The following is a 57,671-nucleotide window of genomic DNA, read 5'->3' on the forward strand; positions in this document are numbered from 1 at the left end:
CCGAGATCGTCCGCGCAGTCGCGGCGCGATATGCCCTGAGGAACACCGACGCTCCCGGCGACGACCAGTGGTACAACACGGAAACGACTCCCAGTGACCTGGTCGGCTACTACGCCGGGCTGCTGAACGGCAGCGGCGGCCTGACCACCGCGTCGACCGACATCATCATCGGAATGCTGCGACGCTCGGCCCCCGTAGCTGCCGACGGCTACAAGCAACACTTCGGGATCGTCGACGGCTTACCTGGCGAGACCGTGCATGCAGTCAAGCAGGGCTGGATGTGCTGCGTGTCCGATCGGTGGGTCCATCTGTCGACGGGAACCATCGGCGCGGACAATCGCTACGTACTGGCCCTGTCGTCCCGTGAAGACATCTTCTACGCCGACGACATGGAAAGTTACCCGGACACGGCCGTCGTCGACGTGAGCGACGACGCCAGCGCACTGCACGGACGGGACACCCTGACCGGCTTCGTGTCGATGTTGTTCCCCGACGGCAGAATCAGCTGAAAACGTCAGTCCGTCAGTAGATCCGGGCGTCGGTCCGCTGTTCTGCGCAGAGATTGTTCTCGACGCCAGGCGGCGATCTTCGCGTGGTCGCCGGACAACAGAATCTCGGGGACGTCGAGTTCTCGCCATCGGGCCGGCCGGGTGTAACTCGGACCTTCCAGCAGCCCATCGGAGAACGAATCCTCTTGGTGCGACTGCTGATTGCCGAGTACGCCCGGCATCAATCTGACGACGGCCTCGGCCATGACCAGTACTGCCGCCTCGCCGCCGATGAGAACGTAGTCTCCGATGCTGACTTCCTCGACCCGAACGCGGCGTGCGGCGTCGTCGAACACGCGTTGATCGATGCCTTCGTAGCGACCGCACGCGAACACGAGATGCTGTTCGGTGGACCATCTTTCGGCCGTACGTTGTGTGAACGGCACCCCTGCGGGAGTGGGGACGACGAGGAGCGACTCCTCGGTCAGCACGTGGTCCAGTGCGTCACCCCAGACGGTCGGCTTCATGACCATTCCCGGCCCGCCGCCGTACGGGGAATCGTCGACGGCCTTGTGCACGTCGTGGGTCCAGGAGCGCAGGTCGTGAACGTCCACCGATACCAGCCCGCGATCGATCGCCTTACCGAGCAGAGCAGTACGCAGTGGGGTGAGGTATTCCGGGAAGATGGTGACGACGTCGAGGCGCACGAACTACTCCGGATCCAGCAAGCCCTCGGGCGGATCGATCTCGATTGTCTTGTCTGCCAACGACACAGAGGTCACGATGGCCGAGACGAAGGGTACGAGTATCTCGGAACGACCGGATTCCTCGTCAGCACTCGGCGTGATGGACAGCAGTTCGCCTGCTGCCGAGTGCAGGACCTCGCGGACGGTACCGACGACCGAACCGTCGGTGAGTACCACGGTGAGGCCTTCGAGTTCGTGATCGTAGAACTCGTCCGGATCGTCGGACGGCGGGAGATCGGTGGATTCGACGACGAAGAGAATCCCGCGCAGTTCGTCCGCTGCGGTCTTGTCGTCGATGCCGTTCAGACGCAGCAGAAGCCGCCCGGAGTGTTCCCGGACGGCGTCCACCGTGTGTGTCACGGGCTGTGCATTCGATCGTGGCTTGCGGCCACGCAGAACAGTGCCGACGGCGAATCTGTCGTCGGGGTCGTCGGTGCGAACCTCGACAACCACTTCACCTTTGATGCCGTGCGACTTGGCGACACGACCGATGACCAGCTCCATGATGGGTTACGTGACCTATTGGTCCGTGTCGACGACGTCGACTCGGATGCCGCGACCACCGATTCCGGAGACGAGAGTGCGCAGCGCCGTAGCGGTGCGACCACCGCGTCCGATGACCTTGCCCAGGTCGTCGGGGTGCACGTGAACTTCCACGGTGCGTCCACGACGGCCGGTGATCATCTCGACGCGAACGTCATCGGGATTGGCGACGATGCCGCGAACGAGATGTTCGACGGCATCGGCGACAACGGCACTCACTTCTCAGCAGCCTCGGCGGCCGGCGCGTCTGCCGTCTCGGTTGCTGCAGCGTCGGTGGTGTCCGCGGCAGCGGAATCGTCCGACTTCGGTGCCTTCTTCTTCTTGGCGGTGGTGGCCTCGCCCTGGGGCTCGGAATCCGCCTGCGCCAGCGCAGCGTTGAAGAGGTCGAGCTTGGACGGCTTGGGCTCGGCGACGCGGAGGGTGCCCTCGGTGCCGGGTAGGCCCTTGAACTTCTGCCAGTCGCCGGTGATCTTCAGCAGTGCCTCGACGGGCTCGGTCGGCTGCGCGCCGACGCCCAGCCAGTACTGCGCACGCTCGGAGTTGATCTCGATGACGCTGGGGTCCTGCTTGGGCTCGTACGTCCCGATGGTCTCGATTGCACGGCCGTTACGGCGGGTGCGGGCGTCGGAAATGACGACGCGGTAATGCGGGGTGCGGATCTTGCCGATACGCATGAGCTTGATCTTGACGGCCATGTTCTGGTGAAGCCTTTCGAGGAGTGGTCACTGCGCAATTCAGCGGTTCGCACGGCATGCGAACCCGGTTTTGCGTTGGAGTTGTCGTGACCGCCGCGCGGTACGTAACCGGAGACGGGCGAACAGCGGTCCATTCTGCCAGACGACCACCCGATACCCTCAATCGCCCGGTCAGGCCAGCAGAATCACCAAAGCCGGAAAGGTGTTGTTGACGGAGTGAGCCGTGGTCGACGCGACGATCGAGCCACTTCTCATTCTCGCGATGCCGATGGCGAGTCCTCCCCACAGCAGGACGACGAAGCGCCACCATTCTCGTTGCCAGATCGCGAACATCACCGCCGTGATCACCAGGACCACCCAGCGGTTGCCCAGCCACGCCATCGGCATGGGTCGAGTGCGCTTTTCGAGAGCTCCCCACAACATGCCGCGGAACATCGTTTCTTCGCAGATCGGTGCGCCGATCCAAATCCACACGGCGAAAACGACTTTCCACCCCACGGCGATGTCTGCCATACCACCCAGCGGTGCCTGATCCTGAAAATCGATACGCGAGAGCAGCACGAGTGCGAGCAGCACTCCACCGACGAGGGCGACTCCGCCCCAGGCCAGACCCGATCGGATATGACCGACGAGTTCGTGAACGGATCTCGGTAGCCCGAAGTCGACGACGGGGCCGTTGCCCCTCGACATCGTGACCGCCACCGCCAGTCCTGCGGCGAGCAGGCTCGGGATCATGATCCCCACGACGAACAGCGGCGAGGACTCCGAGGACACGACCAGGCCGAGGAGCAGGAACCCGGCAAGATTGAGGCCGAGCACGAGGGCGGCCGCCGGCAGTCCCCACCGTTGGCCGGGTCTGCGCTCCTCGGCCGCTGCTTCGGCACGCCAGTAGGTCTCGGACAGTCCCGAGCCCTGCTGTTGCACGTGATTCATCGGTGCCATTCCCGCCCAGCTGGGCCGGTTCACGTCGAATTCCCCCGCGCCTCCTGGTGTGCGGCCGAACTGGTCGGCATCGAATCGGTCCGGGCCTTGCCGCGGATCAACCATCGACGTATCCCGATCCACTCGCGGCGCGTCCACGACGATCGGTCACGCGGCCGCGCAGAATCACCAGCTCGGGGTTGGACAACACGTCCGCTCCCCCGCGCGGGTCGTCGGAGTACACGACGAGATCGGCGGGCGCACCGTGCTCGAGCCCGCCTCGCCCCAGCCACGACCGGGCGTCCCAGCAAGCAGCACCGAGCGCGTCGGTCGGTGACAATCCGACGCGTCCCAGAGCGTCCACCTCGTCGGCGATGCGGCCGTGCGCGATGGATCCGCCGGCGTCGGTTCCGGCGAAGATCGGGATACCTGCGTCGTGGGCACGGCCGACGGTATCGCCGACTCGCGCATGCAACGCGCGCATGTGCCGGGCGTAGACCGGGTAGCGGGTGGCCGAGTCCGCGATGCCGGGAAAGGTCTCGATGTTGATCAACGTCGGCACCAACGCTGTCCCGTGCTCGACCATCATCTCGATGGTCTCGTCGGTCAGGCCGGTGCCGTGTTCGATGCAGTCGATGCCTGCCGCGATCAGTCCGGGGAGCGCGTCTTCCCCGAAGACGTGCGCGGTGACGCGTGCCCCTTCCGCATGGGCCGCGGCAATGGCGTCGACGAGGATCGCGTCGTTCCAGAGGGGCCGGAGGTCTCCCACCGAGCGGTCGATCCAGTCACCGACGAGCTTGACCCACCCGTCGCCGAATCGCGCTTGTTGCGCCACCGCCTCGGGAAGTTGTGATTCGTCCTCGATGTCGATCGCCAGGCCAGGGATGTATCGCTTAGGGGAGGCGATGTGCCGCCCCGCCCTGATGATGCGTGGCAGATCGTCGTGGTCGTCCAACGCCCGCGTGTCGACCGGAGATCCCGCGTCACGCAGCAGCAGAGCCCCGACGCCTCGTTCGGTCTCGGCCTGCGCGATCGACCCGGCCAGGTCGGTGTGTCCTCCGCCGTACTCGATGCCGACATGACAGTGCGCGTCGACGAGCCCGGGCAGTATCCACCCGCCGTCGTGGATGAAGTCGGCATCGGCGATGGGCTCCGTGGACAGGACGCCGCCGTCGATCCACAGGTCGATCGGGGACTCGTCCGGCAGCCCGCGTCCCCGCACCCGCAATGCCGACACCGCAGGCCCGCTTACTTCTTCGGCAGCTTCAGCTGCGAGAGATCGATTCCCTCGAGTCCCGGCGGCAATTGATCGAGGCCCTTGGGCATCGACGACAGGTCGGGCATTCCGGCAGGCATTCCACCCGGCATTCCGGGGAACCCGCCGCGGATCTTCGGCTGTGTGGGCCCGCGAGCACCCTTCTTGCCTTTCTTGCCCTTCTTGTTGTTGCGCACCTGCTTTCGCGCACCCGGCATGCCCATCCGACCGGCCATCGCCGACATCATCTTGCGTGCCTCGAAGAACCGATCGACCAATTGGTTGACGTCGGAGACCTTCACGCCCGAGCCGTTCGCGATCCGCAGTCGTCGGGAGGCATTGATGATCTTCGGGTCGGTGCGCTCCTGCGGCGTCATGCCGCGAATGATCGCCTGCACCCGGTCGAGCTGCTTCTCGTCGACATTGGCCAGTTCTTTCATCTGGCCCGCGCCGGGCAACATTCCCAACAGATTTCCGATGGGCCCCATCTTGCGGACGGCCATCATCTGCTCGAGGAAGTCGTCGAGCGTGAGCTGGCCGGAGCCGATCTTGTTGGCGGTGGCCTCGGCCTGCTCGGCGTCGAAGTGCTGCTCGGCCTGCTCGATGAGGCTGAGCACGTCGCCCATGCCGAGGATGCGACTGGCCATGCGGTCGGGGTGGAAGACGTCGAAATCTTCGAGCTTCTCGCCGGTCGACGCGAACATGATGGGCTGCCCGGTCACCTCGCGCACGCTCAGTGCTGCGCCGCCGCGGGCATCGCCGTCGAGCTTGGTCAGCACGACACCGGTGAAGCCGACTCCGTCGCGGAACGCCTCGGCGGTGCTGACGGCGTCCTGGCCGACCATGGCGTCGAGAACGAACAAGGTTTCGTCCGGCTCGACCGCGTCGCGAATCCCGGCGGCCTGGCTCATCAGCTCGGTGTCGATACCGAGACGGCCTGCGGTGTCGACGATGACCACGTCGTACTGCTTGCTGCGAGCCTCGGCCACTCCGGCGCGGGCCACCTCGACCGGGTCCGCGGCCGACACGCCGAGCGCGTTCTCGCCACCGCCGATGGACGTGCCCGGGTGCGGGGCGAAGACTGCCGCGCCTGCCCGTTCGCCGACGATCTGGAGCTGGCTGACGGCACCGGGACGTTGCAGGTCACAGGCGACGAGAAGCGGGGTGTGACCCTGACCCTTCAGCCACTTGGCGAGCTTGCCCGCCAAGGTCGTCTTACCGGAACCCTGCAGGCCGGCCAGCATGATGACGGTGGGCGGGTTCTTGGCGAACACCAGTCTGCGTGTTTCGCCGCCGAGGATGCCGACCAGTTCCTCGTTGACGATCTTGACGACCTGCTGAGCCGGGTTGAGTGCGCCCGATACTTCGGCACCCTTGGCGCGGACCTTGATGCGGTTGATGAACTCCCGCACGACGGGCAACGCCACGTCCGCCTCGAGCAGGGCCAGTCGGATCTCGCGGGCTGTGGCGTCGATATCCGCACCGGACAGTCGACCTTTGCCACGCAGGTCCTTGAGAGTCCCGGTCAACCTGTCGGAAAGGGATTCGAACACCGATTGCACTCCTGAGCTAGCCGATCACCGAAAACGAGCCGAGTCCGGCACTGTCACCAGACCGAGTCCGGCGTTGTCACCAGACTAACGCCAGCCCACCTTATCCTCGCTCAGGGCGTCGGGCAGTGAGTCCGTTCGGTGCGGTGCGACCGGTCAGGCCTTGCTTGCCGAATCGCTCCACGTCACAGCGACGCCGCGGGTGGAGAGCCACTGTGCGGGATCGACTTTGACGCCGGCGGGATCGTGCACCTCGAAATGCAGGTGCGGGCCGGTCGACTGACCGCGATTGCCCACAGTTGCGATCTGTTCTCCGGCTGTGACCCGCTGACCGGGCTGCACCGAGAAGTCGTTGACGTGTCCGTAGATGGTCTCGGTGCCGTCGTCGTGCAGAACCTTGACCCAGAGCCCGAAACCGGACGCCGGTCCCGCATCGGACACCGTGCCGTCGGCTGCAGCGTAGATGGGCGTGCCGATCGGGGCGGCGATGTCCAGTCCGCTGTGCTGAGTGCCCCACCGCGAACCGAAGTTCGACGTCAACACTCCGGCGACGGGCTGGACCGTCGCCTTCTTCAACGAACGCAGACTCTCGAGCGGCGACGCCGGCCCGGCACCCGTTCCACCGAGTCCGACGTCGTCGAGCCACTGCTGGGCCGCGGCGTCCACCTCGGGGCCGAGAGCGGCGAGCGGTCCCGGAGTCGGTGCCTGTGTCGCGGCGTCCGACGGTACTGCCGAAGGATCGGTCTGTGGGGCCGGAGCCAAGTCCGGTGCGGCCTGCGGCGGCGCACCGAAAGGCGGCGCGAACTGCGGCAACTCGAATTGCGGTGGCACGAACTGCGGTGGTACGAACTGGGGCAGCTCGAATCCGGCAGGCAGCAAACCCTCCGGGACGGCGAAGGGGAATCCGGCCGCGGGCGGTTCCGGGACGGGTGCCGCGCCTGCGGTGCCCGCGCCCATGGTGGTCGCGCCGACGACGATGGCACCGGTTGCGGCGACGATGGTGGCCGCACGCCTGCCGGTGTCCTGAACTTCCTCCGCGGCGCGATGCTTGCCACCGGGCGTACCCGATGCCGTCTCGGCCGGTACGTAGATGTTCGACCGTCGGTGTGATCCCACAGTGCGCGCCTCTCGAAATGTCAGAATTGGAGCCTGCAGGAACGACGAGACGTTCGAGCAGCGGAGCCGGCAGTTCGGCCCGAAGGGCCTGCTGCGTCAGGTGACGAACATAACAAATCGGTCTCGAGGGTAAACCCATCGGCCGGAAGTTCGTGAAATGTCACCACGGCATGTCGGTTTCCGACGAACTTCCGACCAACGGTCAAGTGCCCTCGGGCTTTTCCGGGGGTTTGGGCGGTTCCGGCGATGGCACGACGGCGAGGAGCGCGCGTTCGAGATCCTCGCGCACAGCCCGACTGTCCGCGCCGGCCAAGTCGATGCAGAAGGAATCGACCACAGAACTACCCAGCGTCGATACCCGCGCCCAGCGAATATCGAATCCCTGCTGCTCGATTGCGCTCGCCAATCGACACAGCAGGCCGAGGCGGTCCTCGGCTCGCAGTTCGAGCACGACCTGACCCGGTTCGTTGTCGTCGAACCACAGCACCCGAGGCGGAGCCTGGGCGTACAGGACCGGCACAGCCGAATCCTCGCCGTCCTCGTCCGAGGTCTCGACGCGGGCGTCTCGTTCCTTCGCGTCGAGTACGGCGACCAGGTCGAGCTCGCCCGCCTGCGCACGGATGATCTCCTGCCGGATCAACCCCGCCTGCGGCGGAGCACCGAACAACGGTGCGACATCGAACGAGTTGATCGCCGAACCGTCGTGACTGCCGAGCGAGGCCGACAGCACCCGCAAGGAATGCAGTGCCAGCACTCCGGCCGCGTCGGACAGCAGTCCTGGAGTGTCGGGTGCAACCACGGTCACGACGAAGGTGTGCAGACCGTCGGTGGGCGTGATGTCGACGTGCACTCCCCCGCGCGAGGCCAACTCGATGTGCGCCGGGTCGAGCGGATCCGGCGACGGCAGAGTCTCTCCCGCCATCACCAGCCGACAACGACGAACGAGTTCACGGATCAGCGACGCCTTCCAGTCCCCCCACACCCCGGGTCCGGTCGCGAGAGAGTCCGCCTCGGCGAGTGCATGCAGAAGCTCCAGCAGAACGGTGTCCGCACCGAGCGCATCCACGACGGTCTGCACGGTTGCCGGGTCGTCCAGATCGCGCCGGGTGGCAGTCTCCGGCAGCAGGAGGTGATAGCGGACCATTGCCGTCAGCAGGGCCACGTCGGAGGGCCACAAGCCGAGCCGGTTACCGATCTGAACGGCGAGATCGGCACCGACGACGCTGTGGTCGCCGCCGCGTCCCTTTCCGATGTCGTGGACGAGCGCGCCGAGGACCAGCAGATCGGGACGAGCGACGCGTGTGGTCAATGCACTTGCGTACGCGGCAGTTTCGACCAGGTGTCGATCCACTGTCCAGGTGTGCACCGCATCTCGAGGCGGCAGATCTCGAACCGCACCCCATTCCGGAATCAGCCTGCCCCACAATCCGGTTCGATCGAGCGCCTCGATGGCCGCGATGGCCTTGCGGCCGGATCCCAGCAGCACCAACAGATCGTTGAGTGCTTCCTTGGGCCACGGCTCACGGAGTTCGGGGGCGCTGTCGGACAGGCGGTTGAGCGTGGAGGCAGACATCGGCATTCCGGTCTGAGCCGACGCTGCCGCAACCCGCATGATCAGACCCGGATCCTTGTTCGGTCGTGCGTCGCGTGCCAGCACCACCTCACCCGCGTGCTCGACGACTCCCTCGTCCAGCGGACGGCGAACGGGTACGCGACGTAGACGCGAAAGACCGCGTCGTGGAAGCGAATTGCCGGCGGTACGCAAACCCACATCGACGGAGTAGCTGATGGTGCGTGCCGAATCGCTGAGCACACGAGCGAGATCGAACCGATCGCCGATGCGAAGCGCAGCACCGATCTCGTCGGCGTCCTGCGCACGTAGCTGATCTCGCGCACGACCGGCCACCCGGTGCAGTTCGGTTCGCACGTCGAGAAGTCGCCCGTGCGCGAATGCCAAACCGCCGCCGGGTGATTCGGGTCCCAACCCGGGCATGCCATCGGTCAACTGAGCAATCGAGAGGGCGTCGAGCAGTTGCACGTCGCGCAGCCCGCCGCGGCCGCTCTTGAGGTCGGGTTCGGCACGGTGTGCGATCTCGCCGCTCCGTGCCCAGCGCCCCTGAGTCTGGCCGATCAGCTCGTCGAAGCGACCGCGAATTCCGGTGCGCCACTGCCGACGTATGCCACCGATCAACAGGTTGCTCAATTCCACGTCACCGGCGATGTGGCGTGCTTCGAGCATGCCGAGTGCTGCGGTCATGTCCGCCGCGGCAACCTGCAGGGCCTGCGGCACGGTACGCACACTGTGATCGAGCTTGATGTGGGCGTCCCACAACGGATACCAGAGCTTGTCGGCGACGTCGGCCACGATGCGGGGGTCGAGATCGTCGTGCAACAGAATCAAGTCCAGGTCGGAGTACGGCAGCAGTTCGCGACGCGCCAGACCTCCTACTGCGACTATCGCGAAACCGGAATCCGGCTTCACGCCCAGTTCTGCGCCCTTGGTGGTCAGCCAGAACTCGTGAAGATCGACGAGCGCCTGCCTGAGCGAGGGCGCATCGAGGCGGCGGTTGCGGGTGCCGCCGTCGAGCAGTTGCTTTCTGGCCCGAGCGAGATCCGCAGCTGCATCGCTCGTGCCCTTCGATGCGGAGCCCGTAGAGACCGAAGGCCCCGGTTCTGGCGCGCGTGCGCCAGAACCGGGGCCCCCGGACCGAGACCCTGTGGGGTCAGAGCGCATCGGCGCCACGTTCTCCGGTACGGACTCGGATGACCGAATCCACCGGGGAAACCCACACTTTGCCGTCACCGATCTTGCCGGTGCGGGCTGCTTCGACGATGACCTCGACGACCTTCTCCACTGCGGCGTCGTCGACGACTACCTCGACACGCACCTTCGGAACGAAATCGACCGAGTACTCCGCACCTCGGTAGACCTCGGTGTGGCCCTTCTGGCGGCCGTAGCCCTGAACCTCACTGACGGTCATTCCGAGCACGCCGGCCTGTTCCAGCCCCGTCTTGACGTCCTCCAGGGTGAACGGTTTGACGATTGCCGTGATCAGCTTCATTTTTGCTTCCCTTCACAAGACCTCGAGTGCCCGTTGTCGTACGGTGCAGCGTTCATCTCTATCTCTACCTTGTCAGGCGAAATCATATGCAGTCTCGGCGTGCTCGGCCTCGTCGATGCCGTTCGCCTCTTCCTCGTCCGTCACGCGCCAGCCCAGCGGCTTCAGAGCGAAGGCGATGACCGCGGTCACGATTGCGGTGAAGACCAATGCGAACAACGCGATGACGATCTGCACGACGAGCTGCTTGTAGTCACCACCGTAGAACAGGCCGGTCTCGGATCCGAGGAAGCCGATTCCGATGGTGCCCCACAGGCCTGCGACCAGGTGGACGCCGACGACGTCGAGCGAGTCGTCGTAACCGAACTTGAACTTCAGTCCGACGGCGAGAGCCGACAGCACGCCGGCGATGACGCCGAGGATCATGGCTCCGACCGGGGTGAGCGCACCGGCGGCCGGGGTGATGGCGACCAGACCTGCGACGATGCCCGATGCGGCACCGAGGCTGGTTGCGTGTCCGTCGCGGATGCGCTCGGTGATGAGCCAGCCTGCGATGGCCGCTGCGGTGGCCGCGGTGGTGTTGACCCAGGCCACGCCTGCGATGCCGTCGGCGGCGAATGCCGAACCGGCGTTGAATCCGAACCAGCCGAACCACAGCAGCGCTGCGCCGAGCATGACGAACGGGAGGTTGTGCGGACGGTAGGCGACCTTGCCGAATCCGGCTCGCTTGCCGATGATGATCGCCAGGATCAGGCCTGCGATACCGGCGTTGATGTGCACGACGGTTCCACCGGCGAAGTCGATCGGTGCGACGTTGGCGACGGTGTCACCGTCGTCGTTGACCATCGTTCCGAAAATCTTTGCAGCCAAGCCCTTCTCGGAGCCCGACAGCAGTCCACCGCCCCAGACCATGTGTGCCAGCGGGAAGTACGCGAGGGTGACCCAGATTCCTGCGAAGGCGAGCCAGGTGCCGTACTTGACTCGACCGGCGATCGAGCCGCTGATCAGGGCGACCGTGATGATGGCGAACGTGACCTGGAACGCTACGTCGATGACGTTGGCGTAACCCCATGCGCCGGCGATGTAGTTGCCGTCCGCGTCGGTGATCGAATCCTTGAGTCCGAAGAACTCGAACGGGTTGGCGAAGACACCGCCGATGTCCTGGGTGCCGTAGGACATCGACCATCCCCACAGGAAGTAGATGATCGAGACGACGGCCATAGCTCCGAACGACATCATCATCATGTTCAACACGGACTTCGACTGCGACATACCGCCGTAGAAGAACGCCAAGCCCGGCGTCATCAGCAGTACCAGCGATGCTGCCATCAGCATCCACGCGGCGTTGCCGGAGTTGGCCAACATATCCTCGGGACTCACGTACACCCTCCATTCTCCTGCACACCGGTTGGCGCGCCGTTACGCAAGAAGAGTGGTTTCACGAAGTTTCATCCGTGACACTCGGGTGTTTCGGGCATGTGAACGCATGACCGAATTCTGTTGCTAAAAGGTTTCGTGCTGGCGTTTGTGCTTTTTACCCGGTTCGCCGGAGCCCGGCGAGGTCGATCAACCGAGCAGTGCGTCGACGAACGCCCCTGGCTCGAACGGAGCCAGATCGTCGGCACCTTCGCCGAGACCGACGAGCTTGACGGGTACCCCGAGTTCCCGCTGTACCTGAAAAACGATGCCGCCCTTCGCGGTTCCGTCGAGCTTGGTCAGCACGACACCGGTGATGTCCACGATCTCGGCGAAGACGCGCGCCTGAGTCAGTCCGTTCTGGCCGACCGTCGCATCCAGAACGAGCAGCACGTCGTCGACGTGGGCCCGCTTCTCGATGACGCGCTTGACCTTGCTCAGCTCGTCCATCAGACCGGACTTCGTATGCAGGCGACCTGCGGTGTCGACCAGCACCACGTCGACTCCGTTCTCGATTCCCTTGCTCACCGCGTCGAAGGCAACGGCGGCCGGGTCGGCGGCTTCCTTACCGCGCACCACTTCGGCACCGACTCGCTCGGCCCAGGTCTGCAGCTGATCCGCGGCAGCAGCGCGGAACGTGTCGGCCGCACCGAGGAGCACTCGCCGGCCGTCCGCGACCAGGACACGGGCGAGCTTGCCGGTGGTCGTGGTCTTGCCGGTGCCGTTGACTCCGACGACCAACAACACCGCAGGCGCGCCGTCGTGCGGAAGCGCGCGAATCGAACGATCGAACTCCGGATGCAGTTGCGCCACCAGAATTTCCCGCAGCAAGGCTCGCGCATCGGCTTCGGTACGAATACTGCGAGCTGCCATCTGCTCGCGCAGCGTGCGCATGATCTCCGTCGTCGTGGCCGAGCCGATGTCGGCGATCAGCAGCGTGTCCTCGACTTCTTCCCAGGAGTCCTCGTCCAGGTCTCCGCCGCCGAGCAATCCGAGCAGGGACTTGCCCACCGCGGACTGGGAACGAGCCAGACGTCCACGAAGACGGTCCAACCGACCTTCGGTCGGATCGATGGTGTCCAGTCGAGGAGCAGGTGCCTCGGCGTCCGGGGCGGGTTCCGGCACCGCAGGCGCGGTGGGCTCGGCCGGCTCGGCGGGCTCGACAACCGGCACCTGAGGCTCGACGACCGGAACCTCGGGGTCGAGGACCTCCGGCTCGTCCCGAGTGTGGGTGGGTGGCACCGGCGTCGGCTCGACCGGGAAGGTCTCGACAGGCTTCGGGGCAGGCGGGACGGGCTTCGGGGCAGGCGGGACGGGCTCGGCGGTCGCAGTGCCCTGACTGAACGAGAAACCGCTGCCGGCGGTGTAGCCACCGGATCTGTCCTTGGTGGCCGCGTCCTCGATTCGGGCGGCCTCGTCCGACTTGAGGGACACTCTCCGGCGACGGGACAGAACGAACCCGGCGACGAGGACGACGAGCAGGACGGCAGCGATCGCCGCGACGATGATCCACGCTTGATTACTCACGTGACCATCCTCTCAGGTGGTCACGACCGAGCGCATCGGTGGTGCATCGCCGAAATGGACTGTCCGCCGTCCGGGTCGTGTCGATAGCATCGTCGCCATGACGTGGACCGCGGTGCGCGACGCCGACCAACTGACCGCCATGTTCGGCGAACCCAGCTTCCGGGCGGCCAACAAGGATCGCCGGACCCTGCATCCACTCGACGTGCACTGGCTCGCGGCCTCGCCTTTCTGCCTGATGGGAACCTCGGACGCGAGCGGGCGGTGCGACGTCTCCCCCAAGGGTGATCCGCCCGGCAGCCTGGTCCACGTCGTCGACGAGGCCACGATCGCACTGGCCGAACGGCCCGGTAATCGTCGAATGGACGGCTACCGCAACATTCTCGAGAATCCGTTCGTCGGCCTGAACTTCTTCGTGCCGGGGCGCGGCGACACCCTGCGCATCAACGGTCGCGCGTCGCTGGTGACCGACGCACCGTTCTTCGACGAACTGCAGGTCAAGGGCCACCGACCCATCATGTGCCTCGTCGTCGACATCGAGCAGGTGTTCCACCACTGCGCCAAGGCATTCATGCGGTCCAAGTTGTGGCAGCCGGACACGTGGGATGCGGACTCCATTCCCGATGTCGCGTCCTTGACGAAAGCGTTGATTCCGCAGGCACCCGAAACGGTGGAAGAACTCCGCGAGTACTACGGGCCCTCCTACGCCGAGCAGCTCTACCCCGAGAAGTAGCGCAGCCTCACGTCGCGGAATCGGTGTCGCTGGGCACCGACACGTCCGGTTCGGCGGCCTCGACGGCAGGTTCGACTGCATCGACGGCGACGCGCTCGCGATTGAGCCGCTGCGAGATGACGGTGGTGATGCCGTCACCGCGCATACTGACGCCGTAGAGGGCGTCGGCCACTTCCATCGTCGGCTTCTGGTGCGTGATGACGATCAGTTGCGACTTCTCGCGGAGTTGCTCGAACAAACCGATGAGTCGCCGCAGGTTGGTGTCGTCCAGCGCTGCTTCGACCTCGTCCATCACGTAGAACGGCGACGGTCGAGCACGGAAGATCGCCACGAGCATCGCAACGGCCGTCAGCGACTTCTCGCCGCCGGACAGCAGCGACAGCCGCTTGACCTTCTTGCCGGGCGGCCGTGCTTCCACTTCGATTCCGGTGGTGAGCATGTCCGACGGGTCGGTCAGAATCAGCCGTCCCTCGCCCCCGGGGAACAGTTTGGCGAAGACACCGGTGAATTCACGCTCGACGTCCAGCCAGGCCTCGGTGAACACCTGCAGGATGCGGTCGTCCACGTCGGCGACGACCCCGAGCAGGTCCTTGCGCGCGGACTTGACGTCCTCGAGCTGGGTGGACAGAAAGTTGTATCGCTCTTCCAGTGCCGCGAACTCTTCCAGAGCCAGCGGGTTCACCTTGCCGAGCGTGGCCAGATCCCGTTCGGCGCGTTTGACACGCGCCTGCTGAGTGGCGCGGTCGAACGGCATCGGGGCGGGTGCCACCACCTGCTCACCGCGTTCCTTGGCCGCCTCGTACTCGGCCATTTCGAGTTCGGTCGGAGGCAGCGGGACGTCGGGGCCGTATTCCGCCACCAGATCGTCGAGCCCGATCCCGTGCTGTTCGAGAATGGTCGTCTCGAGTTGCTCGATGCGCAGAGCGGCCTGGGCACGCGCCACCTCGTCGCGGTGCACCGCGTCGGTGATCGAGGCCAACTGTCCCTGCAGTGCCCGAACCTGCTCCTTCACCGTGTCGAGTTCGGCTGTGCGCGTTGTCCGTTCGGCCGAGAGCTCGTCGCGCCGTCGTGCGGCAGCAGCGACGACCGCCCCGAGACGAGTCGCGAGCTCTTCACCCGACTCCGCCACTGCGGCAGCGACCGCGGCAGCATGACGCCGAGCCGCGCTCTCCCTCTCGGCCCTGGCTCTGGCCTCCCGCTCGGCTCGCGCCGCCCGGCGTAGCGAATCTGCCCGTCCCCGGACCGACTGCGCACGCTCCTCCGCGGTGCGCACGTTCAGCCGAGCTTCGACTTCCACGGCGCGAACCTCGGTGAGCGCGGCCGCCGCCATTTCACGCTCCATCGTGGTGGCCGCGTCGCCGCTCTCACCGTCTCCCACGAACCCGGATTGTTCGTCCTCGGCGGATCGCAGGCTGTCTTCGAGCTCGGCCAGCCGAGCGACCGCTTCCTCGCGACTCGTCTCTGCCGAATCACGCTGCGTCGTCAACCGTGCCGACTCGGCATGAGCAGACCGCGCCAATTGACCGAGCCTGCCCAGCTGCTCGTACACAGCTGCCATAGCGGCATCGGATTCGTTGAGGGCAGCCAGAGCCTGCTCCGCCGATTCACGTCGGTCGCGCTGTTCCGCGAGTGCACCAGAGAGCGCAGCATCGAGTTCCTCGGCCCGGCGCACGGCCGCAGCCAGCTCGACGGTCGAGGTGTCGATGGCGGATTGCACTTCGAGCGTGCTGGGCCGTCGGTCCGATCCTCCGGTCACCCACCCGGGTTCTACGACGTCGCCGTCCTTGGTCACCGCGCGCAGTCGGCCGTTGTCGGAGACGAGTCGGTGCGCGGTGTCGAGCGAGTCGACGGCGACCACGCCGTCGAGCAATGCCGTCATGGCACCGGCCAGGCGGTCCGGGTAGTCGATGAGATCGAGCACCCACCGCGCGCCATCAGGAAGTTCGGGACGTGAGAGTGGTTGCACTGCAACGGAACTGCTGTGCACTATGGCTGCGCGACCACCGTCCGCGGCGCGGAGCGCCAGGACTGCATCGCGGGCAGCGGCGAAGGACTCTGCATGGGCAGCGTCGGCCGCCGGTCCCATCGCGACTGCGACCGCGATCTCGTATCCCGGCTCGACCGTCAGGTGCCCGGCCAGCAGTCCCGACAGTCCGTCCTGTTCGTTCTCCACCAACCAGCCGGCACCGTCTTTTCGTTCGAGGCCCATCGTCAGCGCCTCGATCCTCGCTTCGAAGGACGCCACCCGCTTACCCGCGGTGCGTTCCTCTGCCTGCAATTCCGAGACACGCGCATCGGCATGACGTAGCGCAGCCACTGCGCGCTCGTAGTGGGTGTCCAAGCTCAGTTCGCTGGCGTCGAGGGTACCGACCTGGTCCTGCACGCTCTCGAACTCGCGCTGGGCCGCCTCGCCCCGTTCACGGGCCTCGTCGATGGCCACCGACAGGCGTGCCACCTCGGCGTCGATCGATTCGACCTTGGTCCGGAAAGTATCGACCCGCCCGGACAAGCGTGCAAAGCCCTCCCTGCGATCGGCCACCGCACGCACGGCCGCCAGGTGCGCCCGTTCCGCGGCCGCAGCCGCCGACTCTCGTTCGGCCAACTGTTCGCGGGCCGCTTCGAGGGTTTCCCGCGCCATCTCCACGGCTTCGACGAGTTCCATCTCTTCTTCGGCAACCCGCTCGGCTTGTGCCTCCAGCTCGTCTGGGTCCTGCCCTCGACCGGCGCTCTGCACGGAGTCGAGGTGCCGGGCCCGCTCGTGCGCGATGCGAACAGTCGCGTTGACTCGTTCGGCCAGCGCGGAAAGTCGAAACCACGTCTGCCCGGCGGCTTCGGCGCTGGGCGTCAGGCGAGCCACGGCTTGCTCGTGTTCGGCGAGGGCTACGGTCCCCGCCTCGAGGGCGTCCTGCACCATCGCATACTGCTCGCGAGCCGCTTCCTCGTCCTGCGTCTGGTTGGCGAATTCTTCTCGCCTGGCCACCAAATCGTCTGCCGCCAGCCGGAGGCGGGCGTCGCGCAGGTCTGCCTGCACCGTCTGCGCTCGACGTGCGACCTCGGCCTGCCGACCCAACGGCTTGAGTTGCCGACGCAGTTCGGTCGTCAGATCGGTCAGTCGCGCGAGATTGGCCTGCATCGCGTCGAGTTTGCGGACCGCCTTTTCCTTGCGTTTGCGGTGCTTGAGAACGCCGGCAGCTTCCTCGATGAATGCTCGCCGGTCCTCTGGGCGGGATTCGAGAATCGCCGCCAGCCGGCCCTGCCCGACGATCACGTGCATCTCGCGCCCGATACCGGAGTCGCTCAGCAGCTCCTGGACGTCCATCAAACGGCAGGAGCTTCCGTTGATTTCGTACTCGCCCGCACCATCGCGAAACATGCGGCGGGTGATCGATACCTCGGAGTAGTCGATCGGCAGCGCTCCGTCGGAGTTGTCGATCGTCAGCGTCACCTCGGCCCGACCCAGCGGCGCTCGACCCGAGGTTCCCGCGAAGATGACGTCTTCCATCTTGCCGCCGCGCAGGGCTTTGGCACCCTGCTCGCCCATCACCCAGGTCAGAGCGTCCACGACATTCGATTTACCGGAGCCGTTCGGTCCGACCACGCAGGTGATACCGGGCTCGAATCGAAGAGTCGTCGCCGAAGCGAAGGACTTGAAGCCCTTGAGCGTCAGACTCTTCAGATACATAGCGTCCGTACTTTACCGGCCAGGTGCCCACCCGCGCGCCCAGCCTCCGGTAGTGCAGGTCAGCGCTCGACGAAACCGCTCAGATCACCGCGGGCCGACCCCCAACTCTCGACGACGAGCGTCACCGTGCCGGGGGTTCCACCGCCGCGTAGCAGTTCGAGAAGCGCGTCGAGACGATCGCGCGGTCCCTCGGCGATCACCAGCACCCGTCCGTCGGCGTGGTTGGTCGCATGACCGACGAGACCGAGTTCGAGAGCACGCGATCGAGTCCACCACCGAAACCCGACGCCCTGCACCAGGCCGTGCACCCACGCCGTCAGACGCTCGTCGTTCATGCCGGGCTCAACTCTCGGACGGATCCGTCGAAACTCGTTGCGTACAACGACGTCGGGTCGAATCCCACCCCGCCGAACGCGACCGCGGATGTCAGCGGCACACCTGTCGCCACGGCACACGACGACCCCGACGTCGGGTCGATGCGAATAACTCGTCCCGCGAGATTCTGTGCGAGATAGATCATTCCGTCGACACCCACGGTCAGGTCGTCCGACATGGTGAGTGGTCCGAATCCGTCGACGCGAACACGCGAGACCGAACCGGACGGATCCTGCTCGTCGAGGACGTACACGACGGGCTCGACATCGAACGTGTTGCCCACGTAGATCTTTCCGCGCGCAATCGCAATCCCGTTGGCAGACCCCAGATCCGTACGTACCGTCGACACGGTGCGATCGGTCGCGATCCGGCTCAGGCCTGCAGCGACACCCAGATTACGGGTGGTGAAGAGATCACCCGTCTCCGATCTCGCCAGTCCGTTGGGCATCGCCAGGCCCGACGCGTACGTCGAGCGACCACCGGTATCGAGATCGAGCGCGTCGATCGTTCCGGTCGAGGAATCGAAAAGTCCTGCGGCCGCACTGTTTCCGGTGGTGAAGTACAGGGTGTCTCCGTCCCGCACCAAGCCGCCGGGTGACTCGACGCCCGACACCAGAGTGCCCCGGTCTCCGTTCGGCGCGACGCTACGTAGAGCACCCGGTCCGATCGGCGACGTCTCGGAAACGATCATCGAGCCGCGGCCGTCGAACTCCAGATTCTCGAGCATCCCGAATCCCGACGCCACTGTGCTCACCGACCACGGAGTACACGCACTCGACGCCTGTGCGGCCGGGGCCGCGGCGATCGACGCGCCGCAGAGCAACGCCGCAGTGAGGATCGCCCGAGACTTCATCAGGCGTCCACGTCGATGTCCAGGTTGATCGTCGTTCCGGCCTTCAAGGTCCGCCCGACCGTGCACACCTTGTCGATGGCACGCTCGACGACGGTCAGCAGGCGTTGCTGCGCCTCGGGGTCCATCGCGCCGAGGTCGACTCGAAGGATCTCGTTCAACTCGGGATAGAGCTCGTTCTCGCGGTCGGCGGCCCCGGACACCTCGACGGTGGCGGAGTAGTCGTCACCGAGTCGACGAGAGAGCGGGACGTCGGAGCTCATGCCCGTGCACGCCGCGAGGGCGATCTTGAGCAGCTCCCCCGGAGTGAAAACACCCTCGACCGATTCGGACCCGATGAGCACCTCGGCTCCCCGCGAACTGCGACCGGTGTATCGACGTGTGCCTGTGCGCTCGACCCAGAGGTTGGTCGGCGTGCTCTGTTCTGCCATGACCGAAATACTAGGCGGGCGGTTCAGGAGTGGAGCCTGCGGAATGAGGTCAGGTCCGGAGGTGTCGCGGCCGCGGCTGGCAGGTGGGGCAGCTGAACGAGGAGCGGTTCATGAATTTTTCGCGCCGGATCGGTGCGCCGCACCTCGAACAGGGCAGTCCTTCCTGCCCGTAGGCATCGAGCGACCTGTCGAAGTAGCCGGACTGCCCGTTGACGTTGACGTACAGCGCATCGAAGGAGGTTCCGCCTTGAGCGAGGGCCTCCCCCATCACCGCGTGGACCCCGGTCAGCAGACGCCGCAGCGCGGGACGCGTCAGTGTTTCTGCGATTCGATTGCCGTGAATCTTCGCGCGCCACAACGCTTCGTCTGCGTATATGTTGCCGACACCGGACAGCACGGTCTGGTCGAGCAGTGCCCGCTTGATCTCGGTGTGCTTGCCGCGCAACACGTTCACCACCGATTCGGCATCGAACAGTGGGTCGATAGGATCGCGGGCGATGTGCGCGACCGGTTCGGGTACCTGGGTTCCGTTCACCGTCACGATCGGAGCGAGTGCCCAACCGCCGAAGGTCCGTTGGTCGACGAAGCGGAGGTCGCTGCCGTCGTCCAGGCGAGCTCGAATTCTCAGGTGCTTCTCGTCCGGGACAGTGGGAGGCTGCACGAGCATTTGCCCGCTCATACCCAGGTGGACGACGGTCGCGAAATCTCCGGGTTCCATCACCAGCCACAGATACTTGCCACGCCGCTGGGCCGAGGCGATGCGCTGGCCCTGCAATTGGCCGATCAGATCGAGGCCGCCGAGGTCGTGCCGCCGTACGGCGCGAGGGTGCAGCACCTCCACCGAGCGCACCGTCTTGCCGACCACGTGGGATTCCAGGCCGAGCCGGACCACCTCGACCTCAGGCAGTTCGGGCATCAGGAAGAGTCGGATGCGGAGTCGGCAACGACAGGAGTCTCGTTGTCCGACAACGAGTTCCACGCCGTGCTGGCAGCCTTCTGCTCGGCTTCCTTCTTCGATCGGCCCACCCCGACGCCGCGCGGGAATCCGCCGACGAGCACAGTGGCCGTGAATTCCTTGTCGTGGTCGGGTCCGGTGGACGAGATCTCGTACGCGGGGACACCCAATGCACGTTCCGCAGTCAACTCCTGCAGGCTGGTCTTCCAATCCAGACCCGCACCGAGCTTGGGAGCCCGATCGAGCAAGCCGGCGAACAGTGTCAGAACCACGGTGCGGGCAACATCGATTCCGTGTTGCAGATGGATGGCACCCAGCAAGGACTCCATACCGTCGGCCAAGATGCTGGGCTTGTCGCGCCCGCCGGTCTGCTCTTCGCCCTTACCCAGCAACAGATGACGACCGAGGCCGCCGTCACCGAGATCACGAGCCACCTCGGCGAGCGCATGCATGTTGACCACACTGGCTCTGATCTTGGCCAGCTGACCTTCGGACTTGGTGGGGTGCACCGCGTACAGGTGCTCGGTGACCGCCAAGCCGAGCACGGAGTCGCCCAAGAACTCGAGCCGTTCGTTGGTCGGCAGACCACCGTGCTCGTAGGCGAACGACCGGTGCGTCAGAGCGAGGGTCAACAAGGGTTCGGACAGAGAAACACCGATAGCGGCGAGGAGCGACTCTCGGTCGTCCCCGCCGCTGACGGCAGTGGAGCTATTGTTCTGTGGCCCGCCGTTGTGTCGGTCCACTACTTCGTTTGTCACCTGAGCGGGAATCAGACCGCTGCGACGACCTGGCGGCCCTTGTAGGTACCGCACGAAGGGCACGCGATGTGGGGCAGCGTCTTCTCGCCGCAACCACGGTTGGGGCACGTCACGAGGGTGGGCGCAGTGGTTTTCCACTGTGCACGACGCGACCTCGTGTTGGAACGCGACATTTTGCGCTTCGGGACAGCCACTTACTTCTCCTCGGCTTCGTTGTTCACAAGTTCTGTGCTCGGTTCTGAATCCACGCCAAATTTGGCTGCAAGTCCAGCCCAGCGAGAATCAATTGTATCGTGACTGTGGCCGGATTCAGCAATCGCCAGGCGAACGCCGCATTCTGGGCACAATCCCTCGCACTCGTCACTGCAGACGGGGTGGAGTGGAAGCTCCAGACCGACCGCGTCGACGATGACGGGTTCGAGATCTATCAGGTCGTCGACGATGCGGTGAATCTCGTCCGCATCCGTCGTCTCCTCGGTGATGCTGTTCGGGTAAGCGAACAGCTCGGTGAGGTAGACGTCGACATTGCCAGTGACCGGGTCGAGGCAGCGCGTGCACTCACCGGCCGTGGCAGCTCGCACGGAACCGGTGACGAGAACGCCCTCGGATACCGCCTGCAACTGCAGATCGAGCGAAACCGGTACACCGGCTTCGATGGCGATGGCATCGAGGCCGATTCGGGAAGGAGCCGGAACCGTCCGCTCGATGGTTTTCGTCGACCCGGGTCGACGACCGAGGTTGAGAATGTCCAGAACGAATCCTGCGTCCAGTTCGGGACGCGTCGTTCTTTTGGGCGGGGGCACGGCTGATCTTCCTTACTGTCGGTGTGCCTACTGTCGGTAAGCAACCACACAACGATACGCATCTGCGCATACGTGAGCAAATCGTGACGGGTCAGTGCCGACTACGACGTCCCTGATCTGCACTTCCGTAGGAGGTGTCACCGTACGGTTCGTTGCCGTAGTCCGGGACGCCCGAGCCGGTGCGCAACTGCTGCCGACCGCCACCCACCGACCGAATGGTGCCGCTGAGGAACTCCTCGAACTCTGCGAGCTTGGTGTCGACGTAGACGTCGCACTCGCTGCGCATCCGATCGGATTCGGCGTGCGCGCTGTCGATCACCCGAGCCGACTCGGCGTGGGCCGCCTGAACGACCTCCGTCTCCGAGACGAGCCGGTTCTGTTCGGCGATGCCGTCTGCGACCGACCGCTCGTACGACGCCGTACCGGACTCGATCATCCGATCGGCCTCGGTGCGAGCGCGAACGGTCAGCGCCTCGTACTCACGCTGGCCTTCGAGCACCGTTCGCTCGGCCTCGGCTTCGGCATCGGCCACGAGCTGATCGGCATGCGCCGACGCTTCGGACACCATGCGATCGGCCTGGGCTTTGGCGTCGGCGAGAATGCGGTCCGCCGAGTCGCGTGCGTTCTCCACCGTGTCCTGAGCTTCGGCGTTCGCACTGGTGACGGTCTTCTCCGCCGTCGCCCGCGCGTCACCCACCAGCTTGTCGCGATGATCCAACACGTCCTGCGCATCGTCGAGCTCGCCGGGTATGGCGTCACGGACGTCGTCGAGCAGTTCCAGGACATCGCCGCGAGGGACGACGCACCCGGCAGTCATCGGAACGCCGCGCGCCTCCTCGACAATGGCGACGAGCTCGTCGAGCGCCTCGAATACGCGGTACACCGGTTACCCCAATCGTCGAATCTGCCACCGCGAACGCATCTGCTCCGCAGACGACACCCACAGTTCTTCGCTGCTCAGTCTGCCCGCCGATACGCCGGTCTGCGCTATACCCACCCGGTGTGTCGCCCTTTCGAACTACTGGGCCATCGAACTATTGGGTTGCACGCTCGGCGATACGCGACATCAACCGGTCCTGCACGAACGGCGGCAACATACCGGTGACGTCTCCCCCGAACGTGGCCACCTCCTTGACCAACGAGCTCGACAGAAAACTGTGCGCCGGATTCGCAGGGAGGAACACCGTGTCCACTCCGGTCAGCGTCCGGTTCATCTGCGCCATCTGCAACTCGTAATCGAAGTCGACAGCACTCCGAAGACCCTTCACGATCGCCGAAAAGCCCTCTTGCCGTGCGTAATCGACCAGCAGGCCATACCACGAACCGACCCGAACGTTAGGCAGATGCTCGGTCGCGACCTCGAGCATCTCGATCCGCTCCTCGACGCTGAACATGCCCTTCTTGCTCTTGTTCACCATCACCGTCACCACCACCTCGTCGAAGGCGGCCGCCGCGCGCTCGAAGATATCCAGGTGACCGATGGTCACCGGGTCGAAGGATCCAGGACACAGTGCGCCAGTCATGCCCGCGAACCTATCAGCTCAGACAGCTCATTCCGCAGGCTCCACTCCTGACCCAACCCGGTCATTCCGCAGGCTCCACTCCTGACCACTTCGGTCATTCCGCAGGCTCCACTCCTGACCACTTCGGTCATTCCGCAGGCTCCACTCCTGACCACTTCGGTCATTCCGCTGGCTCCACTCCTGACCGGATTGCGATCTCGATTCGGCTCTCGCCGTACTTCTTGGACTTCTCCGGCACGAGCCCAGTCGGCCATACGGTCTCCGGCGAACGCGACGACCGTTCGAGCACGACCACCGCGTCGACCGAGAGCCATCCCCCGCTCACGAGCCGCTCGAGGAGGCCGGCCATGGCGGTATCCGTGACGGCGTACGGCGGATCTGCCAACACCAGGTCGTAGGACGCGTCGGCGGTGCCGGCCAGGACCGAGGCCACCGGCGCGCATTTGACCGAAGCTCCGGTCAGGCCGACCGATTCGATGTTCTTGCGCACTACCGCGGCCGCCCGTGCGTCGGATTCGACCAGCACCGCCGACGCGGCCCCACGTGAGAGTGCTTCGAGTCCGAGCGCACCCGACCCTGCGAACAGATCCAACACCGCGGCCCCGTCGAGCTCCATCCGACTTTCGAGCGCACTGAACAGTGCCTCTCTAACCCGCTCCGACGTGGGCCGGGTGCCTTGGCCGGGGACCGCCAATCGACGACCCCCGGCAACGCCCGCGACGATCCGGGTCATTCGCTCCCGGCCTCTTCGCCCGTCGACCCCCCACCGATGACGACGAGCAGATCGCCGCCCTCCACCTGCTGAACGCCCGAGATCGCCAGACGGGTGACCGAGCCGCCCCGCGGTGCCGTGATCGCTGCCTCCATCTTCATCGCTTCGATCGTGGCAATGGTGTCGCCGGCCGAAATCTTCTGGCCCTCCTCGACTGCCAGCGTGACCACCCCGGCGAACGGAGCCGGAATGTGTCCGGAGTTGGAGCGGTCTGCCTTCTCGACCGTGGGTGCTTCGCTCGCGATGGACCGGTCGCGCACCGACACCGGACGTAGCTGCCCGTTCAGGATGCACATGACGGTGCGCATACCGCGTTCGTCCGGGTCGGAGATCGCTTCGAGACCGATGAGCAGTTCGACGCCCTTCTCGAGCGTGACTCGATGCTCCTCGCCCTGACGCAGACCGTAGAAGAACTGGTTGGCCGACAGTCGGGTCGTGTCGCCGTACTTCTCTCGATGAGCTTCGAGTTCCGCTGTGGGGCCGGGGAAGAGCAACCGATTCAGAGTGGTACGGCGTTGTGCCGACGTCCCGTCGAGGTTCTTCTCGTCCTCGTCGGTCAGCGGCGTCACCGGCTTGCCCGCACCACGGCCTTCGAGCGCCTTGGTGCGCAGCGGCTCGGGCCAGCCGCCGGCGGGTGTTCCGAGATCGCCGCGTAGGAACCCGACAACGGAATCGGGAATGTCGTACCGGCTGGGGTCCTCGGCGAATTCCTCGGCGGACGCATTCGCACCCACGAGCGCAAGAGCCAGATCGCCGACGACCTTCGAGCTCGGCGTCACCTTGGTCAATCGACCCAACATGCGGTCGGCCGCAGCGTAATTGGCTTCGACCGTCTCGAAGCGATCTCCGAGACCGAGCGAAATGGCCTGTTGGCGTAGGTTCGACAGCTGGCCGCCCGGAATCTCGTGGGTGTACACGCGACCGGTCGGTGCAGGTAGCCCGGACTCGAAGGGCGCGTACACCTTTCGCACGGCCTCCCAGTACGGCTCGAGATCGCAGACGGCCTGCAGATCCAGCCCGGTGTCGCGCTCGGTGTGCGCAGCCGCGGCGACGATCGCCGACAGCGCGGGCTGACTGGTGGTTCCTGCCATCGCAGCACAGGCACCGTCGACCGCGTCGGCTCCGGCTTCCCAGGCCGCAAGGTAGGTAGCGAGCTGTCCGCCGGGAGTGTCGTGGGTGTGCACGTGCACCGGCAGGTCGAAGTTGGACCGCAACGCCGTCACCAGCGTCTTGGCCGCGGGGGCACGCAACAGACCCGCCATGTCCTTGATGGCCAGCACGTGCGCGCCGGCATCGACGATCTGCTCGGCCAACTTCAGGTAGTAGTCGAGCGTGTACAGGTTCTCGTTCGGATTCGACAGGTCGCCGGTGTAACTCAGTGCCACTTCTGCGATGGCCGTACCGGTTTCGCGCACTGCATCGATCGCCGGACGCATCTGATCGACGTTGTTGAGCGCATCGAAGATACGGAAGATGTCGATTCCGGTGTCGGTGGCCTCGGCGACGAAGCTACGGGTGACCTTCTCCGGGTACGGGGTGTATCCGACGGTGTTCCTGCCGCGCAGCAACATCTGAATCGCGATGTTGGGCACGGCTTCTCGCAGGCTCGCCAACCGCTCCCACGGATCCTCGTGCAGGAAGCGCAACGCCACGTCGTACGTCGCCCCTCCCCAGGCCTCGATCGAGAGCAACTGCGGCGTCGTTCGCGCCACGTACGGCGCTACGCCGAGCAGACCACTGGTGCGCACACGCGTTGCCAACAACGACTGATGGGCATCACGGAACGTGGTGTCGGTGACACCGAGCGCCTTCTGATTGCGCAGATCGCGGGCGAACCCCTCCGGCCCGAGCGCCAGCAGCCGTTGCCGGGAGCCGTCGGGAATGGGAGCCGAGAAGTCGACCTCGGGCAGCTTGTCGTGCGGGTACACCGGCGAGGGACGTTCCCCGTGCGGCTTGTTGACCGTCACGTCGGCCAGGTAGGTCAGAATTTTGGTGCCACGGTCACCCGAGGAACGCGACGTCAGCAGTTCCGGACGTTCCTCGATGAAGGAGGTGGTGACGCGTCCTGCGGTGAAATCGGGGTCGACCAGAACCGCCTGCAGGAACGGGATGTTCGTCGCGACACCGCGAATTCTGAACTCCGCCACCGCACGTCGGGCACGCGCCACGGCAGTGTCGAAATCACGGCCGCGACAGGTGAGCTTGACGAGCATCGAGTCGAAGTAGGCACCGACCTCGGCACCCAACGTCGTGCCACCGTCGAGGCGCACGCCGGCACCGCCCGGGGTGCGGTAGGCAGTGATGCGGCCGACGTCGGGCCGGAATCCGTTGGCGGGATCCTCGGTGGTGATGCGGCATTGCAACGCTGCACCGCGCAACACGATGTTCTCCTGCTGCAATCCCAGGTCCGCCAACGTCTCACCGGAGGCGATACGCAGCTGCGACTGCACCAGGTCTACATCGGTCACTTCTTCGGTGACTGTGTGCTCCACCTGAATTCGCGGATTCATCTCGATGAAGACGTGATTGCCGCGGGTATCGAGAAGGAACTCGACGGTACCGGCGCAGGAATAGCCGATCTGCTTGGCGAACGCCACGGCGTCCGCGCAGATCTTCTCGCGTAGTTCCTGAGGTAGGTTGGGTGCCGGTGCCAACTCGATCACCTTTTGGTGTCGACGCTGCACACTGCAATCGCGCTCGAAGAGATGGACGACGTTTCCTTGGCCGTCGGCAAGAATCTGTACCTCGATATGACGGGGGTCGATCACTGCCTGCTCGAGGAACACGGTCGCATCGCCGAACGCCGACTCCGCTTCGCGCGCAGCAGCTTCGATGGACTCGCGTAGCTGCTCGGGCTCGGCCACGCGGCGCATTCCGCGACCACCGCCACCTGCCACGGCCTTGACGAACAGCGGGAATGTCATGGACTCCGATGCCGCGACCAATTCGTCGATATCGGACGACGGTTCCGACGACGCCAACACCGGTAGTCCCGCGGCCTTCGCAGCGGCGATCGCACGCGCCTTGTTACCGGTCAGCTCGAGGACATCGGCGGAGGGCCCGACGAACGTGATGCCCGCCTCCACACACGCGGCGGCGAGATCCGGGTTCTCGGAAAGGAATCCGTAGCCGGGGTACACAGCATCGGCACCGCTGCGCTTGGCGGCGGCGACGATCTCGTCTACCGAGAGATACGCCCGAACGGGATGGCCCTTCTCCCCGATCTGATAAGCCTCGTCGGCCTTCGTTCGGTGCACCGAGTTTCGATCCTCGAACGGGAACACCGCCACCGTCGAGGCACCGAGTTCGTAGGACGCACGGAAGGCGCGGATAGCGATCTCGCCGCGGTTGGCAACCAAAACTTTGGAGAACATTGGCTCAACTTACCCGGCAGACACAGCCCCGGAGGCGTACTGATCCCACGATGCGGGAACTTTTGTTCAATTTCGGCTACTGAAACGGTGCAGTGCGGACTGCGACGGGGTCAGGACTTGTCGAGGTAGTCGATTCTGTCGGATCGCCACGCCGAACGCATCATCGACGCGATGCCGGGATTGTCGGCCAGAGACGGGTCCCACGCGAACAACGACCGGGCACAATCCTGGGCGTCGGAAATGATGTCCTCGTCGTCGATGAACGAGAGCAACCGAAGTCCGGTCACCGTGCCCGACTGCGCGGCTCCCAACACGTCACCTTCTCGGCGGGTCGCCAGGTCCAGTTTGGCGAGCTCGAACCCGTCGTTGGTGGCGGCCACAGCCTCGAGCCGAGCGAACGACCCACCTCCCGGACTGAGCCAGCTGATCATGATGCACAGCCCCTGATGGCCGCCGCGGCCGATTCGGCCGCGCAACTGGTGGAGCTGGCTGACGCCGAAGCGGTCGGCATCCATGATCACCATGACCGTGGCATTGGGTACATCCACGCCCACCTCGACCACCGTCGTGCAGACGAGCACGTCGATCTCACCCGCGTTGAATTCCGACATGGTGATGTCCTTGTCGTCACCGGACAGTCGACCGTGCAGCAGCCCCACACGCAGATCGGCCATCGGCCCGGCGGAGAGCGTCTCGTAGAGATCCACGGCAGCCGTCGTCTCCGGCCCGTCCTCCACTTTCGGCGCAGCCTTCTTCGCCGCTCCGCTCTTCTTGCCCGTGTCCGCATCATCGCCGTCACCGATACGAGAACAGACCACGTAGGCCTGTCGGCCGGCCGCGACCTCCTCGTGAATCCGTTGCCAGGCTCGATCCACCCATCCCGGTTTGGATCTGGCCGGGACGACGTTGCTGACGATCGGCGACCTGCCGCGCGGAAGCTCCGTCAGTACCGACGTCTCCAGGTCCCCCAGTGTCGACATCGCGATCGTGCGCGGAATCGGTGTCGCCGTCATCACGAGGAGATGCGGGCTGGTGTTTCCACGAGCCTTCGCGCGCAAGGCATCTCGCTGCTCCACACCGAATCTGTGCTGCTCGTCCACGACGACCATCGCGAGGTCGAGAAACTCGACCCGATCCTCGATGAGAGCGTGGGTGCCGATGACGATCCCGGCATCACCTGTCACGGCATCGAGCAGGGCCGATCGCTTTGCCGCAGTGGACATCGACCCCGTCAGCAGAGCCACCTTGGTGGCCAGCTCGTGCGATCCCAGCTCGCCACCGGCGGCCAGCGTGCCGAGCATCGATCGAATCGATCGCGCATGTTGGGAGGCAAGCACTTCCGTCGGTGCCAACAGTGCGCACTGGTGTCCGGCGTCGATCACCTGCAGCATGGCACGCAACGCGACAATGGTCTTACCCGAGCCGACCTCGCCCTGCAACAGACGCGACATCGGATGCGGACCCGACAGGTCGTTGGCGATCTCCGCAGCAACCTGGTGCTGACCGACCGTCAACTCGAACGGCAGCCGGCGATCGAACTCCGCCGCGATGCCGTCGGTGATCGGTGGGCACCGCGCGGCTACCCGGTCGGACGCGTCGCGTCGTCGGTCCGCGAGTACCAATTGAACAGCCAATGCCTCATCGAACTTCAATCGTTCCCGGGCGGCGTCCTTGTCCGCCGCAGTATCGGGAAAGTGGACCGAACGCAGCGCGGCGTCGATGTCGATGAGGCCACGCTCGCGGCGCACCGACTCCGGGAGCGGATCGACCACGTCGTCCAGCTGGTCGAGTACCTGCCGGACGCAACGCATGAATGTCCAGCTCTCGACATCTTTCGCCGCGGGATAGATAGGGACGAAGGCGCGGTCGAACACCGACATGTCGACGGCTCCGGACGAATCGACCGAGCCACGCGCCAGGCCGGCCAGCGTGCCACCGCCGACGATGCGACCCGCGGGGACGATGGCCCCGTCGTTGTCGTCGCCCCCGAGGATCACGTAACTGGGGTGGGTGAGATTCCACCGCCGACCGAAATACTTGACCTTGCCCGAGAACATGCCCCGCCGCCCGGGCACGACCACGTGTTTGAGCTTGTGCGGGCTGAAGAACGTGGCTTCGATCCGCTGCCCGTCGGCCGCAAGGGTGACGGCAAGGAATTGACCGTTGCGGTTCTTCATCGAACGCAGGGTGGCCGATTCCACGGTGGCGACGATGGTGATGTGTTCCCCCTCGGGGGGTTCCTTCTCGCCGAGCTCGGAACCGTGCGTCATGTAGCGATGCGGGTAGTGCCGCAGCAGGTCTTCTACGGTATGGATGCCGAACACCTCGGCCAGCGGTGCCGCAGCCGCCGCTCCGAGGACATCGTCGAGCCGATCCACCAGCGTTGCCATAGTTCCGAGATTCCCTATTCCACTCCGAATTGCACGAGATCCCCGGGCTGCCCGCCCGGGTAGACCACCACGTCGACGCCGGGATGCGCACCCGCCACATAGTCGGCGAGCCGACCTCCGAGATCCGCAGGAGCCAGCGCCCCGAGCAAGACCGTCACCATCTCACCGCCGGTGGCCAACAGCTGGTCCAGCAGTCTGCATCCGGCATCGAGCGGATGCTCGGCAACGATCACCACTTCCTGCCCGGCCAGACCGAGACAGTCACCCGGCTCGCACATGCCGACCCAGGTCAGCGAGCGTTGCTCGGCGATGCGCAACGAACCCCACCTCGTCCCCGCTGCAGCATCGGACATCGCGAACGCATCGTCGACGGCTGCTCTGGCCGCGTCGTGCACTGCAAGCGCAGCCAACCCCTGCACCATCGCCGAGCACGGCAACATCGACACGTCCTTACCGTCGGCCCTGGCCGCAGCACCGACGGCAACGAGCTCCTGAGCGGACAGCGCCCCGTTCGGCAGCACCAGAACCTCGCGGTGCTTCATGCCCACGATGGCGCGATGCAACACCGACGAATCGATGGGCTCGTCGCATCGCACCACCGTCGCACCTTCCTGTACGTAGAGAGCCGCGGCACCGTCACCGGCGACCAGGGCCAAAATATCGCGACCCACCGACATAGCCTCGGGCTCGTGCTCACCGACGTTCGCGTCGACGGAGTACTCGGCCAGTCCGAAACACGAGATGCGTACTCCTCGAATGCTTCCCGCCGCGATCCCGCACTCGACGGCACCGCCCGGGTCGGTGGTGTGCACATGAGCGGAGTACGCCCCGGAGCCGTCTCCGGCAACCACGACCGAATCGCCGAGGTCCGACAGCGCTGCACGCAGCGCTGCCGCGCGGGTGTCGTCGATGCCGGGTACGACGTAGAGAACCTCGTAGCCGAGCGGCCGGGACTGCGAGCGGGTCGCTGCCCCGTCGGAGGCTCCGGGTGCGTTCGAAACACCGACTTCGATCACCCGTTCGTGGTCCTGAGGACGGCGATAGCGTCGCCTCGGCGGGGTGCGGCCGGTCACGACTTCGACCAACGCGTCGAAAATCACAGACAACCCCAGCGCCCCCGCATCCACGACGCCCGCCTCTCGCAACGGTGCGAGTTGGTCCGTCGTGCGATCGAGAGCGCGAGCGGTGGCCTCCGCGATATCGACCACCAGCGTGGCCAGATCGACGTTCGCGTCGTGGGCAGCGGCCTCGTGAGCAGCGGCTTCGAGCACCGTGAGCATGGTGCCCTCGGCGGGGACACTGACCGCGCCCGCCACCAGAACTCGTGCACGCCGCAACATCGCCTGGATCGACACGGTGTCCAGCGGACCGTCGGCTGCGGCCTCACCCACGGCGCGCAGGAGTTGCGAGACGATGACCCCGGAATTTCCTCGCGCGCCCGATACGGCTCCCACCGCCAGAGCCCGTCCGATCGCACCCGCGCCTGCGGCCGGCCCGGCACTGCGCATGGACTCGACCGCAGCGCGGAACGTGAACATCAGGTTGGTGCCGGTATCGGAGTCCGGAATCGGGAAGACGTTCAGTGCGTCGATCTCGTCGCACCGAGCAGTGAGGGAATCCACACAGCGATAGGCCCACCGGCGCAGGCCCGAGGCATCGATGGATTCGAGTACGTCGACCACCTCGAGCGCCTCCCCTGCGTTCCGTCCGTACCTGCGCCCGGGCCCGACGATGTCGGCCGCGGACAGTGCCCGAAGCTTAGTCGGGCAGAATCGTCAGCGCGGCGCGCGTGAGCCGGTACACCTCGTCTGCGGTGGCGGTTTGGTGATTGGGTGGGACGCCGCTATTCTTGCAGGGTTGCCTCGAGGCGATCTTCACGCATTGCAATCCTTGCATCTGCTCGTAGTTCGTTTCGATGTCTTCGACCACATGTAACGCTCAACATCTAACAAGGAGTTCGCGACTATGGCTGCCGTCTGCGACGTATGCGCCAAGGGGCCCGGCTTCGGTAAGTCGGTCTCGCACTCGCACCGACGGACCAACCGTCGTTGGAACCCGAACATTCAGACCGTTCACGCTCAGGTTGCGCCTGGCAACTCCAAGCGCATGAACGTGTGCACCTCCTGCTTGAAGGCAGGCAAGGTGGTTCGGGGCTGATTTCGGCCCCGCTCTTCGATTTCCTCCACGGCCTCGACCGCGTGCGAGAACTGTGCCCCGCATCCACTCGGATGCGGGGCACAGTTGTCTGTCGATGTTCCTGCACATTCGGGCAAACAGTTGGACGTCCGATAGAGTGCCGAACGTGACTCATTCGGACAGCGAAAGCTCGAGCAAGGTCAGCATCGAAGACGGAGTGCTGCACATCGTCGTCGCCACCGAGGCGGGCGGTTCCTCTCTCGACCTGGACGGCATCACCTCGGGAACGCTGGCACTGCACGAGGTGAACACCGGTGCCACATCTGTAGGAAGCGTCCTGCTCATCGGCCGCGGGCCGAACTTCTGCGCCGGCGGCAATGTGCGCGATTTCGCCGGTGCCGACGATCGCGGTGCCTTCGTCGGGTCCGTCGCAGATACGTTCCATGCGTTCGTTCGTGAACTCGCCGCCGTCACCGTCCCCATCGTCGCCGGTGTACACGGCTGGGCGGCCGGTGCAGGCATGAGCCTGGTCTGCCTCACCGACATCGCGATCGGTGGCCCGTCCACCAAGCTTCGACCGGCCTACCCCGCCATCGGATTCACGCCGGACGGTGGCATGTCCTGGACCCTGCCCCGCATCGTCGGATCCGGCCACGCAATGGACATCCTGTTGAACGATTCGATTCTCAACGGTGAGGATGCGGTGCGCCTCGGAATCCTCAGCCGCCTCGTGGGCGACGACTTCGTCGACAGCGAGGCCGAACGACTGGCCCGAACCCTCGCCGTCGGCCCCACCTCGGCGTATCAAGGAATCAAGAAGCTGCTCGCGGCGTCCGACACCGCTACTCTGGCAGAGCAATTGGATGCCGAGGCCGCCTCGATCTCGGCGGCCGCAGTCTCACCTGCAGGAGTGGAAGGCGTCGACGCATTCGTCGAGAAGCGTCGCCCCGATTTTTCCTGAGCCGGTCACGGCAACGTCCAGTCGATCGGTTCGTCTCCGCCCTCGACCAACAATTCGTTGGCGCGACTGAAGGGCTTGGATCCGAAGAATCCCCGTGATGCGGACAGCGGTGACGGATGGGCCGACTCGATGTACGGCACCGAACCCAGCATGGGTTTGAGCGTCGCCGCGTCACGGCCCCAGAGAATCGCCACCAGGCCAGGAGCCCGGGGATCCTCGGCTCTGTCAACAAGAGCACGAATTGCCTGCTCCGTCACCGCTTCCCAGCCCTTCTTGCGGTGCGACGCCGCTGCGGACGGTTCGACCGTGAGCACTCGGTTGAGCAGCATCACACCCTGCTCCGCCCACGGCGTGAGATCACCGTTGCTGGGCGTCGGCAGACCGAGATCGTCCGAATATTCCTTGAAGATGTTGGCCAGACTGCGCGGAACGGGACGCACGTCGGGGGCGACCGAAAAGCTCAGCCCCACTGCATGACCCGGGGTCGGGTACGGGTCCTGGCCGACGATCAGCACCCGAACCCGGTCGAACGGGTACCGAAAAGCACGCAGAACGTTCTCGCCGGCAGGGAGGTAGTGCTTTCCGGCGGCGAGCTCGGCTCGCAGAAAGTCGCCCATCGCAGCAACATTCGTCTCGACCGGAGCCAAGGCACGGGCCCAACCCGGATCTACGCTCTCGGCGAGCGGGCGGGCCGTCACCGGTCGATCCGGCGCAGCGCGTCGCGGTAGTACGCGGCGTTCGCGGAGTACATCTGCACGTTGATGTCGACGTGCCCCTCCGGGACCTCGAAGCCTTCACGGATTTTCGCGGGAACACCGAGCGCCATGCTGCGTTCGGGAACGACGAACTTGAACGGCACCACCGCACCCGCACCCACGATGGAACCGGCCCCGATCCTCGAGCCGTTGAGCACCACGGAACCCGATGCAATGAGGCAGTTGTCGCCGATGGTCGCACCCTCGACATGCGCGTTGTGACCGAGAACGCAACCGGCACCGATCACGGTCGCGTCGATGGGGGTGCAGTGGATGACGGTCCCGTCCTGGATGTTGGTGCCCGCACCGACGGAGATCGTGCCGTAATCGGCTCGGAGCACGGCCGTCGGCCACACCGACGACCCCGCCGCCAAGGTCACCGCTCCGATGACGACTGCATCGGGATGGACATAGGCGTCCGGGTGAATATCGGGTTCGCGGTCGCCGAGCGCGTAGATCGCCATCCTTGCAACTTAGCCGACTCCATCGACCCGGTCGGAGCTCACTCTCGGTCGAAGCTCGACCAACCGGATCTGCCCACGCGGTGGTGCCCGGCGACAGTGACGCCACCGTCGGTTGCATTCGACGCCGGCTCGACGCGGCCGATCACGATCCAGCCCGTCGGAACGGTAGCGAGGCCGGGGAACGTGCCGACGAGAGCATGATCCTCGCCGCCGGTGAGTACCCACTCGAGGGGGTTTACCCCCAACAGCTCTGCAGCCGAACGGACTTCGTCGGCGATCGGAAGACGCTCGGGTTCCAGAACCATCGATACCCCGGATGCGTCGGCGATATGACCCAGGTCGGCCGACAACCCGTCGGACACATCGGTCAGTGATGTCGCGCCTGCTTCGGCGGCCTCGATACCGGCACGGTACGGCGGGGCGGGCACGCGGTGTGCATCGAGAACCGCGTCGTGCCCGGAGCGATCGCCGCCCGCGAGAAACAGAGCGAGTCCGGCCGCGGACCACCCGAGCCGCCCCGCGAACGCGATCACATCACCGACCTGCGCACCCGATCGCAGTACGGGAGCCCTGCCCTGTAGGTCACCGAGCGCAGTGATCGAGATCACCAGCTGATCCGATTGCACCACATCACCGCCGACGATCGCCGAACCCGCAGCCGACGCCTCGCGCCACATGCCCTCGTTCAGACCGTCCGTCACGCTCACCGGTGTGTCCGCCGGGCAGCCGAGAGCAACCAGGAATGCCGAGCACTGCCCACCCATCGCGGCGATGTCTGCCCCGTTCTGCGCGATCGCCTTCCGGCCGATCTCCACCGGAGTCGACCAATCGAGCCGAAAGTGCCTGCCGTGCACCAACATATCTGTCGTGGCGGCCACCCTGCCGTCGGATGCACTGACGACGGCAGCGTCGTCGCCGGGGCCGACGATGGTCGACGTCGGTTGCACTCGATCGGCGACGACCCGGGCGATGACGTCGAACTCGCCGATCTGGGCCACCGTCGGTTCGGCGGCGGTGGTCCCCGAAGGGCCGGTGTCGTCGATGATGTTCCTCCCTCAGAGCGCAATTCGGACGTCGGTCTCCCGCGAAACCGGCACCGCGCCTGCGGTACCTTTAGCGGTGCCCGGGCCCGGTCCGGCGCAGCCGGTTTCGTGCTGTGAGTACGCAACCGACTCAACGTACAGTCGACTCAACTTACAGTCGATCGTCCCAGCAAGGAAAGGGACCACCGATGGTGCAAGCCTTCGTTCTCGTTCAGACCGAAGTCGGCCGTGCCACGACCGTTGCGCGGCAGATCGAGTCGGTCGACGGCGTCGTATCCGCAGAGGCTGTGGTCGGACCCTACGACGTCATCGTCAGGGCCGACGGCGCATCCGACACCGAGATCGCGGACATCGTCTCCCGAATTCAGAAGGTCGACGCCATCACGCGTACCCTCACCTGTCCCGTCGCCCCACAGTCGACCTCGGCGGTTCGGTAGCGCATGAACTCTGCCGACCACGACCACGACAAAGACAACGGCGACGACGCCGGCACCCGGTCCGAGAATGCAGCAGCGGCCGACGAGAAGCGCCACCCTGCGGTCATAGCCACCGCGATCGCCCTGCCGGTCGCGTTGGTGGTGGGAGTTCTCGTGGCCGCGATAGCGGTGAACAGCTCCCCCGCCCACGATCCGGTAGCGCTGGGACCGGTCGACGCACCCGACGCCGCGAGCGCACAGTGCTCGACCCTCCTCGATGCGCTGCCCGACGAGCTGGGCGACTACAGCCGCGCCGACCTGGCCGACCCGGCACCTGTCGGAGTCCGAGCCTGGGTATCGGCCGAGGAGAACGCCGAGCCGGTCGTGCTTCGCTGCGGGCTGCCTCGCCCTGTCGGATTCGACGTGGCCGCACCACTTCAGGTGATCGACGGCGTCCAGTGGTTCGAGGTGTCCGGCGAGAACGACGGCATCGACGCCAGCACATGGTTCGTCGTCGATCGCGGCACGTATATCGCTCTCACCATTCCCGGCGGCTCCGGCCCGACACCTCTGCAGGATGCCTCGTCGGCAGTGTCGGCAGCACTACCCCAGCAGCCCCTCGACCCAGCACCGTTGCAGTAGAGCCGGGTCAGCGCAGGCCGGTACCGCGTGCGAGAGCGGTGTCGATCAGGGTGCTGATCAGGGTCGAGTAGTCGATTCCGCTCTCGGCCCACATCTTGGGGTACATCGAGATCGACGTGAATCCGGGCATCGTGTTGATCTCGTTGATCACCGGGCCTTCCTCGGTGACGAAGAAGTCGACCCGCGCCAGTCCTTGGCAGTCCAGTGCGCGGAAGGCCGAGACTGCGAGTTCGCGAATACGATCGCTGATGTCGTCGTCGAGTGCGGCAGGAATGTCGAATTCGCTGACATCGTCGAGATACTTGGTGTCGAAGTCGTAGAAGGCGTGATCGTCACTGTCCGCGTCGGGGAGCCGGATCTCGGCGATCGCGCTGGCGCGCACGCTGCCGTCGGGGAATTCGAGCACGCCGCATTCGACCTCGCGGCCGTGGATCATTCCTTCGACGATCACCTTGGGGTCGTGCTCTCGGGCAACGCCGATCGCCGACTGCAGGTGATCCCACGAGGTGATGCGCGAGATTCCGATCGACGATCCGCCTCGCGCGGGCTTGACGAAGGCAGGGAGACCGATGTGGTCGCGTTCGGCTTCGGTCAGGTCATCGGTGCCGCGTCGCAGCACGACCTGCCTGCCGATCGGTAGTCCGTCGGCTCCCAGAAGCTTCTTGGTGAACTCCTTGTCCATGCCTGCGGCACTGGCCAACACTCCGGGACCCACATACGGGACACCGGCGAGTTCGAGCATTCCCTGCAGGGTGCCGTCCTCGCCGTACGGCCCATGCAGCACCGGAAACACGACGTCGACCGCAGCCAGGACCTGTCCGGCGTCGCCCTCACCGAGAGCGATCAGCGCGCCCGCGCGTCCCGGATCGGTGCTCAGCGCGAGTGCGGCACCGGACTTGTCCACCGTCGGAAGTACTCGATCACGAATCGTCAGCGCATCCGGATCACTGGAGCCGAGCACCCAGGCACCGTCGGGGGTGATCCCCACCGGGACCACCTCGTAGGTATCGGGGTCCAGATTCGCGAGCACGCTACCCGCCGAGACACAGGACACCGCGTGCTCACTGCTGCGGCCACCGAAGACGACGGCAACTTTGATTCGGGGAGTACTCACGGTGACAAACCGTACCGCCGTCTCCCCGCGAACGCGGATTCGCCCTGTTCGTGCACACGTCGAGAACGTGACCTCACTCGGGCTTGATTCGACGCCCCAGCAGGTGGCCCACCGCGTCCGGAACCGACATTCCCCCGTGACACACACGGTGCACGGCATCGGTCAACGGCATCTCGACGTCGTAGCTCTCGGCGAGCGCGCGCACCGACGTACAGGACTTCACGCCCTCGGCCACCTGCCCGTGCGCTGCTTCCTGCGCGCTCTCGAGGGAGCCGCCCGAACCGAGCCGCTCACCGAACGTACGGTTGCGCGAGAGCGGCGACGAGCAGGTGGCGACCAGATCTCCCACGCCGGCGAGCCCGGACAGCGTCGACGGTGTGGCCCCGAGCGCGACACCGAGCCGGATGATCTCGGCCAGGCCTCGGGTCATGATCGACGCGAGGGTGTTCTCGCCGTAGCCGACTCCGCTGGCCATTCCACAGGCGAGGGCGATGACGTTCTTGCACGCGCCACCGATCTCGGCACCGATGACGTCGGAGTTGGTGTACGGCCTGAAATATCCTGTGGCGCAAGCTTTTTGAATCTCAAGCGCTCGTTGCGAGTCGGAACACGCGATGACGGTCGCGGCCGGCTGCCCCTCGGCGATCGGGCGCGCCAGATTCGGCCCGGACAGGCAGGCCACCCGGCTGGGATCGGCCCCGGTCACCTGTGAAATCACCTGGCTCATGCGCATGAGCGTTCCGGTCTCTATGCCCTTGGCCAGAGACAGCAGTGTCGCGTGCGGTGCGATCGCATCCGTCCACTCCCCCAGGTTCGCGCGCAGACTCTGCGACGGCACCGCGAGCACCACGATGTCCGCACCGTCGAGGGCCATCGCCGGATCGCTCGTGGCGCGGATCGACGACGGCAGTTCGATTCCGGGGAGGTAGTCCGCGTTCTCGTGCCGTTCGCTGATCGAGGCAGCGAGTTCCTCTCGGCGCGCCCACATGGTGACATCGGTTCCGGCATCGGCCAACACTTTGGCGAATGCGGTACCCCACGACCCGGACCCCAGTACCGCTGCTCTGCTCATGCCGCCAACCTCTCACCTACTCGCCGATGCCCTGCCTACGCGCGCATCACCCTAACGCGCAGACCTGCCCGGGCGGTCGGAGTCGGCAGACATCGGTGACGCTGGCAGGATCGAACACCATGGGCGCAATTCGAAGCAGCGACGACGACCGCGAGGGTCGGCCGTCCGATGCGCTGCGCCGCGCGGTCGGAGTCGTCATCGCGGTCAAGGACCTGACAGCGGCGAAGTCCCGTCTGGCGTCCGAGTTCTCCGGGGCCGACCGGACCCGATTGGTGCTCGCCATGTTCGTCGACACGGTCACCGCGGCCGGTTCGGTGTCGGTGGTCGATTCGGTCACCGTCGTCACACCCGATCCGGTCGTCGCCGACACCGCGCGACAAATCGGTGCCCGGGTGCTGGACGAACCGTCGGCTTCCGGCGCTCGAGATCCCGAAGCCCGTCTCAATGCCGCATTCTCCGCTGCTGCGGCCGCACTGCGAGTCGATCACGCACCACGCGATCGCCACGGGAACCCCGGCGCGACCCCGGCCGATCGGGTCGACATCGTTGCGCTGCAAGCGGATCTGCCTGCGCTGCGTCCCGCCGAACTCGCGCAGGCGTATGCGACGGCAGTCTCCGGCGGCAGGTCGGTCGTGGTCGACCATCACGGCACCGGAACCGCAGCGCTGATCCTGAAGAATTCTGCCGACGAGCTCGCGCCGCTGTTCGGATCGGATTCCGCACGCCGCCACACCTTGTCGGGAGCGCGACCACTGGACGGCACGTGGCCGGGACTTCGACTCGACGTCGACACCGTCGACGACGTACGTCGGGCTCATCGACTCGGGGTCGGGCCGGAGACGACAGCCGTACTTCGCTCACTCGGTTGGAGCGACGAGGAATCCGCAACCACCGCGTGATTCGGTGGACGTGCGAACAAGTTCGGTCATCGGAGTTTCACCGACGGCGGGTATGGGGGATGATCGTGCTGTGAGCACAGACGACGCGCAGCCAGCGACCGAAGATCCGGCGATCGAGACCGCGGAGAGCAACGGTGCGGACAGCAACGGTGCGGAGCCGGTGTGGAGTGCCCCGGTGACCGCAACGATGCCGAGCATTCCCTCCGCCCTTCCTGCCGCCACTCCGGAATCGGTGGATGCCGCCATGGTGCTTCCCGAAAATCGGTACCTGAACCGGGAATTGAGCTGGCTGGATTTCAACTCCCGTGTTCTCGCGCTCGCAGAGGACTCGTCCCTGCCGCTACTCGAGCGTGCCAAGTTCCTGGCCATCTACGCGTCCAATCTGGACGAGTTCTACATGGTTCGTGTCGCAGGGCTCAAACGCCGCGACGAGACCGGACTGTCGGTTCGATCGGCCGATGGCATGACCCCGCGCGAGCAGCTCGCGGTCATCGGGCAGCGCACTCAGGAGCTCGCTCTCAAACACGCCCGAGTACTGCTCGATTCGATCCTGCCCGAGCTCACGGCCGAGGGCATCGCAATCATCCGGTGGTCCGATCTCGACAGCGACGAGCGTGCGCGTCTGTCCGACTATTTCACCGAACAGGTCTTCCCGGTCCTCACCCCACTGGCCGTCGACCCGGCGCACCCCTTCCCGTACATCAGCGGCCTGAGCCTGAATCTCGCTGTGACGGTGAAGGATTACTCCACAACCGGCGAGCACTTCGCCCGTGTGAAGGTACCCGACAACGTCGACCGATTCGTGCGCGTCAAGCGCGGTGAGGGGAGCCATCGCATCGACGCCTTCCTGTCGATGGAGGAATTGATCTCGGCGCACCTCGACGTGTTGTTCCCCGGCATGGAGGTGGTCGAGAGCCACGCGTTCCGCATTACTCGCAACGCCGATTTCGAGGTCGAAGAGGACCGCGACGAGGATCTCCTGCAGGCACTCGAACGAGAGCTGGCGCGTAGGCGTTTCGGTTCTCCCGTCCGCCTCGAGATCGCCGACGATATGACCGAGCACATGCTCGAACTGTTGCTACGTGAACTCGACGTCGATCCGGGCGACGTCATTCAGGTTCCCGGTCTGCTCGATCTGTCGTGCCTGTGGCAGGTCTACAGCGTCGACCGCCCCAATCTCAAGGACGCTCCCTTCGTCCCGGCAACACATCCGGCGTTCGGTGAGCGCGAAACCCCGAAGAGCGTGTTCTCGACGCTTCGCGACGGCGACGTTCTGGTGCATCACCCGTACGACTCGTTCTCCACCAGCGTGCAGCGCTTCATCGAACAAGCTGCGGCCGATCCACAGGTCCTCGCGATCAAGCAAACTCTGTACCGCACCTCGGGTGACTCGCCGATCGTCAACGCACTCGTCGACGCGGCCGGGGCCGGCAAGCAGGTGGTTGCACTCGTCGAGATCAAGGCACGATTCGACGAGCAGGCGAACATCGAGTGGGCACGCAAGCTCGAAAAGGCTGGGGTGCACGTGGTCTACGGCCTCGTCGGGTTGAAGACTCACTGCAAGACCTGCCTCGTCGTCCGCCGAGAAGGATCGGTGATCCGCCGGTACTGCCATATCGGCACGGGCAACTACAACCCGAAGACGGCGCGTATCTACGAGGACGTCGGGTTGCTCACGTCGTCGCCCGAAATCGGTGCGGACCTCACCGACCTGTTCAACTCGCTCACCGGATACTCGCGAAAGTCCAAGTACCGCAATCTCCTCGTGGCCCCGTACGGCGTGCGACGCGGCATCGTCGAGCGCATCGAAGCGGAAGTCGAGCACCTCAAGGCGGGCCGCGCAGCCGGAATTCGCCTCAAGGCCAACGCTCTTGTCGACGAGCAGGTGATCGACGCTCTGTACCGCGCATCGGTCGCCGGGGTCTCCGTCAAGGTGGTCGTACGCGGGATCTGCGCGCTCAAGCCGGGCGTACCGGGCCTGTCGGAGAACATCGAAGTTCGGTCCATTCTCGGCAGGTTCCTCGAACACTCACGGGTTCTGCATTTCCAGGGTGCCGACGAATTCTGGATCGGCAGCGCCGACATGATGCACCGGAACCTCGACCGGCGAGTGGAAGTAATGGCCCAGGTCAAGGATCCGAAGCTGACCAAGCAACTCGGTGACATCTTCGACTCGGCTCTCGACCCCACCACCCGCTGCTGGGAACTGGGGCCGGACGGTGGCTGGGTCGCGTCGCCTGCGCAAGGCGAAAGTGTCCGAGAACACCAGGTGGAATTGATGCGCAGCCGGAGGAATCAGGCGTCCTGATGGGCACTTCCGATGGCTCCCCCCGCGCCAACATCTTCGCGGCCGGATCGATTCTGTGGCGACGATCGCCGGAGAACGACTCGGTGGTGGAAGTAGCTCTGGTACACAGGCCGAAGTACGACGACTGGTCTTTTCCCAAGGGAAAGCTCGATCCCGGGGAGACAGCGGTCGACGCGGCTGTCCGAGAAGTCAAGGAGGAGACGGGCTTCGACTCGACTCTCGGACGGTCGCTGTCCTACGTCACCTACCCGATTCCCGGCCACCGTCGCATGAAGAAGGTGCTCTACTGGGCTGCCGAGGCAACCGGCGGAGAATTCGTCCCGAACGACGAAGTGGACGAACTCCGCTGGATCGCACCCGACAAGATCGGCGGCGAACTCTCGTATCCCATGGACCACAAGATTCTTCGACGATTCGTCGCCAAGCCGGCCGCTACGTCCACCGTGCTGCTGGTCCGGCACGGCAGTGCCGGCTCGCGGTCGCGATACAAGGGCAACGACGCCGATCGCCCCCTCGACAAGACCGGTAGACGTCAGGCCGAGGCACTCGTCTCACTGCTGGGCGCGTTCGGCGGTGACTCGGTGTATGCGGCCGACCGCGTCCGGTGCGAACAGACGGTCGCGCCGTTTGCCGAATCACTGGGCGTGCAGGTCGAACCGGAGCATCTGCTGTCCGAGGAGGGGTACGCCGAGGACCCCCGAAAGGGCCGCCACCGGGCTCGCGACATAGCCGAGTCCATGAACACACCGGTGATCTGCAGCCAAGGCAAGGTGATCCCCGATCTCATGCGATGGTGGGCCGACAAGGACGGCATCACGTTGCCTGCCAACAGAAATCGAAAAGGGAGCGTGTGGGTGCTCTCGCGCCACGACGGTCGGCTCGTCGCGGCCGACCACATCGCCAGCCCGCTACCGAACCTGGTCGCCGACGACTGAGTCGCATCCGAGGATCCTCGGATCACGAACACGGCAGAAGGCCCCGACCAAAATTTCGGTCGGGGCCTTCTGTGGAGTGCGAGAACGGCCCGGTCCTGGATGACCGGTGCCGGTCGAGCGCTACTTCTTTGCAGCGCGCTTCGCGGGTGCCTTCTTGGCCGGTGCCTTCTTGGCGGGGGCCTTCTTGGCGACGGTCTTCTTGGCCGCTGTCTTGGCCGGAGCCTTCTTGGCAGGGGCCGTAGTGGTTGCGGCCTTGCGTGCGGTCGTCTTGGCCGGAGCCTTCTTGGCAGCAGCCGTCGTGGTCTTGCGTGCGGTTGTCTTTGCGGGAGCTGCCTTCTTGGCGGCGGTCTTTGCGGGAGCTGCCTTCTTGGCGGCAGTCTTCGCCGGAGCCGCCTTCTTGGCTGCCGCGGTGGTGGCCTTGCGGGCGGTCGTCTTCACCGCTGCCTTCTTGGCGGCCGTCTTCTTCGCTGCCGCAGTCTTCTTGGCCGGAGCTGCTGCCGAACCGCGCTTGACGGCAGGTCCGGTTGCGGGCAGCTTCTGTCCACCGGCGATGACGGCCTTGAACTGCGCGCCCGGACGGAATGCCGGTACGTTGGTCGGCTTGACGCGAACGGTCTCACCGGTGCGGGGGTTACGGGCGACACGCGCCGCGCGACGACGCTGCTCGAACACGCCGAAGCCCGTGATCGTGACACTTTCGCCGCGGTGGACCGCGCGCACGATGGTGTCGACGATGTTCTCGACAGCCTCTGTGGCGCTCCGCCTGTCAGACCCCAACTTCTCGGTCAGGGCGTCAATCAGCTCTGCCTTGTTCATGGATTTCCTCCGCTATATTGTGGCCCATCGTCGGACCGACTACTACAACGGTAAACCCCAAGTCGTCAAGAGTCTATGCGCCACGCCAATTTTCATTTCGGTGTCGCGGAATGCTTCACGGCCGCAAAGCGTGTCGGACCCCCCGTCCGTCAGCTTTTCGAAGGCTCCTCGATCCTTGCCGGAAGGGTGAGGGGTTTGTATGAAGGCCTTGACTTTTCGTACTCCGCAATGGCCTCTACCTGGCGTAATGTCAGTCCGATGTCGTCCAGACCCTCCAGCAGACGCCACCGCGTGTAGTCGTCAATCGCGAAGCGCACCACCAAGGTTCCAGCCGTGACCGTCTTGTCGACGAGGTCCACGACGAGCTCCAGACCGGGCTGTTCTTCTAAGGCTTTCCACAGCAATTCGACGTCCGATTGCTCGACCTCGGCCGCCACCAAGCCGGCCTTGCCCATGTTTCCGCGGAAGATATCGGCGAATCTGGATGCGATGACGACCCTGAAACCGAAGTCCGACAGCGCCCAGACAGCGTGCTCGCGTGACGATCCCGTGCCGAAGTCCGGCCCGGCCACGAGAACCGATCCGCGGTCGTAAGGCGCGAGGTTCAAGATGAAGTTCGGATCGGATCGCCAACCGGCGAACAATCCGTCCTCGAATCCGGTGCGAGTCACGCGCTTGAGATAGACCGCCGGAATGATCTGGTCGGTGTCGACATTGGACCGCCGGAGCGGAACGCCGATGCCTTTGTGTCGAGTGAAAGCTTCCATCGAAATTTCTCCTGTGAGTTCGATCGATCCGGTCGGAGGGCTCGCTGCTACGCGAGATCCGCCGGAGAGGACAGGGTTCCGCGAACTGCAGTGGCCGCCGCAACCAGAGGCGACACGAGGTGAGTGCGACCACCCTTGCCCTGACGCCCCTCGAAATTGCGGTTGGACGTGGATGCCGAACGCTCTCCCGAGGTGAGCTGATCGGGGTTCATTCCCAGACACATCGAGCAGCCGGCCTGCCGCCACTCGGCCCCTGCTGCGGTGAAGATCTCACCGAGTCCCTCCTCTTCGGCCTGCGCGCGCACCCGCATCGACCCGGGTACCACCAGCATTCGCACGCCGTCTGCGACGCGGCGGCCCTCGAGGACGGACGCCACCGCACGCAGATCCTCGATGCGGCCGTTGGTGCAGGAGCCGACGAACACGGTGTCGACGGAGATCTCGCGGATCGGTGTACCGGCTTCGAGACCCATGTACTGCAAGGCCTTCTGGGCCGATACGCGCTCGCCTTCGTCGAGCATTGCCTCGGGATCGGGCACGGCATCCCCCAACGGAGCACCTTGACCCGGGTTCGTTCCCCAGGTGACGAACGGCGTCAGAGTGCTCGCATCGATGTGTACCTCGTTGTCGAACACCGCATCCGGGTCGGTTGCCAGTTCGTTCCAGGCGGCCACCGCCGCATCCCACTCCGCCCCCTGGGGCGCATGCGGCCGTCCCTTCAGGTATTCGTACGTGATCTCGTCGGGTGCGATCATGCCCGCGCGCGCCCCGGCCTCGATCGACATGTTGCAGATGGTCATTCGGGCTTCCATCGACAACTTGCGGATGGCCTCACCGCGATATTCGAGCACGTATCCCTGACCGCCGCCGGTGCCGATCTTGGCGATCACCGCGAGAATCAGATCCTTGCTCGTCACACCGGGAGCCAGTTCTCCGTCGACGGTGATGGCCATGGTCTTGAACGGTCGCAGAGACAGAGTCTGGGTGGCCATCACATGCTCGACCTCGCTGGTGCCGATTCCCATTGCGATCGAACCGAATGCACCGTGCGTCGAGGTGTGGCTGTCTCCGCACACGATGGTCATACCCGGCTGGGTCAGACCGAGCTGCGGGCCGATGATGTGGACGATGCCCTGATCGAGATCTCCCATCGGGTACAACCGAACTCCGAATTCCTCGCAGTTGCGGCGAAGAGTATCGACCTGGGTGCGTGAGACGAGATCTGCGATCGGCGCGAAGATGTCGGCCGTCGGGACGTTGTGGTCCTCCGTTGCGATCGTCAGGTCCGGGCGACGAAGCTCGCGGCCGGCCAAACGCAGACCGTCGAATGCCTGGGGGCTGGTGACCTCGTGTACGAGGTGCAGATCGATGTAGATCAGATCCGGCTCACGTGCACCGCCTTCTCCCCCACCGGGGACGACCACATGTTGGTCCCACACCTTCTCCGCCAGCGTCTTCGGCGCTTGTGGTACGGACGCATCGGATTTCGTCGTTTCGGACATCGCTGTCGCAGACCTCGTCTTCCCTGTCGTCGCGCCGGCGGACGGGCTGGTCCACCTCGCGTGATCGTCTCGACATCGTCCCCCGCGGCACGCTGGACTTCTCACGGTTGGGCAATCTCAGCATTCGGGAGGCTAATATCGTTCTATGAGACAGCATAGCCTGAGCGGCGCCGTCGACAAATCGAGCGGTATCGGTGTCCTCGACAAGGCCATGGCCGTGTTGCATGCAGTGGCCGAGACACCCTGCACTCTCAACGACCTGTGTGCCCGCACAGCGCTCCCCCGCGCCACTGCGCATCGGCTCGCGGTCGGACTCGAAACCCACCGCCTCCTCGTGCGCGATTCCGACGGATTGTGGCGCACCGGTCCGGGGCTGGGGGAATTGGCGGCGAGCGCGTCGGATGCGCTACTCGACGCCGCAGCATCGGTACTGCCTCGGCTTCGCGAAATCACCGGAGAGAGCGTGCAGATCTACCGCCGCGAGGGGACCGTTCGCGTCTGTGTCGCATCCATGGAGCCCCCGACCGGTCTCCGAGATACCGTGCTCGTCGGGGCCCGGCTACCCATGACAGCCGGCTCCGGTGCCAAAGTTCTTCTGGCATGGGCAGATTCGCAGACTCAACGCACAGTGCTGCCGGACGCCGAATTCGGCGAACGGGTGCTGCTGGAGATCCGCAGGCGAGGGTGGGCGCAGAGCGCGGGTGAACGTGAGCCGGGGGTCGCGAGCGTCTCGGCTCCCGTTCGCGACAGCAACGACACTGTCGTGGCGGCGATCTCGGTGTCCGGCCCGATCGACCGCATCGGACGCAAGCCGGGCGCACGCTGGGCGGCAGACCTGCTCGCCGCCGCCGACGCGCTGCACAAGCGCCTCTGACCGCCGAACCGAGGCCGATCGCGCGGCACTCACCAAAAACCGGCTGAAGAGGCCGCAGAAGTGGAGTACGTTCGTCTCGAACGGCCCACCCGGCCGGTCGCCGACTGCAAGGAGTGCCCCATGTCAGAATCCGGCAGCGAAGAGTTGAAGAAGAAGTTCCGCGAGGTTCTCGAACAGAAGAACAGCAAGTCGCACAATTCCGTCGACCACAAGGACGGTGGCCCCAAGGTGAACAATGCCCACGGTCCGGCCGATCACCAGAAGATGTTCCGCCGCAAGAGCGTCTGACGCGAAGCGACACCACCGCACGACAGCAACGACGGTCACACCGAAACGACAGCACCCCCTCGATCCGGAGATCGAGGGGGTGCTGTCTTCGTAGCCCCGACGGGATTCGAACCCGCGCTACCGCCTTGAGAGGGCGGCGTCCTAGGCCGCTAGACGACGGGGCCAGGAACTTCACCTGCATTGTTGACGCTGTATCGAACACGTGATGCTGAGGTAGCTTAACTGCCTCGGCATCGGCGGCAAAATCGCCGCTCACCTGCTCGCTGGGGTACCAGGACTCGAACCTAGAATGGCGGTACCAGAAACCGCTGTGTTGCCAATTACACCATACCCCAATGGACTTGAATCGCAGTACGCATCCGATCGATGTGCACTGCGTTTCGAGCCGGGATAGAGACTATCAAAGGTCACTACCCATTCTCCAAATCGGCTGCTCAGAGCCCTGATAACCGCCCTCGACCGCCCGCGGGGCCCGCTCGGACACCATCGCATGAACGCAGAACCCGCGCTTCGTCGGCCGCAGAGCATGCAGCAGACTTCTGTGTCGTGAGCGTTTTCGAACTTCGCAGACGCCGATGAAGGTGCTGCTCGTTCCCCAGGGCAACCGGGCCGTGCTGATCCGCCTCGACGAGGACGGCTCCCCGTCCGGCGGCAGTTCCCCTGCCGAGGAGGTGACCGACGATCTGGTGGGCTCCGTGGCCGCTGTCGAGCGAGAGCACGCTCCCCGTTGGGTGTGGGAGGACACGAGCCGCATCTACCCGCGACTGCTCGACGCAGGGGTGCGGGTCCGGCGCTGCCACGATCTCGCCCTCGTCGGTGCCATTCTGGCGATGCGAACGGGGCGCACCACGACACCGTCCACACCCGCAGACCTGCGACCCGGATTGTTCGACGCCGACCCGCATGCCGATCCGGTGGCAGTGCTCGCCGACTACCGCCGTCAGAGCGAGGAGATCGGTGACGATCGGGCGCTGCAGCTGTTGGCGGCCGCCGAGTCGGCCGGAGGTCTGGCCGCGGCGGAGATGACCTTCGACGGATTGCCGTTCTCGGCCGCTGCACATCGGCGGCACCTCGACGCGGCGCTCGGTGCGAGGCCGGTCGACGGATCGACTCCTCCTGCGTTGGTGAAGCTCGAGAACGAGATCTCGTCGGCGTTCGGGCGCCGCGTGAACCCCGGTTCACCCGCGGAGGTGGTCGCCGCGTTCGCGCGCGCCGGTATCGAGCTCACATCCACTCGAGCACACGTGATCCGAGACATCGACCATCCTGCGGTGCCGCTGTTGCTTCGCCACCGAGATCTGTCGAAACTGCACAGCACCAACGGGTGGACGTGGCTGGACGCGTGGGTTCGCGGAGATCGTTTCCGCCCGGTCTACGTGCCGGGGGCCGTCGTCTCCGGCCGCTGGGCGAGCCGGGGCGGTGGGGGTCTGCAGATCCCGAAACCCCTGCGCGCCAGCGTGATCGCCGACTCGGGGTACACGTTCGTCGCCGCCGACGCCGGCCAGCTCGAGCCCCGCATTCTCGCCGCGATGTCGGGTGACCCACGCATGGTCGCCGCTGCGGGAACAGCGGATCTCTATGCCCCCGTCGCCGCCGAGTCGTTCGACGGTGATCGTGCGCACGCCAAGGTCGCTGTTCTCGGAGTGCTGTACGGCGCGACGTCGGGTGAGGCTCGTGCGTTGCTGACCCGCCTACGCGCCAGATTCCCCGACGCGGTGGCGGTCGTCGAAGAGGCGGCGCGGGCCGGTGAGCGGGGCGAGGTGGTCCGGTCGTGGCTGGGCCGAGCGTGCCCTCCCCCTACGCCGCAGTGGTGGTCCACCGGTGACGCCCACGCGCGTGGCCGATTCACCCGCAACTTCGTGGTGCAGGCGACCGCAGCCGAATGGGCGCTGTGCCTGTTGGCAGATCTGCGCGGGCGATTGCGGGCGAGCAGAAGTGAGTTGGTGTTCTTTCAGCACGACGAAGTAGTGGTGCATTGTCCACTCGGAGACGCACCGTGGGTGTCCGAGGCCGTTGCGGCGGCGGCAGACTCGGCTACGCGTCTGATGTTCGGCGACACGGTGGTGCTCTTCCCGATGGAGACCAGGATCGACCGCTTCTACGGTGCCCCGGCAGCCGAGCCGGAGTTCGGGCCGGAGTCCGACTGAGCGCTCGGTGGGTCCTCGAACGTCACGTCTATTTCCTCGAACGCGGTACTGCGCTGTGCTTCTGCCTGTCCGGTGTAGGTGAGTTTGTCACCTTCGGTCAGGTCGACGTCGTCGGTGAACGGGGCCAGAAGGGCCCGCGGGAACAGCCTGTCGACACGAACCACGTTGATCTCGATGCAGATCACGATCGATACCGAGGTCACGTACAGAAAGGCCAACAGCCCGAGCACGACCGCAAAGACACCGTTCGTCACCGTCGCACTCGCGGCGACGTACTTCACGTACACACCGCCGAAGGTCTGCAGCAGCTGCCACGTCAGACCGGCCGCTATGGCTCCCGGGAGTACCTGCCCGATCGACACCGCTCGCACTGTGGCGAGCCGAAACGCAACGACGAACACCCCGACGTACAGCAGCGTTCCGATCACGAACACGACGAGACCGGATTCCGGGCCGAAATATCCTGCAGCACTGAGCACATTGAGTGCGGTGATCGCCAGTACCGCCAGACCCACGGTGCTCAGCAAACCCAATCCCCGCACTCGGGCTCGAATCGGATCGGGCCGGAGATTCTTCGGTACGGCCCATGCGGTGTTCATCGCGTTCTGCAACGCAACGGACACGCCGAGTCCGCCGTACAGCGACCCGAGGATACCCACCGTCAGACCGACCGTGCCGCCACCTATCCGTTCGGGACGCCCCAGTTCTTCCCCGATCGCCGGGATCTGACCGAGTGCCGAGTTCAGGATCTGTTGTTGCAGCTCCGGATTGCCCATCAACACGATGCCCAGAATCACGGAGAAGAGCAGCAGCGCAGGAAAGAGCGAGACGAATGCGTAGTACGTGATGAGCGCGGCCAGGTAACCACCCTGATCGTCGACGAACTTGTAGACCACCGCAATCGGAAATCCGAGAACCGGACGCCTGCGCTGCAGTCGATCCAGTCGGTCGGCGACGCTCATGTGCGAAAGTCTCCGACCGACCTCGACGGCCGACGTCGCACCGCCGTCACGCGATAAGGGTACGTGCGGCGGTCAAACGAGCGAGGGTCCTCTCGCGGCCGAGAAGTTCCATGGACTCGTACAGCGGCGGGCTGATGTGGGAGCCGGTGACTCCCACCCGAACCGGCGCGAAGGCCTTGCGGGGCTTGAGTTCCATCTTCTCGATGAGCGCGTCCTTGAGGGCGACTTCCAGCTCGGCCGTCGACCAATCCGTCACTGCGGTCAGTGCTTCGATGGCGGCGTCGAGTACCGGCGCCGCGTCTGCGCCGAGATTTTTGGCCGCCGCTGCAGGATCGATCTCGAACTCCGCGTCGTCGACGAAGAGGAACTTCAGCAGGCCCCACGCATCCGACAGCACGACGATGCGCGTCTGCACCAGATCCGCTGCGACAGCGAACATCTTCTCGTCGACCGGCTCGGTGAGATGCCCTCGAGCAACGAGGAATTCGCGTAACCGTGCCGCGAAGTCGTCTGCAGCCAACATCCTGATGTGCTCGGCGTTGATCGCGTCGGCCTTCTTCTGGTCGAAGCGCGCAGGGTTGGAATTGACCGACGAGATCTCGAACGCCGCCACCATCTCGTCGAGCGAGAACACGTCGTGATCGTCGGAGATGCCCCACCCGAGAAGCGCCAGGTAGTTCAGCAGCCCCTCCGGGACGAAGCCTCGGTCGCGGTGGATGAAGAGGTTCGATTCGGGGTCACGCTTGGACAGCTTCTTGTTGCCCTGGCCCATCACGAACGGCAGATGTCCGAACTCCGGGGTGCGGTCGGCCACACCGATTCGGATCAGGGCCTCGTACAGTGCGAGCTGTCGAGGCGTCGACGACAACAGGTCCTCGCCGCGCAGCACGTGCGTGATCTTCATCAGTGCGTCGTCGACCGGATTGACCAACGTGTACAGCGGAACTCCGTTGCCGCGAGTCAAGGCGAAGTCCGGTACGGTCCCCGCCTTGAACGTGGTCTCGCCGCGTACGAGGTCGTTCCACGTCAGATCGTGATCGGGCATGCGCAGCCGCACGACGGCCCCGCGTCCCTCGTCGAGGAATCCCTGCCGCTGCTCCGGCGTCAGGTCGCGGTCGAAGTTGTCGTAGCCGAGCTTGGGGTCACGCCCGGCGGCCTTGTGCCTCGCTTCGACTTCCTCGGGCGTCGAGAACGACTCGTAGGCTTCGCCGGCATCGAGCAGTTGCTGTACGACAGCCACATGCTGGTCGCGTCGCTGCGACTGGCGGTAGGGCTCGTAGGGACCGCCCACCTCGGGGCCCTCGTCCCAATCCAGACCGAGCCATCGCAGCGCGTCGAGCAACGCTGCGTAGGACTCCTCGGAATCGCGAGCGGCGTCGGTATCCTCGATCCGAAAGACGAAGGTGCCGCCGTGATGTCGCGCGAACGCCCAGTTGAACAGGGCGGTGCGGACCAGACCGACGTGCGGTGTGCCGGTGGGCGACGGGCAGAACCGAACGCGGACATCTGCTGCTGTGGTCATCGTTGTCCTACTTCTTCGCTGCGACTGGGTTGGTCAAGGTACCGATTCCCTCGACGGTGATCGACACACTGTCTCCGTCGGTGATGGGGCCGACACCCTCGGGCGTTCCGGTCAGAATGACGTCTCCGGGCAGCAGGGTCATCACTGCGGACACCCACTCGATGATCTTCGGAATATCGTGCAGTAGAAGCGAAGTACGACTCTGCTGCTTGACGACGCCGTCGACCTCGGTCTTGATCTCGAGGTCCGAAGGATCGAGGGACGTCTCGATCCACGGCCCGAGGGGGCAGAACGTGTCGTGCCCCTTCGCCCGGGTCCACTGCCCGTCGTGCTTCTGATGGTCGCGTGCCGAGACGTCGTTGGCGACGGTGTATCCGAGCACCACGTCGTACGCCTTGGAGGCGGGCACGTCCTTGCACGGACGACCGATCACGATGGCGAGTTCGCCTTCGTAGTGCACCTCGATCGACGACGGAGGCAGCACGATGGCCGCACCCGGACCGACGATGGAGGTGTTCGGCTTGATGAAAATGACGGGAGTCTCCGGCGCTTCACCACCCATCTCGGCGGCGTGCGCGGCGTAGTTCTTACCGATGGCGATCACCTTGCTGGCGAGGATCGGTGCGAGCAGTCGCACGTCGGCCAGTGGCCACGATCGACCCGTGAACGTCGGTGTGCCGAAAGGATGTTCGGCAATTTCCTTCGCCGTCCGGGCATCCCCCTCACCTTCGATACTCACGAATGCCACACCATCAGGACTTGCAATTCGACCGAGACGCATGTCGAAAGTCTATCGACCGCCGTTCTCCGCACGCCGATGCCGTCCTGTCCGTCGATCTTTCGCCGGTGTAATGTTTCGATCTGTATCCAGATAGCAAGATTATGGGTTCACATAGTGAGACGAGAGGCCGGAATGAGCGCCACGAAGCAGCTGTCCAGTATCGGCGAGACGCGACGGTGGTTCATGCTCGTGCTCGGGATGCTCGCGCAGACTGCCGGTGCCGTCTTCATCAACGGTGCTGCATTTCTCATTCCCGCCCTGCACGACGACCGGGGACTCGGACTTGCGACCGCAGGATTCGTGGTTGCGATGCCGACCGTGGGCATCATGCTGACCCTCATCGCATGGGGCGTGCTCGTCGACCGCATCGGCGAACGTCTCGTTCTCGTGATCGGGCTCGGGCTCACCGCTGCCGCGAGCCTGGCTGCGGTGGTCAGCACGTCCATTCCGGCGCTCGCCGCCCTGCTGTTGATCGGCGGTATGTCTGCGGCCAGCGCGAACAGCGCGAGCGGACGCGTCGTGGTGGGCTGGTTTCCGCCGCACCGTCGTGGGCTGGCCATGGGCATCAGACAGATGTCGGTTCCCCTCGGCGTGGCCGTCGCGGCACTGACCATCCCGCCTGTCGCGCGTGACCACGGCGTCGGCGCGGCCCTGCTCGTGCCTGCTGCCGTCTGCGCTGCGAGCGCTCTGCTGTGCCTGGCCGTGGTCGACCCTCCCCGTCCGAACCGCACCGATGCGGCGGCGCAGGGTCTGCTCGACAATCCGTACCGCAACAGCAGCCAACTGTGGCGCATTCACGCCACGTCCATCCTGTTGGTGGTGCCGCAGTACGTTGTGTGGACGTATGCGCTCGTGTGGCTGATGACCGACCGAGGCTGGACGGCCGCGGCCGCGGGTGTCCTCGTCACGCTGACCCAGATTCTCGGCGCACTGGGTCGGATGAGCGTGGGCGCGCTGTCCGATCGTGTCGGTAGCCGCATGCGGCCTTTGCGGTGGGTGGCCGTGACAGCCGCTGCCAGCATGCTCGGGCTCGGCATCGCCGACTGGTTCGACTCCCCCGCCGCCATCGTCCTGCTCGTCGTCGCGTCCGTCGCCACCGTTGCCCCGAACGGCCTCGCGTTCACTGCTGTCGCGGAAATCTCGGGACCGTATTGGAGCGGACGCGCTCTCGGGGTACAGAACACGAGCCAGTACGTGTTCGCCTCGGCTGTACCGCCGGTGTTCGGGGCGATCGCGGCCATCAGCTTCCCCGTGGCGTTCCTGGTCTCGGCGGTCTTTCCCGCGCTCTCCGTACCGATCGTGCCCGACGATCCGGCACCCGAGCCCACGGACGAGACGTCCGACGCCGGTGCAGACCGCGCCCGCTGACGCGCCGAAAGGTGACATGCCCGTGATACACGTCATGCCACGGTGGGCTGTCGGCCCACCGTGGCATGTCGTGGCGTGAGAGTTACAGGCGAGCGGCGATCCGAGCGCCGATCTCTTTCGTCGACGCGGTCGTGGTTCCCCGCTCGGCGAGATCCGCTGCGACAGCGGCTTCTACTCGCGCGGCCCCCGCCGCGTCGCCGAGATGATCGAGTAGCAAGGACACCGACAGGATGGCAGCGGTCGGATCGGCCTTCTGCTGTCCCGCGATGTCGGGCGCGCTACCGTGCACCGGCTCGAACATGCTGGGGTTGGTACCGGTGGCGTCGATGTTTCCACTTGCGGCCAAACCGATTCCGCCGGTGACGGCAGCCGAGAGGTCGGTCACGATGTCGCCGAACAGATTGTCGGTGACGATCACGTCGAACCGGCCGGGATCGGTGACGAGGTGGATCATCGCGGCATCGATGTGCTGATACGCGACCTCGACGTCCGGGAAGTCCGCCGAGACTGCCTCGACCGTGCGGGCCCACAGGCTACCGGCGAACGTGAGCACGTTGGTCTTGTGCAACAGCGTCAGGTGCTTCCTGCGGGTCAGCGCCCGCTCGAAACCGTTGCGCACCACCCGCTCCACGCCGTAACGAGTGTTGACGCTGACCTCGGTGGCCACCTCGTGCGGTGTACCGACGCGCAGTGCACCACCGTTGCCGGTGTACGGGCCCTCGGTACCCTCCCGAACGACGACGACATCGATCTGCTTGTCCCCGGCCAGCGGACCGACCACGCCCGGGTACAACTTGGCCGGCCGCAGATTGATGTGGTGATCGAGCTCGAATCGCGCCCGCAGCAACAGCCCACGCTCGAGCACACCGCTGGGCACCGACGGATCGCCGATCGCTCCCAACAGAATTGCGTCGTGCTCACGCAGTTCTGCCAACACCGAATCCGGCAGCAACTCTCCGGTGGCGTTGTAACGCCGCGCCCCGAGGTCGTACTCGGTCTTCTCGGCTCCGGGTGCGACCACGTCGAGAACGGCAAGCGCTTCGGCGACGACCTCCGGTCCGATTCCGTCCCCGGCGATGACGGCCAGCTTCATTTCACTCCTCGTAGTTCGTGTCGGTCCGATCGGCTGCGAGCGATCAGGACAGGTCGACCAGCTCGATGGTGGAGGCACCCACAGCGGTGGCAATGCTCGCACTGAGCTCGGCCGGAACGTCCTTGTCGACGCGCAGCAGAATCGTTGCGCCGTCACCCTCGGAGTCCTGGCTCAGTGCTGCGGCCTGGATGTCGATTCCGGCGTCGCCGAGCAGAGTGCCGATTCGACCCAGGCTGCCGGGCTGATCCGCGTAGTTGACGATGAGGTTCTTGCCCTCGGCGCGGAGGTCGAAGTTGCGGCCGTTGATGTTGACGATCTTCTCGACCTGCGAGGTACCCGTCAGAGTGCCGGCAACGTTGAGGACCGATCCGTCACCGTAGACGGCGCGAATGTCGACGACACTGCGGTGGTTCTCGCTCTCGGGAGCGGTGGTCACTTCTGCTGTGACACCGCGCTCCTCGGCGAGCGACGGAGCGTTGACGAACGTGACCGAATCCTCGATGACGGCCGAGAACAGTCCGCGCAGCGCGGACAGTTTCAGGATCTGCACGTCCTCGCTCGCGAGTTCGCCGCGAACGTCCACCGACAACGAGGTGGGAAGTTCGTCGGACAGGGCTCCGAGCAGCACACCCTGCTTACGCACGATTTCGAGCCACGGCGATACCTCTTCGCCGACGGCCCCACCCTTGACGTTGACCGCGTCGGGCACGAATTCGCCTGCGAGAGCCAGCAACACGGACTTGGCCACATCGGTGCCCGCTCGGTCCTGCGCTTCGGTGGTCGATGCCCCGAGGTGGGGAGTGACGACGACCTGCGGCAGCTCGAACAACGGGCTGTCGGTGCACGGCTCGGAGGCGTAGACGTCGATGCCCGCGGCGAACACGTGACCGGAGGTGATGGCGTCGGCCAGTGCCTGCTCGTCGACCAGTCCACCGCGTGCGGCGTTGACGACGATGACCCCGGGCTTGGTCTTGGCGAGGGCTTCCTTGCCGATGATGCCCTTGGTCTCCGGCGTCTTCGGCAGGTGCACCGAGAACATGTCGGCCCGCTCGAGCAGCTCGTCCAGGCTCACCAGTTCGATTCCGAGCTGCGCCGCGCGCGCTGCCGAGACGTAGGGGTCGTACGCGATGATGTGGGTCTCGAACGCGGCAAGACGCTGCGCGAACAGCTGGCCGATTCGGCCGAGTCCGACGACGCCGACGGTCTTGCCGAAGATCTCGACACCGTTGAACTTGCTGCGCTTCCACTCGTGCTGACGCAGGGTGGCGTCGGCAGCGGGGATCTGGCGCGCAGCGGCGAGAAGTAACGTCACCGCATGCTCGGCAGCCGTGTGGATGTTGGAGGTCGGAGCGTTGACGACGAGGACGCCGCGCTCGGTGGCTGCGGGTACGTCGACGTTGTCCAGGCCGACACCGGCGCGGGCGACGATCTTGAGGTTGGTCCCGGCAGCGAGCACCTCGGCGTCGACCGTGGTCGCGGACCGCACGAGAATGGCGTCGGCCTCGGGAACTGCAGCGAGCAACGCGGGGCGATCCGGACCGTCGACCCAGCGAACCTCGACGCCGTCGCCCAGTGCCTCGACGGTGGACGGCGCAAGTTTGTCGGCGATCAGAACGACAGGACGGCCTGGCTGGCTCACGTGAAAAACTCCCTATATCGGTTCGAGACGTGGTCGGAAAAATTCGGCGGGCTGTGCAGCACGAACAGTTTAGAGGCCCGAGACGTCACACGGTGACGCCACCGGACTCACGCACCGAAGGGCACCCCCGGCAATCCAGGGGTGCCCTTCGATCAGATTGCGTGACAACGCGATTCGATGAGAATCAGGCCGTCTCGGTGATCGGGCGGTCGACCCAGCTCATGAGGTCGCGCAGCTTCTTGCCGGTGACCTCGATGGGGTGCTCGGCGTTGGCCTTGCGCAGGCCTTCGAGCTCGGTGTTGCCGTTCTCGACGTTGGCGACGAGGCGACGGGTGAATTCGCCCGACTGGATGTCGGCCAGGATGGCCTTCATGCGTTCCTTGGTGCCTGCGTCGATGACGCGCGGTCCGGAGAGGTACCCACCGAACTCCGCGGTGTCGGACACCGAGTAGTTCATGCGGGCGATGCCGCCCTCGTACATGAGGTCGACGATGAGCTTGAGCTCGTGCAGCACCTCGAAGTACGCCATCTCGGGTGCGTAGCCGGCCTCGACCATGACCTCGAAGCCCGTCTTGACGAGTTCTTCGGTGCCGCCGCACAGCACGGCCTGCTCACCGAACAGGTCGGTCTCGGTCTCTTCCTTGAACGTGGTCTTGATGACGCCTGCGCGGGTGCCGCCGATGCCCTTGGCCCACGACAGCGCGAGGGCCTGGCCCTCACCCTTCGGGTCCTGATCGATGGCGATGAGCGCGGGAACACCCTTGCCGTCGACGAACTGACGACGCACGAGGTGGCCGGGGCCCTTGGGGGCAACCATGCCGACGGTCACGAACTCCGGAGCCTTGATCAGGTCGAAGTGAATGTTGAGGCCGTGGCCGAAGAACAGCGCGTCGCCGTCCTTCAGGTTGGGCTCGATCTCCTCGGAGAAGATCTTGGCCTGAGCGGTATCGGGTGCGAGCACCATGATCACGTCGGCCCACTCGGACACCTCTGCGGGAGTTCCGACCTTCAGGCCCTGCTCCTCCGCCTTGGCGCGGGACTTCGAGCCTGCCGCCAGGCCGATGCGAACATCGACGCCGGAGTCGCGCAGGCTGAGCGAGTGCGCGTGGCCCTGGCTTCCGTAGCCGATCACAGCGACCTTGCGGCCCTGGATGATCGACAGATCAGCATCGTCGTCGTAGAACATCTCGACTGCCACTGGTTGTTAC

The 57,671-nt window shown here is 65.4% G+C and carries 53 protein-coding genes and 2 tRNA genes (1 of these 55 running past the window's edge); 13 read left to right on the forward strand and 42 right to left on the reverse strand.

All coding sequences use genetic code 11. From position 1 onward, the window contains the following. Positions 1-509, forward strand: partial view of a serine hydrolase gene (locus tag AB0P23_RS03890; RefSeq protein ID WP_052061548.1) — the 3' portion only. The gene continues 448 nt to the left of window position 1, outside the view; the window shows 509 of its 957 coding nt (coding positions 449-957); its start codon lies beyond the left edge, outside the window; it ends in the stop codon at positions 507-509. 5 nt (positions 510-514) lie between these two features. Here the strand turns inward: AB0P23_RS03890 and trmD are convergent, their stop codons facing one another. The 12 genes from trmD to ftsY form a co-directional block, all read right to left on the reverse strand. Further along, entirely contained in the window at positions 515-1,195 is a 681-nt protein-coding gene (gene trmD / locus AB0P23_RS03895) for a tRNA (guanosine(37)-N1)-methyltransferase TrmD (RefSeq protein ID WP_032366400.1), read from the reverse strand. A gap of 3 nt (positions 1,196-1,198) precedes the next feature. Next, on the reverse strand, positions 1,199-1,738 hold the full coding sequence (gene rimM, locus AB0P23_RS03900; RefSeq protein ID WP_027496688.1) for a ribosome maturation factor RimM: 540 nt from the start codon (positions 1,736-1,738) through the stop codon (positions 1,199-1,201). 15 nt (positions 1,739-1,753) lie between these two features. Further along, positions 1,754-1,996, reverse strand: a complete 243-nt coding sequence (locus AB0P23_RS03905) for an RNA-binding protein (protein WP_027496687.1) — start codon at positions 1,994-1,996, stop codon at positions 1,754-1,756. Next, positions 1,993-2,472, reverse strand: a complete 480-nt coding sequence (rpsP, locus tag AB0P23_RS03910; protein ID WP_027496686.1) for a 30S ribosomal protein S16 — start codon at positions 2,470-2,472, stop codon at positions 1,993-1,995. Before rpsP ends, AB0P23_RS03905 begins: the two co-directional genes overlap by 4 nt. A gap of 171 nt (positions 2,473-2,643) precedes the next feature. Further along, a complete protein-coding gene (locus AB0P23_RS03915) occupies positions 2,644-3,519 on the reverse strand; it encodes a CPBP family intramembrane glutamic endopeptidase (protein ID WP_363796837.1) in 876 nt (291 codons plus the stop codon). Then, positions 3,512-4,630 (reverse strand): amidohydrolase family protein, encoded by a 1,119-nt coding sequence (locus tag AB0P23_RS03920; protein ID WP_027496684.1) that lies wholly within the window; start codon positions 4,628-4,630, stop codon positions 3,512-3,514. Before AB0P23_RS03920 ends, AB0P23_RS03915 begins: the two co-directional genes overlap by 8 nt. 11 nt (positions 4,631-4,641) lie before the next feature. Continuing rightward, positions 4,642-6,201, reverse strand: a complete 1,560-nt coding sequence (ffh, locus tag AB0P23_RS03925) for a signal recognition particle protein (RefSeq protein WP_032366589.1) — start codon at positions 6,199-6,201, stop codon at positions 4,642-4,644. Positions 6,202-6,354: 153 nt separating this feature from the next. Next, positions 6,355-7,314 (reverse strand): M23 family metallopeptidase, encoded by a 960-nt coding sequence (locus AB0P23_RS03930; protein WP_032400567.1) that lies wholly within the window; start codon positions 7,312-7,314, stop codon positions 6,355-6,357. Positions 7,315-7,516: 202 nt separating this feature from the next. Beyond that, entirely contained in the window at positions 7,517-10,048 is a 2,532-nt protein-coding gene (locus AB0P23_RS03935) for a [protein-PII] uridylyltransferase (protein ID WP_027496681.1), read from the reverse strand. Continuing rightward, entirely contained in the window at positions 10,038-10,376 is a 339-nt protein-coding gene (locus AB0P23_RS03940; protein ID WP_019664269.1) for a P-II family nitrogen regulator, read from the reverse strand. The genes AB0P23_RS03935 and AB0P23_RS03940 overlap by 11 nt, the downstream gene beginning before the upstream one ends. 72 nt (positions 10,377-10,448) lie before the next feature. Then, positions 10,449-11,738: an ammonium transporter gene (locus AB0P23_RS03945; protein WP_032366395.1), complete on the reverse strand. Its 1,290-nt coding sequence runs from the start codon at positions 11,736-11,738 to the stop codon at positions 10,449-10,451. Positions 11,739-11,939: 201 nt separating this feature from the next. Continuing rightward, complete coding sequence (ftsY, locus tag AB0P23_RS03950) at positions 11,940-13,316, reverse strand: signal recognition particle-docking protein FtsY (RefSeq protein ID WP_032400565.1); 1,377 nt, start codon at positions 13,314-13,316, stop codon at positions 11,940-11,942. Positions 13,317-13,413: 97 nt separating this feature from the next. Here ftsY and AB0P23_RS03955 point away from each other — a divergent pair, with 97 nt between their 5' ends. After that, the gene (locus AB0P23_RS03955) at positions 13,414-14,046 is read left to right on the forward strand and encodes an MSMEG_1061 family FMN-dependent PPOX-type flavoprotein (RefSeq protein WP_032383417.1); all 633 of its coding nucleotides are present in this window, start codon (positions 13,414-13,416) and stop codon (positions 14,044-14,046) included. A 7-nt stretch (positions 14,047-14,053) separates the two neighbouring features. On the opposite strand, the gene smc is transcribed toward AB0P23_RS03955, so the two are convergent. The 14 genes from smc to AB0P23_RS04025 form a co-directional block, all read right to left on the reverse strand. After that, complete coding sequence (gene smc, locus AB0P23_RS03960; RefSeq protein ID WP_032400564.1) at positions 14,054-17,728, reverse strand: chromosome segregation protein SMC; 3,675 nt, start codon at positions 17,726-17,728, stop codon at positions 14,054-14,056. Between the two features lie 59 nt (positions 17,729-17,787). Continuing rightward, positions 17,788-18,063, reverse strand: coding sequence for an acylphosphatase (locus AB0P23_RS03965; protein ID WP_027496676.1), 276 nt, complete (start codon positions 18,061-18,063; stop codon positions 17,788-17,790). Then, complete coding sequence (locus AB0P23_RS03970) at positions 18,060-18,956, reverse strand: SMP-30/gluconolactonase/LRE family protein (RefSeq protein ID WP_057474107.1); 897 nt, start codon at positions 18,954-18,956, stop codon at positions 18,060-18,062. The genes AB0P23_RS03965 and AB0P23_RS03970 overlap by 4 nt, the downstream gene beginning before the upstream one ends. After that, positions 18,956-19,384, reverse strand: a complete 429-nt coding sequence (locus tag AB0P23_RS03975) for an OsmC family protein (RefSeq protein ID WP_283550154.1) — start codon at positions 19,382-19,384, stop codon at positions 18,956-18,958. The genes AB0P23_RS03970 and AB0P23_RS03975 overlap by 1 nt, the downstream gene beginning before the upstream one ends. A 49-nt stretch (positions 19,385-19,433) precedes the next feature. After that, complete coding sequence (gene mutM, locus AB0P23_RS03980) at positions 19,434-20,300, reverse strand: bifunctional DNA-formamidopyrimidine glycosylase/DNA-(apurinic or apyrimidinic site) lyase (RefSeq protein ID WP_032372632.1); 867 nt, start codon at positions 20,298-20,300, stop codon at positions 19,434-19,436. Next, a complete protein-coding gene (gene rnc / locus AB0P23_RS03985; protein WP_230591199.1) occupies positions 20,300-21,097 on the reverse strand; it encodes a ribonuclease III in 798 nt (265 codons plus the stop codon). The genes mutM and rnc overlap by 1 nt, the downstream gene beginning before the upstream one ends. 11 nt (positions 21,098-21,108) lie before the next feature. Then, positions 21,109-21,291 carry a 50S ribosomal protein L32 gene (gene rpmF, locus AB0P23_RS03990; RefSeq protein ID WP_032397784.1) on the reverse strand — a complete coding sequence of 61 codons (183 nt, stop codon included), beginning with the start codon at positions 21,289-21,291 and terminating at the stop codon, positions 21,109-21,111. Continuing rightward, complete coding sequence (locus AB0P23_RS03995; RefSeq protein WP_363796842.1) at positions 21,292-21,900, reverse strand: DUF177 domain-containing protein; 609 nt, start codon at positions 21,898-21,900, stop codon at positions 21,292-21,294. It abuts the gene before it with no gap. Between the two features lie 91 nt (positions 21,901-21,991). Continuing rightward, positions 21,992-22,783: a DivIVA domain-containing protein gene (locus AB0P23_RS04000; protein WP_363796844.1), complete on the reverse strand. Its 792-nt coding sequence runs from the start codon at positions 22,781-22,783 to the stop codon at positions 21,992-21,994. A 151-nt stretch (positions 22,784-22,934) separates the two neighbouring features. Further along, entirely contained in the window at positions 22,935-23,423 is a 489-nt protein-coding gene (gene coaD / locus AB0P23_RS04005) for a pantetheine-phosphate adenylyltransferase (protein WP_032370780.1), read from the reverse strand. A gap of 160 nt (positions 23,424-23,583) precedes the next feature. Next, entirely contained in the window at positions 23,584-24,156 is a 573-nt protein-coding gene (gene rsmD, locus AB0P23_RS04010; RefSeq protein WP_287451559.1) for a 16S rRNA (guanine(966)-N(2))-methyltransferase RsmD, read from the reverse strand. Next, entirely contained in the window at positions 24,153-27,569 is a 3,417-nt protein-coding gene (locus AB0P23_RS04015) for a pyruvate carboxylase (RefSeq protein WP_032383422.1), read from the reverse strand. Before AB0P23_RS04015 ends, rsmD begins: the two co-directional genes overlap by 4 nt. A 110-nt stretch (positions 27,570-27,679) precedes the next feature. After that, the gene (gene recG / locus AB0P23_RS04020; RefSeq protein ID WP_287451561.1) at positions 27,680-29,959 is read right to left on the reverse strand and encodes an ATP-dependent DNA helicase RecG; all 2,280 of its coding nucleotides are present in this window, start codon (positions 29,957-29,959) and stop codon (positions 27,680-27,682) included. 14 nt (positions 29,960-29,973) lie between these two features. Continuing rightward, positions 29,974-31,641: a DAK2 domain-containing protein gene (locus AB0P23_RS04025; RefSeq protein ID WP_032366388.1), complete on the reverse strand. Its 1,668-nt coding sequence runs from the start codon at positions 31,639-31,641 to the stop codon at positions 29,974-29,976. Between the two features lie 283 nt (positions 31,642-31,924). On the opposite strand from AB0P23_RS04025, the gene rpmB reads away from it, so the two are divergent. Both rpmB and AB0P23_RS04035 read left to right on the forward strand, forming a co-directional pair. Next, entirely contained in the window at positions 31,925-32,116 is a 192-nt protein-coding gene (gene rpmB, locus AB0P23_RS04030; RefSeq protein ID WP_008717389.1) for a 50S ribosomal protein L28, read from the forward strand. Positions 32,117-32,261: 145 nt separating this feature from the next. After that, positions 32,262-33,056 carry an enoyl-CoA hydratase-related protein gene (locus AB0P23_RS04035; RefSeq protein WP_363796847.1) on the forward strand — a complete coding sequence of 265 codons (795 nt, stop codon included), beginning with the start codon at positions 32,262-32,264 and terminating at the stop codon, positions 33,054-33,056. A gap of 5 nt (positions 33,057-33,061) precedes the next feature. On the opposite strand, the gene AB0P23_RS04040 is transcribed toward AB0P23_RS04035, so the two are convergent. From AB0P23_RS04040 to AB0P23_RS04050, 3 genes are read right to left on the reverse strand one after another with little or no spacing between them, the layout of a single operon-like run. After that, entirely contained in the window at positions 33,062-33,754 is a 693-nt protein-coding gene (locus tag AB0P23_RS04040) for a uracil-DNA glycosylase (RefSeq protein ID WP_045841868.1), read from the reverse strand. Continuing rightward, a complete protein-coding gene (locus tag AB0P23_RS04045; protein ID WP_032366386.1) occupies positions 33,751-34,275 on the reverse strand; it encodes a gamma carbonic anhydrase family protein in 525 nt (174 codons plus the stop codon). The genes AB0P23_RS04040 and AB0P23_RS04045 overlap by 4 nt, the downstream gene beginning before the upstream one ends. 38 nt (positions 34,276-34,313) lie before the next feature. Then, on the reverse strand, positions 34,314-35,321 hold the full coding sequence (locus AB0P23_RS04050; protein ID WP_363796883.1) for a thiamine-phosphate kinase: 1,008 nt from the start codon (positions 35,319-35,321) through the stop codon (positions 34,314-34,316). 185 nt (positions 35,322-35,506) lie between these two features. Between AB0P23_RS04050 and AB0P23_RS04055 the strand changes: the two genes are divergently transcribed. Continuing rightward, a complete protein-coding gene (locus tag AB0P23_RS04055) occupies positions 35,507-35,755 on the forward strand; it encodes an Lrp/AsnC ligand binding domain-containing protein (RefSeq protein ID WP_032370776.1) in 249 nt (82 codons plus the stop codon). Between the two features lie 3 nt (positions 35,756-35,758). Continuing rightward, on the forward strand, positions 35,759-36,376 hold the full coding sequence (locus AB0P23_RS04060) for a DUF3515 domain-containing protein (RefSeq protein WP_363796850.1): 618 nt from the start codon (positions 35,759-35,761) through the stop codon (positions 36,374-36,376). Positions 36,377-36,383: 7 nt separating this feature from the next. Here AB0P23_RS04060 and AB0P23_RS04065 read toward each other — a convergent pair whose 3' ends face one another. Continuing rightward, complete coding sequence (locus AB0P23_RS04065; RefSeq protein WP_032391547.1) at positions 36,384-37,490, reverse strand: D-alanine--D-alanine ligase family protein; 1,107 nt, start codon at positions 37,488-37,490, stop codon at positions 36,384-36,386. A 73-nt stretch (positions 37,491-37,563) separates the two neighbouring features. Next, positions 37,564-38,562, reverse strand: a complete 999-nt coding sequence (locus AB0P23_RS04070) for an NAD(P)H-dependent glycerol-3-phosphate dehydrogenase (protein ID WP_032366381.1) — start codon at positions 38,560-38,562, stop codon at positions 37,564-37,566. A gap of 101 nt (positions 38,563-38,663) precedes the next feature. Between AB0P23_RS04070 and cofC the strand changes: the two genes are divergently transcribed. From cofC to AB0P23_RS04085, 3 genes are all read left to right on the forward strand, one after another. Then, on the forward strand, positions 38,664-39,461 hold the full coding sequence (gene cofC / locus AB0P23_RS04075; RefSeq protein WP_363796885.1) for a 2-phospho-L-lactate guanylyltransferase: 798 nt from the start codon (positions 38,664-38,666) through the stop codon (positions 39,459-39,461). A gap of 187 nt (positions 39,462-39,648) precedes the next feature. After that, complete coding sequence (locus AB0P23_RS04080) at positions 39,649-41,769, forward strand: RNA degradosome polyphosphate kinase (RefSeq protein WP_230593477.1); 2,121 nt, start codon at positions 39,649-39,651, stop codon at positions 41,767-41,769. After that, positions 41,769-42,704, forward strand: a complete 936-nt coding sequence (locus AB0P23_RS04085) for an NUDIX hydrolase (RefSeq protein ID WP_032400551.1) — start codon at positions 41,769-41,771, stop codon at positions 42,702-42,704. Before AB0P23_RS04080 ends, AB0P23_RS04085 begins: the two co-directional genes overlap by 1 nt. Before the next feature lie 120 nt (positions 42,705-42,824). On the opposite strand, the gene AB0P23_RS04090 is transcribed toward AB0P23_RS04085, so the two are convergent. The 3 genes from AB0P23_RS04090 to leuC all read right to left on the reverse strand — a co-directional run bounded on the left by AB0P23_RS04090 (position 42,825) and on the right by leuC (position 45,789). Further along, positions 42,825-43,520: an HU family DNA-binding protein gene (locus AB0P23_RS04090; RefSeq protein ID WP_027496655.1), complete on the reverse strand. Its 696-nt coding sequence runs from the start codon at positions 43,518-43,520 to the stop codon at positions 42,825-42,827. Positions 43,521-43,669: 149 nt separating this feature from the next. Continuing rightward, positions 43,670-44,287, reverse strand: coding sequence for a 3-isopropylmalate dehydratase small subunit (leuD, locus tag AB0P23_RS04095; RefSeq protein ID WP_363796853.1), 618 nt, complete (start codon positions 44,285-44,287; stop codon positions 43,670-43,672). Between the two features lie 47 nt (positions 44,288-44,334). Then, entirely contained in the window at positions 44,335-45,789 is a 1,455-nt protein-coding gene (gene leuC, locus AB0P23_RS04100) for a 3-isopropylmalate dehydratase large subunit (protein WP_052061547.1), read from the reverse strand. A 145-nt stretch (positions 45,790-45,934) separates the two neighbouring features. On the opposite strand from leuC, the gene AB0P23_RS04105 reads away from it, so the two are divergent. Beyond that, positions 45,935-46,663, forward strand: a complete 729-nt coding sequence (locus AB0P23_RS04105) for an IclR family transcriptional regulator (RefSeq protein ID WP_032366378.1) — start codon at positions 45,935-45,937, stop codon at positions 46,661-46,663. A 120-nt stretch (positions 46,664-46,783) separates the two neighbouring features. Further along, positions 46,784-46,951: a DUF5302 domain-containing protein gene (locus AB0P23_RS04110; protein ID WP_158514274.1), complete on the forward strand. Its 168-nt coding sequence runs from the start codon at positions 46,784-46,786 to the stop codon at positions 46,949-46,951. Between the two features lie 91 nt (positions 46,952-47,042). On the opposite strand, the gene AB0P23_RS04115 is transcribed toward AB0P23_RS04110, so the two are convergent. Further along, positions 47,043-47,115, reverse strand: a tRNA-Glu gene (locus AB0P23_RS04115). Between the two features lie 99 nt (positions 47,116-47,214). Further along, positions 47,215-47,286 (reverse strand) — tRNA-Gln (locus AB0P23_RS04120). Positions 47,287-47,526: 240 nt separating this feature from the next. Here AB0P23_RS04120 and AB0P23_RS04125 point away from each other — a divergent pair. Further along, complete coding sequence (locus AB0P23_RS04125; RefSeq protein WP_363796855.1) at positions 47,527-49,098, forward strand: bifunctional 3'-5' exonuclease/DNA polymerase; 1,572 nt, start codon at positions 47,527-47,529, stop codon at positions 49,096-49,098. Here the strand turns inward: AB0P23_RS04125 and AB0P23_RS04130 are convergent. From AB0P23_RS04130 to AB0P23_RS04140, 3 genes are read right to left on the reverse strand one after another with little or no spacing between them, the layout of a single operon-like run. After that, on the reverse strand, positions 49,050-50,060 hold the full coding sequence (locus AB0P23_RS04130; RefSeq protein WP_032366375.1) for a YihY/virulence factor BrkB family protein: 1,011 nt from the start codon (positions 50,058-50,060) through the stop codon (positions 49,050-49,052). The two genes, AB0P23_RS04125 and AB0P23_RS04130, sit on opposite strands and share 49 nt — an antisense overlap. Positions 50,061-50,106: 46 nt before the next feature. Continuing rightward, positions 50,107-51,582 (reverse strand): glutamate--tRNA ligase, encoded by a 1,476-nt coding sequence (gltX, locus tag AB0P23_RS04135; RefSeq protein WP_032372644.1) that lies wholly within the window; start codon positions 51,580-51,582, stop codon positions 50,107-50,109. 7 nt (positions 51,583-51,589) lie between these two features. After that, a complete protein-coding gene (locus tag AB0P23_RS04140; RefSeq protein WP_287451571.1) occupies positions 51,590-52,363 on the reverse strand; it encodes a fumarylacetoacetate hydrolase family protein in 774 nt (257 codons plus the stop codon). 132 nt (positions 52,364-52,495) lie between these two features. Here AB0P23_RS04140 and AB0P23_RS04145 point away from each other — a divergent pair, with 132 nt between their 5' ends. Next, on the forward strand, positions 52,496-53,731 hold the full coding sequence (locus AB0P23_RS04145) for an MFS transporter (RefSeq protein WP_032383590.1): 1,236 nt from the start codon (positions 52,496-52,498) through the stop codon (positions 53,729-53,731). Positions 53,732-53,813: 82 nt separating this feature from the next. Here AB0P23_RS04145 and AB0P23_RS04150 read toward each other — a convergent pair whose 3' ends face one another. The 3 genes from AB0P23_RS04150 to ilvC all read right to left on the reverse strand — a co-directional run bounded on the left by AB0P23_RS04150 (position 53,814) and on the right by ilvC (position 57,649). Continuing rightward, positions 53,814-54,824 (reverse strand): 3-isopropylmalate dehydrogenase, encoded by a 1,011-nt coding sequence (locus tag AB0P23_RS04150; protein WP_032370768.1) that lies wholly within the window; start codon positions 54,822-54,824, stop codon positions 53,814-53,816. Positions 54,825-54,867: 43 nt separating this feature from the next. Then, positions 54,868-56,463, reverse strand: a complete 1,596-nt coding sequence (gene serA / locus AB0P23_RS04155; RefSeq protein ID WP_027496645.1) for a phosphoglycerate dehydrogenase — start codon at positions 56,461-56,463, stop codon at positions 54,868-54,870. Positions 56,464-56,647: 184 nt separating this feature from the next. Next, positions 56,648-57,649 carry a ketol-acid reductoisomerase gene (gene ilvC, locus AB0P23_RS04160; RefSeq protein ID WP_170944858.1) on the reverse strand — a complete coding sequence of 334 codons (1,002 nt, stop codon included), beginning with the start codon at positions 57,647-57,649 and terminating at the stop codon, positions 56,648-56,650. Positions 57,650-57,671 lie beyond the last annotated feature (22 nt).

The sequence above is a fragment of the Rhodococcus sp. NPDC077669 genome (genome assembly GCF_040686915.1).
Taxonomy (GTDB): domain Bacteria; phylum Actinomycetota; class Actinomycetes; order Mycobacteriales; family Mycobacteriaceae; genus Rhodococcoides; species Rhodococcoides fascians.

What these genes read in the sequence shown, in the direction of transcription:
- rsmD (WP_287451559.1), bottom strand. Translation starts at nt 24,156, where the DNA reads ATGACCCGGATCGTCGCGGGCGTTGCCGGGGGTCGTCGATTGGCGGTC.
- smc (WP_032400564.1), bottom strand. Translation starts at nt 17,728, where the DNA reads ATGTATCTGAAGAGTCTGACGCTCAAGGGCTTCAAGTCCTTCGCTTCG.
- rpmB (WP_008717389.1), top strand. Translation starts at nt 31,925, where the DNA reads ATGGCTGCCGTCTGCGACGTATGCGCCAAGGGGCCCGGCTTCGGTAAG.
- coaD (WP_032370780.1), bottom strand. Translation starts at nt 23,423, where the DNA reads ATGACTGGCGCACTGTGTCCTGGATCCTTCGACCCGGTGACCATCGGT.
- AB0P23_RS04080 (WP_230593477.1), top strand. Translation starts at nt 39,649, where the DNA reads ATGCCGAGCATTCCCTCCGCCCTTCCTGCCGCCACTCCGGAATCGGTG.
- AB0P23_RS04085 (WP_032400551.1), top strand. Translation starts at nt 41,769, where the DNA reads ATGGGCACTTCCGATGGCTCCCCCCGCGCCAACATCTTCGCGGCCGGA.
- rimM (WP_027496688.1), bottom strand. Translation starts at nt 1,738, where the DNA reads ATGGAGCTGGTCATCGGTCGTGTCGCCAAGTCGCACGGCATCAAAGGT.
- AB0P23_RS03940 (WP_019664269.1), bottom strand. Translation starts at nt 10,376, where the DNA reads ATGAAGCTGATCACGGCAATCGTCAAACCGTTCACCCTGGAGGACGTC.
- AB0P23_RS03965 (WP_027496676.1), bottom strand. Translation starts at nt 18,063, where the DNA reads ATGAACGACGAGCGTCTGACGGCGTGGGTGCACGGCCTGGTGCAGGGC.
- rpsP (WP_027496686.1), bottom strand. Translation starts at nt 2,472, where the DNA reads ATGGCCGTCAAGATCAAGCTCATGCGTATCGGCAAGATCCGCACCCCG.
- leuC (WP_052061547.1), bottom strand. Translation starts at nt 45,789, where the DNA reads ATGTCCGAAACGACGAAATCCGATGCGTCCGTACCACAAGCGCCGAAG.
- AB0P23_RS04130 (WP_032366375.1), bottom strand. Translation starts at nt 50,060, where the DNA reads ATGAGCGTCGCCGACCGACTGGATCGACTGCAGCGCAGGCGTCCGGTT.
- gltX (WP_032372644.1), bottom strand. Translation starts at nt 51,582, where the DNA reads ATGACCACAGCAGCAGATGTCCGCGTTCGGTTCTGCCCGTCGCCCACC.
- AB0P23_RS03935 (WP_027496681.1), bottom strand. Translation starts at nt 10,048, where the DNA reads ATGCGCTCTGACCCCACAGGGTCTCGGTCCGGGGGCCCCGGTTCTGGC.
- AB0P23_RS04060 (WP_363796850.1), top strand. Translation starts at nt 35,759, where the DNA reads ATGAACTCTGCCGACCACGACCACGACAAAGACAACGGCGACGACGCC.
- AB0P23_RS04045 (WP_032366386.1), bottom strand. Translation starts at nt 34,275, where the DNA reads ATGGCGATCTACGCGCTCGGCGACCGCGAACCCGATATTCACCCGGAC.
- AB0P23_RS03975 (WP_283550154.1), bottom strand. Translation starts at nt 19,384, where the DNA reads ATGGCAGAACAGAGCACGCCGACCAACCTCTGGGTCGAGCGCACAGGC.
- AB0P23_RS04150 (WP_032370768.1), bottom strand. Translation starts at nt 54,824, where the DNA reads ATGAAGCTGGCCGTCATCGCCGGGGACGGAATCGGACCGGAGGTCGTC.
- AB0P23_RS03955 (WP_032383417.1), top strand. Translation starts at nt 13,414, where the DNA reads ATGACGTGGACCGCGGTGCGCGACGCCGACCAACTGACCGCCATGTTC.
- AB0P23_RS04015 (WP_032383422.1), bottom strand. Translation starts at nt 27,569, where the DNA reads ATGTTCTCCAAAGTTTTGGTTGCCAACCGCGGCGAGATCGCTATCCGC.
- AB0P23_RS04055 (WP_032370776.1), top strand. Translation starts at nt 35,507, where the DNA reads ATGGTGCAAGCCTTCGTTCTCGTTCAGACCGAAGTCGGCCGTGCCACG.
- AB0P23_RS04090 (WP_027496655.1), bottom strand. Translation starts at nt 43,520, where the DNA reads ATGAACAAGGCAGAGCTGATTGACGCCCTGACCGAGAAGTTGGGGTCT.
- AB0P23_RS03970 (WP_057474107.1), bottom strand. Translation starts at nt 18,956, where the DNA reads ATGAAGTCTCGGGCGATCCTCACTGCGGCGTTGCTCTGCGGCGCGTCG.
- AB0P23_RS04125 (WP_363796855.1), top strand. Translation starts at nt 47,527, where the DNA reads ATGAAGGTGCTGCTCGTTCCCCAGGGCAACCGGGCCGTGCTGATCCGC.
- AB0P23_RS03915 (WP_363796837.1), bottom strand. Translation starts at nt 3,519, where the DNA reads ATGGTTGATCCGCGGCAAGGCCCGGACCGATTCGATGCCGACCAGTTC.
- recG (WP_287451561.1), bottom strand. Translation starts at nt 29,959, where the DNA reads ATGGCAACGCTGGTGGATCGGCTCGACGATGTCCTCGGAGCGGCGGCT.
- AB0P23_RS04105 (WP_032366378.1), top strand. Translation starts at nt 45,935, where the DNA reads ATGAGACAGCATAGCCTGAGCGGCGCCGTCGACAAATCGAGCGGTATC.
- AB0P23_RS03945 (WP_032366395.1), bottom strand. Translation starts at nt 11,738, where the DNA reads ATGTTGGCCAACTCCGGCAACGCCGCGTGGATGCTGATGGCAGCATCG.
- ilvC (WP_170944858.1), bottom strand. Translation starts at nt 57,649, where the DNA reads ATGTTCTACGACGACGATGCTGATCTGTCGATCATCCAGGGCCGCAAG.
- AB0P23_RS04145 (WP_032383590.1), top strand. Translation starts at nt 52,496, where the DNA reads ATGAGCGCCACGAAGCAGCTGTCCAGTATCGGCGAGACGCGACGGTGG.
- AB0P23_RS04070 (WP_032366381.1), bottom strand. Translation starts at nt 38,562, where the DNA reads ATGAGCAGAGCAGCGGTACTGGGGTCCGGGTCGTGGGGTACCGCATTC.
- leuD (WP_363796853.1), bottom strand. Translation starts at nt 44,287, where the DNA reads ATGGAAGCTTTCACTCGACACAAAGGCATCGGCGTTCCGCTCCGGCGG.
- AB0P23_RS04140 (WP_287451571.1), bottom strand. Translation starts at nt 52,363, where the DNA reads ATGCGTCTCGGTCGAATTGCAAGTCCTGATGGTGTGGCATTCGTGAGT.
- AB0P23_RS04110 (WP_158514274.1), top strand. Translation starts at nt 46,784, where the DNA reads ATGTCAGAATCCGGCAGCGAAGAGTTGAAGAAGAAGTTCCGCGAGGTT.
- mutM (WP_032372632.1), bottom strand. Translation starts at nt 20,300, where the DNA reads ATGCCCGAACTGCCTGAGGTCGAGGTGGTCCGGCTCGGCCTGGAATCC.